52 protein-coding genes, 1 tRNA gene and 3 pseudogenes are annotated in these 55758 nt (G+C 68.8%); 29 read left to right on the forward strand and 27 right to left on the reverse strand.

Annotated elements, in window-relative coordinates; all coding sequences use genetic code 11:
* Positions 1–26: 26 nt before the first annotated feature.
* From BLT27_RS20585 to BLT27_RS11710, 3 genes and pseudogenes are all read right to left on the reverse strand, one after another.
* Positions 27–275: pseudogene (locus tag BLT27_RS20585) on the reverse strand (biotin/lipoyl-containing protein); the annotation flags it as partial.
* A 50-nt stretch (positions 276–325) separates the two neighbouring features.
* Positions 326–1871 (reverse strand): annotated as a pseudogene (locus BLT27_RS11705) (acetyl-CoA carboxylase biotin carboxylase subunit); the annotation flags it as partial.
* A gap of 80 nt (positions 1872–1951) precedes the next feature.
* Positions 1952–2626, reverse strand: coding sequence for a helix-turn-helix domain-containing protein (locus BLT27_RS11710; protein ID WP_089734190.1), 675 nt, complete (start codon positions 2624–2626; stop codon positions 1952–1954).
* Between the two features lie 142 nt (positions 2627–2768).
* Between BLT27_RS11710 and BLT27_RS11715 the strand changes: the two genes are divergently transcribed.
* The 3 genes from BLT27_RS11715 (at position 2769) to BLT27_RS11725 (ending at position 5451) form a co-directional block, all read left to right on the forward strand.
* Complete coding sequence (locus BLT27_RS11715; protein ID WP_089734087.1) at positions 2769–3437, forward strand: hypothetical protein; 669 nt, start codon at positions 2769–2771, stop codon at positions 3435–3437.
* A gap of 73 nt (positions 3438–3510) precedes the next feature.
* Positions 3511–3981: a hypothetical protein gene (locus BLT27_RS11720; protein ID WP_089734090.1), complete on the forward strand. Its 471-nt coding sequence runs from the start codon at positions 3511–3513 to the stop codon at positions 3979–3981.
* An 84-nt stretch (positions 3982–4065) separates the two neighbouring features.
* Positions 4066–5451, forward strand: a complete 1386-nt coding sequence (locus BLT27_RS11725) for a cytochrome P450 (protein ID WP_089734092.1) — start codon at positions 4066–4068, stop codon at positions 5449–5451.
* Between the two features lie 96 nt (positions 5452–5547).
* Here BLT27_RS11725 and BLT27_RS11730 read toward each other — a convergent pair whose 3' ends face one another.
* Positions 5548–6204, reverse strand: coding sequence for a helix-turn-helix domain-containing protein (locus tag BLT27_RS11730; protein ID WP_089734094.1), 657 nt, complete (start codon positions 6202–6204; stop codon positions 5548–5550).
* 82 nt (positions 6205–6286) lie between these two features.
* Here BLT27_RS11730 and BLT27_RS11735 point away from each other — a divergent pair, with 82 nt between their 5' ends.
* Positions 6287–7687 carry a cytochrome P450 gene (locus BLT27_RS11735; RefSeq protein ID WP_089734096.1) on the forward strand — a complete coding sequence of 467 codons (1401 nt, stop codon included), beginning with the start codon at positions 6287–6289 and terminating at the stop codon, positions 7685–7687.
* A gap of 17 nt (positions 7688–7704) precedes the next feature.
* On the opposite strand, the gene BLT27_RS11740 is transcribed toward BLT27_RS11735, so the two are convergent.
* From BLT27_RS11740 to BLT27_RS11750, 3 genes are all read right to left on the reverse strand, one after another.
* Positions 7705–7965, reverse strand: coding sequence for a DUF8022 family protein (locus tag BLT27_RS11740; RefSeq protein ID WP_089734098.1), 261 nt, complete (start codon positions 7963–7965; stop codon positions 7705–7707).
* 2 nt (positions 7966–7967) lie between these two features.
* Positions 7968–9512: an acyl-CoA carboxylase subunit beta gene (locus BLT27_RS11745; RefSeq protein ID WP_089734192.1), complete on the reverse strand. Its 1545-nt coding sequence runs from the start codon at positions 9510–9512 to the stop codon at positions 7968–7970.
* 131 nt (positions 9513–9643) lie between these two features.
* Complete coding sequence (locus BLT27_RS11750; protein WP_089734101.1) at positions 9644–11056, reverse strand: sodium-dependent transporter; 1413 nt, start codon at positions 11054–11056, stop codon at positions 9644–9646.
* A gap of 270 nt (positions 11057–11326) precedes the next feature.
* On the opposite strand from BLT27_RS11750, the gene BLT27_RS11755 reads away from it, so the two are divergent.
* The 4 genes from BLT27_RS11755 to BLT27_RS11765 all read left to right on the forward strand — a co-directional run bounded on the left by BLT27_RS11755 (position 11327) and on the right by BLT27_RS11765 (position 14514).
* Positions 11327–12112 carry an alpha/beta fold hydrolase gene (locus BLT27_RS11755; protein WP_089734194.1) on the forward strand — a complete coding sequence of 262 codons (786 nt, stop codon included), beginning with the start codon at positions 11327–11329 and terminating at the stop codon, positions 12110–12112.
* Positions 12113–12296: 184 nt separating this feature from the next.
* Positions 12297–12443 carry a hypothetical protein gene (locus BLT27_RS19775; RefSeq protein ID WP_175526440.1) on the forward strand — a complete coding sequence of 49 codons (147 nt, stop codon included), beginning with the start codon at positions 12297–12299 and terminating at the stop codon, positions 12441–12443.
* A 61-nt stretch (positions 12444–12504) separates the two neighbouring features.
* Entirely contained in the window at positions 12505–14220 is a 1716-nt protein-coding gene (locus BLT27_RS11760) for a YcaO-like family protein (protein WP_089734103.1), read from the forward strand.
* A 78-nt stretch (positions 14221–14298) separates the two neighbouring features.
* Positions 14299–14514: a hypothetical protein gene (locus BLT27_RS11765; RefSeq protein WP_089734105.1), complete on the forward strand. Its 216-nt coding sequence runs from the start codon at positions 14299–14301 to the stop codon at positions 14512–14514.
* Here the strand turns inward: BLT27_RS11765 and BLT27_RS11770 are convergent.
* Together BLT27_RS11770 and BLT27_RS11775 are read right to left on the reverse strand one after the other, a co-directional pair.
* On the reverse strand, positions 14511–15635 hold the full coding sequence (locus BLT27_RS11770) for a DUF63 family protein (protein WP_089734108.1): 1125 nt from the start codon (positions 15633–15635) through the stop codon (positions 14511–14513). The two genes, BLT27_RS11765 and BLT27_RS11770, sit on opposite strands and share 4 nt — an antisense overlap.
* A 75-nt stretch (positions 15636–15710) precedes the next feature.
* Positions 15711–16169: an Lrp/AsnC family transcriptional regulator gene (locus tag BLT27_RS11775; RefSeq protein WP_089734110.1), complete on the reverse strand. Its 459-nt coding sequence runs from the start codon at positions 16167–16169 to the stop codon at positions 15711–15713.
* An 86-nt stretch (positions 16170–16255) separates the two neighbouring features.
* On the opposite strand from BLT27_RS11775, the gene BLT27_RS19780 reads away from it, so the two are divergent.
* Positions 16256–16423: an FmdB family zinc ribbon protein gene (locus BLT27_RS19780; RefSeq protein WP_175526441.1), complete on the forward strand. Its 168-nt coding sequence runs from the start codon at positions 16256–16258 to the stop codon at positions 16421–16423.
* 54 nt (positions 16424–16477) lie between these two features.
* On the opposite strand, the gene BLT27_RS11780 is transcribed toward BLT27_RS19780, so the two are convergent.
* Positions 16478–17284 (reverse strand): inositol monophosphatase family protein, encoded by an 807-nt coding sequence (locus BLT27_RS11780; RefSeq protein WP_089734112.1) that lies wholly within the window; start codon positions 17282–17284, stop codon positions 16478–16480.
* A gap of 110 nt (positions 17285–17394) precedes the next feature.
* On the opposite strand from BLT27_RS11780, the gene BLT27_RS11785 reads away from it, so the two are divergent.
* Positions 17395–17652 (forward strand): DUF8072 family protein, encoded by a 258-nt coding sequence (locus BLT27_RS11785; protein WP_089734114.1) that lies wholly within the window; start codon positions 17395–17397, stop codon positions 17650–17652.
* 213 nt (positions 17653–17865) lie between these two features.
* Here the strand turns inward: BLT27_RS11785 and BLT27_RS11790 are convergent.
* Positions 17866–17949: transfer RNA gene (locus tag BLT27_RS11790), tRNA-Leu, on the reverse strand.
* A gap of 52 nt (positions 17950–18001) precedes the next feature.
* Complete coding sequence (locus tag BLT27_RS11795) at positions 18002–18595, reverse strand: hypothetical protein (RefSeq protein ID WP_089734116.1); 594 nt, start codon at positions 18593–18595, stop codon at positions 18002–18004.
* 89 nt (positions 18596–18684) lie between these two features.
* Between BLT27_RS11795 and BLT27_RS11800 the strand changes: the two genes are divergently transcribed.
* Positions 18685–19179 (forward strand): DUF309 domain-containing protein, encoded by a 495-nt coding sequence (locus BLT27_RS11800; protein WP_089734118.1) that lies wholly within the window; start codon positions 18685–18687, stop codon positions 19177–19179.
* A gap of 610 nt (positions 19180–19789) precedes the next feature.
* On the opposite strand, the gene BLT27_RS11805 is transcribed toward BLT27_RS11800, so the two are convergent.
* From BLT27_RS11805 to BLT27_RS11830, 6 genes are read right to left on the reverse strand one after another with little or no spacing between them, the layout of a single operon-like run.
* On the reverse strand, positions 19790–20710 hold the full coding sequence (locus BLT27_RS11805; protein ID WP_390255089.1) for a DMT family transporter: 921 nt from the start codon (positions 20708–20710) through the stop codon (positions 19790–19792).
* 47 nt (positions 20711–20757) lie between these two features.
* Entirely contained in the window at positions 20758–21471 is a 714-nt protein-coding gene (locus tag BLT27_RS11810) for an ABC transporter ATP-binding protein (protein WP_089734123.1), read from the reverse strand.
* Positions 21468–22289, reverse strand: a complete 822-nt coding sequence (locus BLT27_RS11815; protein WP_175526442.1) for an ABC transporter ATP-binding protein — start codon at positions 22287–22289, stop codon at positions 21468–21470. Before BLT27_RS11815 ends, BLT27_RS11810 begins: the two co-directional genes overlap by 4 nt.
* Positions 22282–23577, reverse strand: a complete 1296-nt coding sequence (locus BLT27_RS11820) for a branched-chain amino acid ABC transporter permease (protein ID WP_089734127.1) — start codon at positions 23575–23577, stop codon at positions 22282–22284. Before BLT27_RS11820 ends, BLT27_RS11815 begins: the two co-directional genes overlap by 8 nt.
* A 1-nt stretch (position 23578) precedes the next feature.
* Positions 23579–24490 (reverse strand): branched-chain amino acid ABC transporter permease, encoded by a 912-nt coding sequence (locus BLT27_RS11825; RefSeq protein ID WP_089734129.1) that lies wholly within the window; start codon positions 24488–24490, stop codon positions 23579–23581.
* Positions 24491–24497: 7 nt separating this feature from the next.
* Positions 24498–25811, reverse strand: a complete 1314-nt coding sequence (locus BLT27_RS11830) for an ABC transporter substrate-binding protein (protein WP_089734132.1) — start codon at positions 25809–25811, stop codon at positions 24498–24500.
* 198 nt (positions 25812–26009) lie between these two features.
* On the opposite strand from BLT27_RS11830, the gene BLT27_RS11835 reads away from it, so the two are divergent.
* Entirely contained in the window at positions 26010–26849 is an 840-nt protein-coding gene (locus tag BLT27_RS11835) for a proline dehydrogenase family protein (protein ID WP_089734133.1), read from the forward strand.
* Between the two features lie 31 nt (positions 26850–26880).
* On the opposite strand, the gene BLT27_RS11840 is transcribed toward BLT27_RS11835, so the two are convergent.
* Both BLT27_RS11840 and BLT27_RS11845 read right to left on the reverse strand, forming a co-directional pair.
* A complete protein-coding gene (locus tag BLT27_RS11840; protein ID WP_089734135.1) occupies positions 26881–27453 on the reverse strand; it encodes a hypothetical protein in 573 nt (190 codons plus the stop codon).
* 118 nt (positions 27454–27571) lie between these two features.
* Entirely contained in the window at positions 27572–28294 is a 723-nt protein-coding gene (locus tag BLT27_RS11845; RefSeq protein ID WP_089734137.1) for a helix-turn-helix domain-containing protein, read from the reverse strand.
* A gap of 143 nt (positions 28295–28437) precedes the next feature.
* On the opposite strand from BLT27_RS11845, the gene BLT27_RS11850 reads away from it, so the two are divergent.
* Complete coding sequence (locus BLT27_RS11850; RefSeq protein ID WP_089734139.1) at positions 28438–29220, forward strand: M14 family metallopeptidase; 783 nt, start codon at positions 28438–28440, stop codon at positions 29218–29220.
* Between the two features lie 80 nt (positions 29221–29300).
* On the opposite strand, the gene BLT27_RS11855 is transcribed toward BLT27_RS11850, so the two are convergent.
* Genes BLT27_RS11855 through BLT27_RS11865 form a run of 3 tightly spaced genes read right to left on the reverse strand, consistent with a single transcriptional unit; the run spans position 29301 to position 31034 of the window.
* On the reverse strand, positions 29301–30161 hold the full coding sequence (locus tag BLT27_RS11855) for a hypothetical protein (RefSeq protein WP_089734142.1): 861 nt from the start codon (positions 30159–30161) through the stop codon (positions 29301–29303).
* A complete protein-coding gene (locus BLT27_RS11860) occupies positions 30158–30610 on the reverse strand; it encodes a UPF0179 family protein (RefSeq protein ID WP_089734144.1) in 453 nt (150 codons plus the stop codon). The genes BLT27_RS11855 and BLT27_RS11860 overlap by 4 nt, the downstream gene beginning before the upstream one ends.
* A 25-nt stretch (positions 30611–30635) precedes the next feature.
* Positions 30636–31034 (reverse strand): DUF5820 family protein, encoded by a 399-nt coding sequence (locus tag BLT27_RS11865; RefSeq protein ID WP_089734145.1) that lies wholly within the window; start codon positions 31032–31034, stop codon positions 30636–30638.
* Between the two features lie 327 nt (positions 31035–31361).
* On the opposite strand from BLT27_RS11865, the gene BLT27_RS19785 reads away from it, so the two are divergent.
* From BLT27_RS19785 to BLT27_RS11885, 6 genes are all read left to right on the forward strand, one after another.
* Positions 31362–31511, forward strand: coding sequence for a hypothetical protein (locus tag BLT27_RS19785; RefSeq protein WP_175526443.1), 150 nt, complete (start codon positions 31362–31364; stop codon positions 31509–31511).
* Between the two features lie 301 nt (positions 31512–31812).
* Positions 31813–32001, forward strand: coding sequence for a hypothetical protein (locus BLT27_RS19195; protein WP_139172326.1), 189 nt, complete (start codon positions 31813–31815; stop codon positions 31999–32001).
* The gene (locus tag BLT27_RS11870; protein WP_089734147.1) at positions 31998–34070 is read left to right on the forward strand and encodes a PrkA family serine protein kinase; all 2073 of its coding nucleotides are present in this window, start codon (positions 31998–32000) and stop codon (positions 34068–34070) included. The genes BLT27_RS19195 and BLT27_RS11870 overlap by 4 nt, the downstream gene beginning before the upstream one ends.
* Positions 34070–36358 (forward strand): PrkA family serine protein kinase, encoded by a 2289-nt coding sequence (locus BLT27_RS11875; RefSeq protein WP_089734149.1) that lies wholly within the window; start codon positions 34070–34072, stop codon positions 36356–36358. The genes BLT27_RS11870 and BLT27_RS11875 overlap by 1 nt, the downstream gene beginning before the upstream one ends.
* Positions 36349–37659, forward strand: coding sequence for a YeaH/YhbH family protein (locus BLT27_RS11880; protein WP_089734151.1), 1311 nt, complete (start codon positions 36349–36351; stop codon positions 37657–37659). Before BLT27_RS11875 ends, BLT27_RS11880 begins: the two co-directional genes overlap by 10 nt.
* Complete coding sequence (locus BLT27_RS11885; protein ID WP_089734153.1) at positions 37652–39655, forward strand: SpoVR family protein; 2004 nt, start codon at positions 37652–37654, stop codon at positions 39653–39655. The genes BLT27_RS11880 and BLT27_RS11885 overlap by 8 nt, the downstream gene beginning before the upstream one ends.
* Before the next feature lie 13 nt (positions 39656–39668).
* Here BLT27_RS11885 and BLT27_RS11890 read toward each other — a convergent pair whose 3' ends face one another.
* Complete coding sequence (locus tag BLT27_RS11890) at positions 39669–41084, reverse strand: DUF7827 domain-containing protein (protein ID WP_089734156.1); 1416 nt, start codon at positions 41082–41084, stop codon at positions 39669–39671.
* Positions 41085–41156: 72 nt separating this feature from the next.
* On the opposite strand from BLT27_RS11890, the gene BLT27_RS11895 reads away from it, so the two are divergent.
* Together BLT27_RS11895 and BLT27_RS11900 are read left to right on the forward strand one after the other, a co-directional pair.
* Positions 41157–41552, forward strand: a complete 396-nt coding sequence (locus BLT27_RS11895) for a secondary thiamine-phosphate synthase enzyme YjbQ (protein ID WP_089734158.1) — start codon at positions 41157–41159, stop codon at positions 41550–41552.
* 45 nt (positions 41553–41597) lie between these two features.
* Positions 41598–43055, forward strand: coding sequence for a DASH family cryptochrome (locus BLT27_RS11900; protein ID WP_089734160.1), 1458 nt, complete (start codon positions 41598–41600; stop codon positions 43053–43055).
* Here the strand turns inward: BLT27_RS11900 and BLT27_RS11905 are convergent.
* Positions 43052–43714: a glycerophosphodiester phosphodiesterase gene (locus BLT27_RS11905; RefSeq protein WP_089734162.1), complete on the reverse strand. Its 663-nt coding sequence runs from the start codon at positions 43712–43714 to the stop codon at positions 43052–43054. The genes BLT27_RS11900 and BLT27_RS11905 overlap by 4 nt on opposite strands.
* Positions 43715–43918: 204 nt before the next feature.
* On the opposite strand from BLT27_RS11905, the gene BLT27_RS11910 reads away from it, so the two are divergent.
* The 5 genes from BLT27_RS11910 (at position 43919) to BLT27_RS11930 (ending at position 48995) form a co-directional block, all read left to right on the forward strand.
* Positions 43919–45013 carry a mandelate racemase/muconate lactonizing enzyme family protein gene (locus BLT27_RS11910; protein WP_089734165.1) on the forward strand — a complete coding sequence of 365 codons (1095 nt, stop codon included), beginning with the start codon at positions 43919–43921 and terminating at the stop codon, positions 45011–45013.
* Positions 45010–46527, forward strand: coding sequence for an aldehyde dehydrogenase family protein (locus BLT27_RS11915; protein WP_089734167.1), 1518 nt, complete (start codon positions 45010–45012; stop codon positions 46525–46527). The genes BLT27_RS11910 and BLT27_RS11915 overlap by 4 nt, the downstream gene beginning before the upstream one ends.
* A 124-nt stretch (positions 46528–46651) precedes the next feature.
* Positions 46652–47719 (forward strand): zinc-dependent alcohol dehydrogenase family protein, encoded by a 1068-nt coding sequence (locus BLT27_RS11920; protein ID WP_089734169.1) that lies wholly within the window; start codon positions 46652–46654, stop codon positions 47717–47719.
* A gap of 45 nt (positions 47720–47764) precedes the next feature.
* Entirely contained in the window at positions 47765–48472 is a 708-nt protein-coding gene (locus BLT27_RS11925) for a DUF2270 domain-containing protein (protein WP_089734171.1), read from the forward strand.
* 91 nt (positions 48473–48563) lie between these two features.
* On the forward strand, positions 48564–48995 hold the full coding sequence (locus BLT27_RS11930) for an SCP2 sterol-binding domain-containing protein (protein ID WP_089734172.1): 432 nt from the start codon (positions 48564–48566) through the stop codon (positions 48993–48995).
* A gap of 39 nt (positions 48996–49034) precedes the next feature.
* On the opposite strand, the gene BLT27_RS11935 is transcribed toward BLT27_RS11930, so the two are convergent.
* A complete protein-coding gene (locus BLT27_RS11935) occupies positions 49035–51509 on the reverse strand; it encodes a DUF5059 domain-containing protein (RefSeq protein ID WP_089734175.1) in 2475 nt (824 codons plus the stop codon).
* A gap of 347 nt (positions 51510–51856) precedes the next feature.
* Between BLT27_RS11935 and BLT27_RS11940 the strand changes: the two genes are divergently transcribed.
* On the forward strand, positions 51857–52561 hold the full coding sequence (locus BLT27_RS11940; protein ID WP_089734177.1) for an SDR family oxidoreductase: 705 nt from the start codon (positions 51857–51859) through the stop codon (positions 52559–52561).
* A 12-nt stretch (positions 52562–52573) separates the two neighbouring features.
* Here BLT27_RS11940 and BLT27_RS11945 read toward each other — a convergent pair whose 3' ends face one another.
* Positions 52574–54277, reverse strand: coding sequence for a histidine kinase N-terminal 7TM domain-containing protein (locus BLT27_RS11945; protein ID WP_089734179.1), 1704 nt, complete (start codon positions 54275–54277; stop codon positions 52574–52576).
* Between the two features lie 116 nt (positions 54278–54393).
* Between BLT27_RS11945 and BLT27_RS11950 the strand changes: the two genes are divergently transcribed.
* Positions 54394–55593, forward strand: a complete 1200-nt coding sequence (locus tag BLT27_RS11950; protein ID WP_089734182.1) for a M48 family metallopeptidase — start codon at positions 54394–54396, stop codon at positions 55591–55593.
* A pseudogene (locus tag BLT27_RS11955) lies at positions 55496–55758 on the forward strand (IS5/IS1182 family transposase); the annotation flags it as partial. The gene BLT27_RS11950 and the pseudogene BLT27_RS11955, both read left to right, overlap by 98 nt.

The raw sequence follows: 55758 nt of genomic DNA on the forward strand, positions 1-55758 counted from the left end.
GTCCGCGAGGAACAGCTATCGTCGGACTACTCCATCACGACCAGTACGTCGCCCATGTCGACGCTCTGGCCCTCCTCGACGGCGATCTGCGTGACGGTGCCGCCGCGGGAGGCGACCACGTCGTTCTCCATCTTCATCGCCTCGAGCACGACGAGCACGTCGCCCGCCGCGACCTCGTCGCCCTCGTCGATGTCGACGGAGAGGATGGTACCCTGCATCTCGGCGTTGACGGTCTCGCCGTCGCCCTCGACCTCGACGCCGCCGCTGGAGCCGCCCGAGCCGCCCGAGCCACCGTCTCCGCCGCCGCTGCCACCGCCGCGCGGGCCGCTCGTGCCGCCGACGGGCATCGCACCGCGCTCCTCCAGGTTGACGTCGAAGCGCTTGCCGTTGACCTCGACGGTGAACTCGCGCTCGACGACGTCCTCGTCGTCGCTCGCACCGCTGCCCCCCGAGCCCCACTGCTCCTGGGCCTCGGCGATGCGGTCGTGGTCGAGGTGCTCGTCCAGGTACTTCGTCGTGTGGGTGCCCTGGACGAACGCCTCGTCGGTGAGCATCAGCCGGTGGAACGGGATGATGGTCGTGACGCCCTCGATGTCGTACTCGCGGAGCGCGCGCAGCGAGCGCTCGATGCACTCGTCGCGGTCGCTGCCGTGGACGACGAGCTTGGCGATCATCGAGTCGTAGTCGGTGACGATCTGGTCGCCCTGCCGGAGCGCGTCGTCCATCCGGACGCCGATGCCGCCCGGCGGGTCGTACGTCGCGAGCTTGCCGCCCGGCGCGGGCGCGAACTCGTCGGCGGCGTTCTCGGCGTTGATGCGGAACTCCATCGCGTGGCCCGAGAGGTCGACGTCGTCCTGCGAGAAGTCGAGCTCCTCGTCGGCGGCGACCTTCAGCTGCCACTTCACGATGTCGATGCCGGTGAGCTCCTCCGTGACGGTGTGCTCGACCTGGATGCGGGTGTTCACCTCGAGGAAGTAGAAGTTCGCGTCCGGCCCCAGCATCTCGCCGGCCGCCGCGTCGCGCTCTTCCTCCTCGACGAGGAACTCGAAGGTGCCGGCGTTGTAGTAGCCGGCCTCGTCGGCACCGCGACGGGCGGACGCGCCGATCTTCTCGCGGAGTTCGTCCGAGAGCGCGGGGCTCGGGCCCTCCTCGATGACCTTCTGGTGGCGGCGCTGGAGCGAGCAGTCGCGCTCGCCGAGGTGGCGGACGTTGCCGTGGTGGTCCGCGAGGATCTGCACCTCGATGTGGCGCGGGTTCTCGAGGTAGCGCTCGAGGTAGACGTTGTCGTTGTCGAAGTACGCCTCGCCCTCTCGCCTGGCGCTCTCGAGCTGGTCGGCGGCCTCGTCGGGGCTCTCGACGATCTTCATGCCGCGGCCGCCACCGCCGCCCTCCGCCTTGATGGCGATGGGGTAGCCGTGCTCCTCGCCGAACTCGGTGACCTCCGCGGGGTCCTCGACGGGGTCGGTCGTCCCCGGGACGATGGGCACGTCGGCCTCGCGCATCGTCTTCCGGGCCTTGGTCTTCTCGCCGAGCTGCTCCATCGAGTCGGCCGACGGGCCAACCCAGGTGATGCCGTCCTCGGCCTCGACCTTGCTCGCGAACTCCGCGTTCTCCGCGAGGAAGCCGTAGCCGGGATGGATGGCGTCGGCGTCGGCCTTCTTCGCGGCCTCGATGACGGCCTCGTGGTCGAGGTAGGAGTCCGCCGCGCGGGCGGGCCCGACGTTGTACGCCTCGTCGGCGTAGCGGACGTGGCCAGAGTTCTTGTCGGCCTCGCTGTAGACGGCGACGGTCGACACGTTCAGCTCCTCGCAGGCGCGCATGACGCGCACCGCAATCTCCCCTCGGTTCGCGACGAGAACCTTCCTGAACATTCTTGCCGAAAGCGTCTCGGACGACGCACGTTATTGTATCGGTTCTTGCCACTCGGGTAAACTGACCGTCCGAGCCCGGTTCACGGCCGGGCGCTGCGCCGGTCGACGAGTCGCCCGAACACGGCCGACTCGGCCTTCCGAAGCAGGTTCGACGCCGTCGACGGCGCGCAGCCGAGCGTCGCGGCGACGGCTTCGAGGTCGCCCTCGCGGGGGACCGCGTAGTAGCCGACCTCGACGGCGGTCCCGACGGCCTCCCGCTGGCGCTCGGTCAGTGCGCCGACGAGCGACGGCCGACGTGTGTCGTACTCGCCGATGCCGCGCACGTCGACCTCGAAGCTCTCCGGCAGCCCGTCGAGCATCGCCTGCAGGTCGTCGCCGTCGCCGATGACGGTCATGCCCATCGCGGCCTCGCGGTCGTAGGTGATGGGTGGGACGACGACGAGGTTGAGTGCGGCGAAGGCGGCGCGCCAGTCCCGGTCGTCCTCGCGGGTCCCCTGGCAGACGTAGACGTAGAACGACTCGTCGTCGACGGCGGTGATGTCGTACCAGCGGATCGAGTCGACGCCGTCGATGACGGGCTCGTACCGCTCGCGGTCTGCGACGACGTAGAACAGCTCGTACTCCACGTCCTGTTCGTGGACGACGTGCCAGGTCTGGAGCTCCTCGTACTCGACCACGTCCTCGTGGCGGATGAACGCCTGCATCGGGTGGAGCCACTCGTCGGGCTGTCTGATGCGCACGTCGAGGTACTTCACCGTCTCCAACCTCCCTCTGCGACGACCCCTCGTTTCATCGGTATCTTCGTGGTTCGCGGTCGGCCCCCTTCGTCGTTACTGCTGTCCGAGGCTCTCGGCCGGGGAAGCCGGTTTGTCTGCTCGTGCGCATTGTTCGCACACGATGCCCTCCCGACGGTCCCTGCTCGCTGCAGTCGGTAGTACGGTCGCCGTCTCTCTGACCGGCTGTCAGATGCTCTCTGGAAACGGCGACGGGACTGCGACGAAACGCCAGACGACTGGCCGGGCGACGGCGACAACGCGCCAGACGACCCGCCGCCGAACGGACACATCGACACCAACCGAGACGGATAGGGAGGCGGCGGAGAGCCCAGGAAGACCGAGCGACCGCGACCTGGTCCCGTATCCGATAATCGGTTATCAGGGGAGTCCGCTGGTCGGAGACGAGCGCTCGAACGCTGTCGCGGTCGTCGCCAGCCAGTCCGACTGGGATGGCCTCTCGCTCCGGGACGACGAGAACTGGGTCTGGCGCGGCGAGCACCTGCGGTCGACGGACATCGAGGAGTTCATTGAGTCGACGGATTTTGACCGTGAATACGTCCTCGTGGCACAACGAAGGGCCCCTGGCTCGACCGCTGAACTGCTCGTCACCGACATCGACAGGGTGACCGACAGCCACGTTCGCGCCGACATCACCGTCACCGACTCGACGCTGACGGATATCCCACTGATGGTGGTCCTCGTCCGAGTCCCCATCGGCTCCGCTCCCGCCCCAGACTCGGCGACGGTGTACTTCTCGACACCAGACGGTGACGACGTGGTCGAGTCCTGAATGACCATCTCACCAAGTTCAGTGGGAGAACTCGTCTCCAAGATTTATCCGAGATTGTGACAAATACTCACGTATGTCCTCCCGACGGTCCCTGCTCGCTGCAGTCGGTGGCACGGTCGCTGCTTCGCTCTCCGGTTGTCAGGCGAGGTCCGGAAACGACACGGCGACCGGTACCCCGCCTCCTGCCGGCGCACCGGCCCCCTGGGTGACACCGTCGAGCGAGGCGGACGTCGTCGTCGAGAACGCGACCGACAGGGAACTCGCCGTCTCGGTTGGTGCCGGTCGTGTGCTCAAAGAGGGGTCTCTGGAGTTCAGGGCGCACTGGGTTCTGGAGAACGTCATCGAGGAGGAGGCCACACCGACCGTGACGGTCACCACCGAGGTCGGGGCGACGGGGTCGGTCGCGTGGCCCGAGGGAACGGGCGAGGGTCGGGTGGCCATCTTCACCATACGGCCGGAGCGGATCGAGGCGGATATCGAACTGCAGGACGAACCAGTGCCCGAGTACGCCTCGCTTGACCCGTCCCCCGAGGTGAACCGGTAGCGGGTCCGGGGACCGTCGAACCTACTTAAACGAACTAGGCACGACGACGGAACCGCCATTCGCCGTCGCCGGCAAACTCCAGCTATGAGTGGTCAGTCGACCCACCACGAGCCCCGCCCGGCCGAGACCGCCGACACCGACGACGGCGGCTTCCCGCCCGGCCCCGACGGCCTCCCCGTCCTCGGGAACACCCTCCAGTTCACGAGCGACCCGGCCGCGTTCTACGACGAACTCGCCAGCTACGGCGACGTGGTGGGCTACAGCGTCGCCCGCCAGCGCATGACCACCGTCCTCCACCCCGACCTCGTCGAGCAGGTGCTCGTGACCGAGTCGGACAGCTTCGGCAAGTGGGACCTCTCCGACTTCGGCAACCAGTTCGCACCCGAGGGCCTGCTGTTGACCGAAGGCGAGCAGTGGCGCGAGCAGCGCACCCAGGCCCAGCCGGCGTTCCAGCTCGACCGCATCCGGAGCTACGGCGACGCCATGGCGGGCTACGCCCGCGACATGGTCGAGGAGTTCGACGACGGCGAGACCGTCGCCGCGAACGAGCGGTTCTCCGAACTCACGCTGCGCATCCTCGCCGACTCGCTGCTCGACCTCGACGTCGACGGGAGCGAGGCCGGCGCGGCCATCACCCGCGCCGCGCGGGCGCTGAACGAGCGTGCCGACCCCGACGGCCTCTCGACGTTCGTGCCGACGTGGGTCCCGACGCCGTCGAACCGGCGCTACAAACGGGCAATGGGGGAGTTCGAGGCGACGGTGGACCGGCTCATCGCCGAGCGCCGCGACGCCGACGCCGACGAGCACGACGACCTGCTCGCGATGCTCATGCAGGCCGGCGACGGCGGCGACGGCATGTCCGACACGGAGCTGCGCGACACGATGCTCACGTTCCTGTTCGCCGGGCACGAGACCACCTCGCTCGCGCTCACCTACACGACCTACCTGCTCGCCGAGCACCCCGACGTGGCCGACCGGCTCCGCGCGGAGGTCGACGAGGCCGTCGACGGGGACCGACCCGATACCTTCGACGTGTTCGGGCTCGAACTCCTCGACCGCGTCTGCAGCGAGTCGATGCGGCTCTACCCGCCCGCCTACGTCATCTTCCGCGAGGCCCGCGAGGACGTCGAGCTCGGCGGCTACGAGATACCGGCGGACACCAAGCTGACGCTGCCGCAGTTCCGCATCCACCGCGACGGGCGCTGGTACGACGCGCCCGACGAGTTCCGGCCCGAACGCTGGACCGACCGGTTCGAGGAGTCACTGCCGGAGTACGCCTACTTCCCGTTCGGCGGCGGCCCGCGGCACTGCATCGGGATGCGATTCGCGATGCTCGAACTCAAGCTCGTGCTCGCGACGCTCGTCCGGCACTGCCGGTTCGAGTACGTCGCCGACGAGCCGCCACAGCCGCGGTTCGCCGCGAGCTACCAGCCCGAAGACGACGTTCGGCTGCGCGTGACGAAGCGGTAGGGTCGGAACTCGCGGTTCGACGAACTCGTCTCGAGGTTCACAGGTTTTGTAAACTTTTTGCGGGCGTCGTCGAAGAATCTGGTCGAGAGGTAGTACTCACCCAAGCGTCGCGTCCACGAGCCCCCGTTCGGCCTTCCTGAGCAACGTCGAGGCGGCGCTCTCGGAACACCCGAGCGACGCAGCAACCTCCGAAAGCGACCCTTCTCGCGGCACCTCGTAGTAGCCAAGCTCCCACGCCGCCGAGAGCGCCTCGAACTGGCGGGCCGTCAACCGGCCGGCGAGTGACCCCCCGATACCGCGCGGCTCGCCGACGCGTTCGATGTCTACGCGGACGAAATCGGGGAACCCGTCGACGACGTTCCGAAGCGCGTCGGGGTCGCCGAGGACCGTCAGCTGCACGGAGCCGTGGGGCCCGAAGACGACCGGCGGGACGAGCACGATGTCCTGGTCGTCGAAGGCGGCGCGCCAGGCCATCGTCTCGGAGCCGATGGCCATCTCGGCGTAGGCGTAGAACGTGTCGTCGTCGACGGGGACGAGCTCGTGGTCGTAGACGGCGTCGAGCTCGGCGAGCGCGTCGCTGGTGGCGTCGATATCACCGACGACGAGCGCGAGGAAGAAGTCGACGCCGCGGTCCTCATCGGTGTGCCAGGCGAGCAGTTCCTCGCGGACGAAGTCCTCGCCGAGGTCGAACCACTCCGGCGCGGGCAGACGGGCCTCGTCGGGCAGCCGGAGCGTCACGTCGAGCGACTGCATGGCTGTACGCCGAACGTGAGTATTTAAAAAGGTTCAGAGCTTCGGCCGAACGGCTACGGCACGCGAGGGTCGAGGTTCGAGTATGAGCCAGTCGACACAGCGACGGTCGGAGACGGCCGATTCTGCGGCGTCGAACGACGGTGACACCCGGGAGCACCCGGCCGGCGAGCAGCTTCCCGGCCCGGACGGCCTCCCGGTCCTCGGGGAGACGCTGTCGTTCCTCAGCGCCGACATCGAGTACGGGACCGAGCTACAGTCCTACGGCGACGTGGTCGGGTTCGAGGCGCTGGGCCGGCAGTTCGTTGCGGTCTACGACCCAGAAGTAGTCCAGGAGATACTGGTCGAGCGCGACGACGAGTTCTGCAAGGGCGAGTTCGAACGCCAGCTCGGCGACCTTCTCGCTCCGGACGGACTGGTGTTCACCGAGGGCGAACAGTGGGCACGCGACCGCAGGCTCCTCCAGCCGGCGTTCACACCGGGGCGAATCAGGTCGTTCGGAGACACGATGGTCGCGCGGGCGGCGGCGACGGTCGACGGTTGGGACGACGGCGCGGTCGTGGACCTCCGAAGCGAGTGCTCGCGGCTCACGCTCGACATCCTCACCCGGACCCTGCTCGACCTCGAACTCGACGGTGAACGCGGGCGTGTCGTCCGCGAGGTCGTAGATGCCATCGGCGACCGGACGAGCGGGTTCGCGTCCGTGCTGCCGGACTGGCTACCGACGCCGACGAACCGGCGGTTCGAGCGCCGGATGAACGCCATGGACGACCTGCTCGAAACGCTCGTCGCGGCCCGAAGAACCGCCAACGGTGACGGCCACGACGACCTGCTCTCGACGATGCTCGACGCCGAGTACCCCGACGGTTCGACCATGTCGGCGGAGACGGTCCGCGACCAGCTGTTCACGTTCCTCTTCGCCGGCCACGAGACGACAGCGCTCGGGCTGACCTACGCGCTGTGGCTGGTGGCCGGTGACGAGACGGTCCGGGCGGACCTCGACGCCGAACTCGATTCGGTCTGTGGCGCTTCCGACCCCGGTTTCGGCGACATCCCGGCGCTCGAACTGACCGGCGCGGTCGTCGACGAGGCGCTGCGGCTCTACCCGCCCGCGTACGCCATCTACCGCGAACCGGTCGGGGAGACGACGCTCGGCGGCTACACGGTTCCCGACGACTCGACGGTCATGCTCGCGGCGTACCAGATCCACCGCGACGAACGGTGGTGGGACGCGCCCGCCGAGTTCCGGCCCCGTCGCTGGCTCGCAGGCGACGACGACCGACCCGAGTACGCGTACTTCCCGTTCGGCGGCGGCCCGCGCCACTGCATCGGGATGCGCTTCGCCCGGATGGAGCTCCAGCTCGCGCTGGCAACGGTTCTCCAGCGGGTCCGGTTCGAGCGCGTCACGGAGACGCTGACGCCGGACGCGAAGACGACGCTCGACTCCGGTCCCGTCGAGATGCGCGTCGAGCGGCGAGACCGCTGAGACCGTCGTCGCCCGGCTCAGAACCGGTCCGCGCGGCCGGACGCCGCCCAGGCGTCCGTCGGCGCGCCGTCGGGCACCCGTGCGGCGTGCCCACGGGTGCTCCGGAGCCGCCCGGCGAACGACCATTTCCTGTCCGTCCAGGTCTCCTCGTCGCCCTCCTCGGCGGCCTCCGCTTCGAGGTCGCGGAGGTGTGCGCCGACGACGGCAGCGATGGCGGCGGCCTCGTCGTCGGTCGCGTCGTCGGGCACGTCCAGCGCCGCGAGCAGGTCCTGGCTCATGGCTACAGCGGGATGTTGCCGTGTTTCTTGTCGGGCTGGTCCTCGCGCTTCGAGAGCAGCATGTCGAGGTCGTCGACGAGGCGCGAGCGCGTCTCCGTGGGCTCGATGACGTCGTCGAGGAAACCCTGGTCCGTGGCGGTGTACGGGTTCGCGAACTCCTCCCGGTACTCCTCGATGAGCTCGTCGCGCAGCTCGTCGGGGTTCTCGGCCTCCGCGAGCTCCTCGCGGTAGAGGATGTTGACCGCGCCTTGCGGGCCCATGACGGCGATCTCCGCCGTCGGCCAGGCGTAGTTCACGTCCGCGCCGAGGTTCTTCGACGCCATGACGCAGTACGCGCCGCCGTAGGCCTTCCGGGTGATGACCGTGAGCAGCGGGACGGTTGCCTCGGAGTACGCGTAGAGCAGCTTCGCGCCGTGGCGGATGATGCCCCGGTGCTCCTGCTCGGTGCCGGGCATGTAGCCGGGCACGTCGACGAGGGTGACGATGGGGATGTTGAACGAGTCACAGAAGCGGACGAACCGCGAGCCCTTCATCGAGGCGTCGACCGTGAGCGTGCCGGCGTTGACGCGGGGCTGGTTGGCGACGACGCCGACGCTGTGGCCGTCGAGTCGACCGAAGCCGACGACGATGTTCTTCGCGAAGTTCTCGGCGACCTCGAAGAACGAGCCCTCGTCGACGATGGAGCCGATGACGTCGACCATGTCGTAGGGCTTCTGCGGGCTGTCGGGGACGATGTCGAGCAGCTGCTCGTCCTCTCGGTCGGGGTCGTCCCACGGCTCGACGCGTGGCGGGTCCTCGACGTTGTTCGAGGGCAGATAGGAGAGCAGGTCGCGGATGCGGTCGAGGGCGGCCTCGTCGGACTCGCAGGCGAACTGTGCGACGCCGGTCTTCGCGGTGTGCGTCTTGGCTCCGCCGAGCTCCTCCTGGGTCACCTCCTCGCCGGTGACCGTCTTGATGACGCCCGGGCCGGTGATGTACATGTGTGCGCTGTCCTCGACCATGAAGATGAAGTCCGTGATGGAGGGTGAGTACACCGCGCCGCCCGCACACGGCCCCATGATGCAGGAGATCTGCGGGACGACCCCCGAGGCCATCTGGTTCCGGTGGAAGATGTTGGTAAAGCCCGCGAGCGAGTTCACGCCCTCCTGGATGCGTGCGCCGGCGGAGTCGTTCAGCCCGACGATGGGGGCCCCGACCTCCATCGCCATGTCCATCACCTTCGTGATCTTCTCGGCGAACACCTCGCCGAGTGACCCACCGAAGACGGTGAAGTCGTGGGCGAACACGAACACCTTCCGGCCGTCGACGTCGCCGTAGCCGGTGACGACGCCGTCGCCCAGTATCTTGCGCTCCTCCATCCCGAAGTTGTGGGAGTCGTGGGTGCGGAGCTGGTCGAACTCGTGGAAGGTGCCGTCGTCGAGGAAGTACTCGATGCGCTCGCGAGCGGTCATCTTGCCCTTCTCGTGCTGTGACTCGATGCGGTCCTCGCCGCCGCCCAGCAGGGCCTCCTCGCGCAGTTCCTCGAGTTCCTCGATGCGGTCCTCCATCGTCACGGTGACCACCCAGCAGTCATTGGTCCAATCGTCTCTCACCTCGCCCAAAAGGTTTCCGTACTCCGCAACGTTGATCGTCGAAATTCCGCGGCAGTATTTGGGACGGTCGGCGGCGAGCCGTCGTCTCAGGCGGCCGCCCCGTAGGCGTCGCGGGTCCAGCGGACGAGGGCGACCACGGTGCCGGCGACCGCGATCCCCGCGAGCCCGAGCTGCCACGATGGGAGCGTGACGCCCAGCAGCTCGAACACGCCCACGAGCAGCGTGAAGGCGAGGAACGGCGGGATGATGACCCCGACGAGGAGCCGCCAGGCGTCGGCGAGCCCCGACGAGAACTGCGTTCCGCGGCCGAACTCGTCGACGGCGGCGTCGCCGAGCACCCACGCCGCGAAGACGACGAAGGCGAACAGCCCGGCCGTGAGCACGAAGTCGACGACGGGACCGGCGAGCGCCTCGAACAGCTGGGGGGTGAACGCGCTGGCGGTCCCGGTGACGAGGACGATACCGCCGACCCCGAGGACCGCCTCCTGCCGGCTGCGGTCGCGCTCGTCGACGAGGTACGCGACGACGATTTCGAGCATGCTGATGGACGACGAGAGCGCGGCGAGCGCGACGACCGCGAAGAAGCCGGCGGCGGCGAGCCGACCGGCGGGGAGTTCGGAGAACGCGGTGGCGACACCGACGAACAGCGCGCCCGGGCCGCTGGTCTCGACGTCCGCGCCGGGGGTCGAGAACAGGAGCGGGAAGACGACGAGGCCGGCGAGCACGCCGACGGTGGTGTTGAGCACGGCGACGAGCGTCGCGTCCGCCGGGAGCGAGCGGTCCTCGCCGACGTAGCTCGCGTAGGTTATCATGGTGCCCGCCCCGACCGAGAGCGTGAACAGGGCCTGTCCGGCCGCCGCGAGCACGATGTCGAGGAAGCTGGCCTGTATTGCGCCGACGTCGAACGAGAGGTAGAACTCGTAGGCCGCAGACGCGCCGGAGAGCCCGCTGACCCACACCGAGAGCCCGATGAGCGCGAGGAAGACGATGGGCATCATCACCGTCGTCGCGCGCTCGATGCCGTCACGCACGCCGCCGTAGACGACGCCCGCGGTGAGCAGGAGGAAGAGGACGTGGAACGCGGCCGCTTCCGGGCCGAACGAGATGCTGCCGAAGTACGCGCCGGGGTTTTCGAAGTACGCACCCGTCGGCGAGGCGAGGAAGTAGCGCAGTATCCAGCCGCCGACGACGCTGTAGAACGAGAGCAGCACGAGGCCGGCGAGGACGCTCAGGAGCCCGACGCGGCCCCAGTTGCGCGACCCGGAGAGGTCCCGCAGCGCGCCGACGGGGCTCTTCTGCGAGCGACGCCCGATGACGAACTCCGCGAGCAGCCCCGGAACACCCACCGCCAGAACGATGCCCAGGTAGACGAGCAGGAACGCGCTCCCGCCGTTCTCGGCGGTCATCCACGGGAACCGCCAGAGGTTCCCCAGTCCGACTGCGCTGCCAGCGGCGGCGAGGACGAAGCCGATCCGCCCCGTCCACGATTCACGTGCCATTGATAGCCACGGGTCCGCGCCCCCTCAAGAGCGTTACGAATCTCGAACCATCAATCCCCAAATATCACGTTATTCAGAGGCTCTGTCGGACGTTTGTACAACTCGGAGAGGGTGCGAATCGAACCCGCTGCGGTCGCCACGCGCTGGCAGCAGGCGCTGGGGGCCGTCTGACTCTCGGGGCACCGGTGGCCGCGACGTAGCTATTTGTGCCTCCTCGCAGAACTGCGGCGTGTGACAACACTCCCCAACGACCTCGGTCCAGCCACCGAGATGTACCGCCACCGGACGGACACGCTCGTCGACGACCGCGGCGACGGTCCCCCGCTCGTGCTCAGCCACGGGACGCTGATGGACCGGGCGATGTTCCGGCCCCAGCAGGACGCGCTCGCCGACGACTACCGGGTCGTCACCTACGACAGCCGCGCCCGCACCGACAACTGGCAGGGCCCCTACGACCTCGACGACCTGACCGACGACTGTCGCACCCTCGTCGACGAGCTCGGCATCGACTCCTGTGTCCTCGGCGGGATGTCGATGGGCGGGTTCATGGCGCTCCGGTTCGCGCTGCGCTACCCCGACGTGCTCGACGGACTCGTCCTGATTGACAGCATGGCTCAGCCCCACCCCGAGGAGGACCGCGAGCGCTACGGCGGGATGGTCGACCGCGCGAAGGCCGCCGCGGAGATGCCGGCGGACCTCGCCGAGGTGGTCTCGCACATCCTGTTCGGGCCGACGACGAACGAGGCGGACCCCGAACTCGTCGAGTCCTGGCGGAACCGCTGGCTCACCTACCCCGGCGAGGCCGTCCACGACGAGGTGCACTCGTGGCTGAACCGCCCGGGCGTCGCCGACCGCCTCGACGAGATAGACGTGCCGACGCTCGTCGTCCACGGGGCGGAGGACCGCTCCATCGACCCCGAGTACGGCGAGTCCATGGCCGAGGCGATTCCGGACGCCAGGTTCGTCGAGGTCCCCGAGGCCGGTCACTCCTCGAACGTGGAGAACCCCGCGGTGGTGAACGACGCCCTCCGGGAGTTCCTGGCGGAGGTGTACTGACCAGCGGTTTCGAAGGCCGAACTCGACCACCGGCGCGTGCTGGCGAGACCGAAGCTCTCGCGAGACCGAGCGCGTCGGGGTCGACGGAGTGCTCACGGAACAGGCGGAACCGCCCGCGGACCGAACACGCGTCGCCGACCCACTCGAAGAAAGACACTTCCGAACAGCACCCACAGACGAGAGTATGCGAAGTGAAGAGGAGATCCGCGAGCAGTACGAGTTCCTGATGGAGGAGCTGGACGACGAGGACATGAAACACGAGGGCGTCAAGCAGATGTTCACGTACTACAAGCGAGCGCTCGGCTGGGTGCTCGAAGAGGAGCACATCTGAGAGCGGGGAACCGACACCGGAGAGCGTCGGACTTTTCTCGTCGCCACCCGACGACGGCGACATGGACGTACGAATCGCGGGTGACGGACCGGCCGCCGAGGCGGTCGCAGCCGCGCTGGCGGACACCGAGGTCGAGCCGACACGGGTCGACCCCGACGGTATCGCGGGTGCCGACCTCGCCGTGGTCGTGGCGGCGACGGGCGACGACGCCCTCGGAACCGCGAACGGGGCCGCCGACGGGCCGTGGCTGGCGGTCGAACTGGGCGGCATCGGCGGCTACCCCGTCGCCGGCGTCGACGCCGCAGTGTCCGGGCTCGCGCCGGGCCGGGGCTGTTTCGACTGCCTGCGGGCCAGGGTCGGCTCGAACGCGAGCGAGACCGACGACGGGGGCGTCGACCGGCCGACGGCGCGACTGGCGGGGGCGGTGGCGGGGCGCGAGGCCGTCGCGGCCGTCGATGCCGACGATGGAACGTCGCCCGCCGACCTGGTCGGGGCCATCCACGAGCTGCCCCACGAGGACCGCCGGTTCCTGCCGGTGCCAGGGTGCTGTGGGACCACGGACGACGAGCTCCGACGCGGCGACGCCGAGGTGAGCCTCGACGAGGCGGTCGAATGCGCCGAGCGCACGCTCGACGGGCGGATCGGGCTGGTCAGCGACATCGGCGAGCTGGAGTCGTTCCCCGCGCCGTACTACCTCGCGACGACCGCCGAAACGTCGGTCTACTCCGACGCGAGCGCACCGGGGCAGGCGGCGGGCGTCGCCGACGACTGGAACGCGGCGTTCATGAAGGCCGTGGGGGAGGCGCTGGAGCGCTACAGCGCGGCCATCTACCGGAACGGGGAGTTCGAGCAGGCCCCGCCGGGGATGGTCGACAACGGCGTCTCGCCCGACGCGGCGGTCCGGGGCGACGACGCCCCGCCGGTCGACCCGGAGCAACCGGTTCCGTGGACGACGGCGACGAACCTCGCCACCGACGAGCAGGTGCCCATCCCGGCCGAACTCGTCCACTTCCCGCCGCCGGAGGAACGGTACACGACGGCCATCACGACCGGGTTGGGCCTCGGCACGTCAGGAGCCGACGCGCTCGTCGCCGGACTGACCGAGGTTGTCGAGCGCGACGCGACGATGCTCGCCTGGTACTCGACGTTCGAGCCGCTCGAACTGCGGGTCGACGACGCGGACTACGAGCGGCTGGCCCGGCGTGCTCGCGCGGAGGACCTGGAGACGACGGCGCTGCTCGTCACGCAGGACGTGGACGTGCCGGTGGTCGCCGTGGCGGTCCACCGCGAGGGCGGCGACTGGCCCCGTTTCGCGGTCGGCTCGGACGCCGCGCTCGACCCCGACGCTGCGGCGCGGTCGGCGCTCGCTGAGGCGCTCCAGAACTGGATGGAGCTGCGGTCGATGGGTCGCGCCGACGCCAGCGAGGAGTCAGGCGCCATCGGCCGGTTCGCCGACTTCCCGTCGGCGGCGGCTGACTTCCTGGACTCGGGCGGGCCGATTCCGGCGAGCAGCGTCGGCCCGGACGACGTGCCGTCGGGGAGCGCCGCGGTGGACGCGCTGGTCGAGCGGGTGGCCGACGCCGGACTGACGCCGTACGCGAGCCGGCTCACGCCCGCCGACGTCGAGACGGCCGGCTTCGAGGCGGTCCGGGTCGTGGTCCCGGGCGCACAGCCGCTGTTCACGGACATCCCGGCGTTCGGCACGCGGGCCGAGACGGTGCCCGAGTCGCTCGGGTTCGAGACGCGGCTGAACCGCCAGCACCACCCGTATCCCTGACCCGGCGACGCCCGGGAACTGCCGTGTTCGGCGGTCTGTGCGGAGGTTTAACTCATCCTCCGTGGTAGTCCGATCCAGGTGTCGAACTCTCACATGGACGAGCGCTCGACGGCCGGGGGAGAACCAGTATCGGAGTTCGAACTGGCCTGTGCCGCCTGCGGGGGCCAGCTGTCGCGGACGACCGTCTCGGGGGTGTCACTCGGCGTGGGCGTCGAGCGCGAGCTGGTGCTCGCGGAGTGTGCGGACTGCGGAGAACGCTACTTCCCGCGAGAGACGTTGGAGGAGCTGGCCTAGACGTACAGCGTGGCGCGGACCATGTCACGGGTTCCGGGGCCGAGGCCGACGGCGACGATGGCGACGAGCAGCATCACGGTGAAACGCGGGCTGTCGTCGAACACCGTCTCGTCGAACACCCAGAGCACGAACGTCGCCGCGACCATCTTCACGACCAGGAACGGGAAGGCGTCGAGGTAGGCGGGCAGGTACTGGCCGGCCACGTCGACGATGAACCGGTTGACCGGGTGCTTGCCCTGGAGGTTCGAGAGCCCGGTGAGCGTCGGCATCAGGTTCAGGCCGACGAAGTTGGCGACGCCGTCGACGGCGTGGGCCCAGAGCACGACCGCGCCCATGAAGCCGGTGCCGGCGTTGATGCTCGGCCGCAGCGTCTCGATGCCGTACCAGACCCCGCCCGCGACGACCGTCGCCCCGACGAGCACCACGGCGGCGACCTGCGGGTGGAACGAGACGTACGGCTGGGCCGCCGCCGCCCAGACGAAGTACAGCAGGTTGGCAGCGAGGAGGGTCGCCCCGATGGCGAACAGCGGGTACTCGAACTCCCTGTCGACGACGTTCTCGGCGAGATAGACGGCGACGACGACGGCCGCGAGCGCGACGAAGAAGACGGTGAAGTAGATGACCGGGCTGATGAAGAGGGTGTTCAGCGGGTACTCGAAGACGGGTGCCTGCCCGGCGGTGTCCCGGGCGGCGTCGTTCACGTCCTCGATGACCCGGAGGGTACCCCCGAAGAACATGAACGGGAACAGCCCGTAGAACAGCGCCCGGTAGCGCTGGATGCGGAGGCGCTTGACCAGCAGGCCGACGCCGACGAGCATCAGCAGCAGGATGAGGGCGTAGCCGATCTCGCTCACGACGGTGTAGCCCGGTTCGGCGACCGGTCCGAGGCTCGCGGGGACCGAGCCGCAGCTCTGGGGCTGGACCTGTGCGCCGTCGGCCCAGGCCACGCAGTTCCAGTTGTGGGCGTCGGCGTAGACGGGCCCCCAGAAGTACTGCCAGACGAAGTTCGCGTACACCGCACGCGGGAACAGCACCGACCCGAGGCCGAACACGGCCGTCAGCAGGCCGACCGCGCCGACCCACGCCCGTTCGATGCCGATGCGGTCGATGAAGTCGCTCATACACCGACGGGTGGCCGGATGGGCCATTACCCTTCTGGTCTCCCCTCGCGCGGTCACCCGCGAGTCCCCGGCCGACTACTCCTCGGCGATGGGCAGCTCCTCGGACTCGTGTGGGGTCCCGAGGATGACCATGGTCTGGGAGCGCGCGAAGCCGTCCATCTGGGCGATGCGGTCGAACATCAGCTCCCGCAGCGCGTCGGCGTCCCCGGCGTACACGCGGGCCATCACGTCCCACTCGCCGGTCGTCAGGTGGACCTCCTGGACGCCCGCGATGTCCTGCAATCGCTCCAGCGTGTCCTGCTCGCGGCCCTGCTCAACCCTGAGCCCGATGATGGCCGAGATGCCGAGGTCGATGGCCTTCGGGTCCACCTTCGCGTGGTAGCCCTCGATGACGCCGGCGTCCTCCAGCCGGCCGACGCGGTCGTGGACCGTCGCGCTCGACATGTCGATGCGACGGGCGACCTCGCTGAACGTCGTCCGCGCGTTCTCCTGGAGGATACGGAGGATCTGCCGGTCGGTCTCGTCGAGTTCCATACCCCGTGGTACCATCCCGAGGGGAAAAAACGCCCCCCTCCCGCCCCGAGTTTTATCACCGACCGTGCTGTACGTTCACGTTGGTCATGGGTCTGTTACACTCGGTCAGAGGGCTGTTCAGTAACGACGAACAAACGTTCGAGTACGTCTGTGACCGATGCGAGACGGAGTTCGAGTCGACGAAGTCGGATATGTCGGCGGTCGCGTGTCCCGAGTGTCGGTCGACGAAGATCAGGGCGCTATCCACGGCGTGAGCCGTCGCCGAACGGCTCACGTCCCGTCGCTCCAAGACGGTCGGGTCCGCGACGCTACCCCAGCCGCACGTCCTCGACGGCCTGCGCCGCGGCCAGCGCCTCGTCGTGAACGGCGCCGTTCGACGCCACGAGCCCGCGGCTGTCGTGTCGCCAGCGCTCGCCGTCGATGTCGGTCACCGTCCCGCCGGCCTGCCGGACCATGTGGACGCCGGCGACGGTGTCCCAGGGGTTCGTCTCGACGTTCGTGACTGTCGCCTCCAGCCCGCCCGAGGCGACCATCCCGAGGGCGGCCTGTGCGCAGCCGACGCGGCGCATGTCGCCGAAGCGCTGCACCAGTTCTCTGCAGGCCGCCGCGTACTCGTCGCGCCGCCCCCGGGGCCACCAGATGGTCGGGCAGCCGACCGCCCGCTCGGGGTCGGAGACGTCGCTGACCGCCAGTTCGTCACCGTTCAGTGCCACGTGCCCACTGTCGGCGACGTACGAGTCGCCCAGCGCCGGCAGGATGTTGGCGGCCGCGACCGGCTCCCCGTCGACGACCGCCGCGACGCTCGTCGCCCACACGGAGAAGCCGCGGACGTAGTTGTTCGTCCCGTCGATGGGGTCGATGATCCACGCCGGGCCGTCGTCCGGCACCGCCTTCAGCTCGTCGTCCTCCTCTCCCACGATGGCGTCCTCGGGGAACTCGTCGCGGATGGTCGCAACCACCTCGCGCTGGGCGTCCCGGTCCGCCTGGGTCACCACGTCGGTCTTCCCGTCCTTCTCCTCGACGGCGATGTCGGTCCGGAAGCCCGCCTCGGCGACGGCCGCCCCGGAGCGTGCGGCGCGCTCGACCAGTCGAGCACGTGCTGCGTCGTCGGTCATGCACTCACTCGGGAGAGCCGCGCAAAAAGGCCCCCGGTTCGTCGACTGCGCGCCGCCGCCGACCGCGCCGGACCGACGCCGATTTGCCGACCGACGCACACGAGTCGGGTATGAACCGACTCGCGAAGCGACTGTACAACATCGCACCGGAGCCCGTGCGCCTCACCTTCGCCGACGGCTCGACGGTCGAGCTCTCGATGCGCAGCGCCGAGTTCTTCCAGGACGACCTGGAGGCCGAGGGCGAGACCGACGACGGCACCGCCTACCGCATCGTGAACGGCGACGACGAGGAGACGCTGCTCGTCGCGCGCGAAGGCGACGACGGCTGGACCGTCGTGGGCGACGCGACCGGCGTCGAGGCGGTGTGAGTTCGCGCTACTGGAGCGGATTCGGACCTGTCGCTCTCGAACGTGTTTTCGAAAGTGTTTGCGAGGGCAAGACGCTCCGTCTTGCCGCATTCAGGCGCGTGGTTTCGCGCCCTCATGCGAGGGAGGGGATTTGAACCACGGTCGCAGCGAGCTGCTCCCTGGCCCAAATCCCTCCCTCGTGCATTCTGGCACTCGTGTTCACTCGTGCCAGCATGCGAGGGAAGGGATTTGAACCCTCGGACCTCTACAGGAGCGGATCTTGAGTCCGCCGCCGTTTCCAGGCTTGGCTACCCTCGCACATGCTCCACCTCGTCGCGGTGACCGGTAAAACGTTGCGAACCGGCACGACCTACAGGGCGTCGACGACGACGCGGACACCCCGACCGAGCGCGTGGAGGACGACGCTCCCGACCATCGTCCCGCCGGCACCGAGGACGACGAGCCCGGGCGTCCGGCCGATGTCGTCCGTGATGACGCCTGCCGTGGCGAGCACGTAGCCCGCGACGACTGTGGCGGTGAACACCAGCGCGCCGGCGGTCTGGAGGGTCCTGATTCCGCCGTAAGCGAGGTCGGCCGGGTCGCCCAGGTCGAGGTCGCGGCCCGACTCCGCGGCGACGAGCAACTCGGCGACTGCGTGGCCGACGAGTAGGACGCCGAGCCCGACGGTGACGAGGAGACCGCCGTTGAACAGGACGGTCCCGAGGTCGCCGAGTGCGGTCCCCTGGCTACTCCCCGCCGCGCCGTTCTCGGGCGGCGGTCCCGTCGGGAGCGAGAGGAGCGCGGCGAAGAACAGCACCACCAGCGAGACGACCGCGAGGACGACGAAGACGGCGACGAGCGCGGTTTCGACGTACAGTCCGTAGGCGACAAGCCACTCGCGCGGTGACTCGCGGAGCGACCCGACGTCCGGGCCGCTGGACTCGGAGCGTCGAGCGTCTCCCATGGTCGAACGACCGACAGGTCGGATAAAATGTCTTGTCATTTCGGCGGGAGTCCGAAGGAGTATGCCGGGGGAGACCGTACGTGGAACCGATGGACGAACACACGCTGGACACCGGGGTCGCACCGCCCGCGAGGGGCGACCCGGCGGGCTGGCGTGCGGACCGGCCGGAGTCCAACGGCTGGGAGCACGGGACGCTCCGCCGCGCGGTCATCCACGGGGTCCGGCTGTACAACAGCGGCGAGTTCCACGAGAGCCACGACTGCTTCGAGGACGAGTGGTACAACTACGGCCGTGGCTCGACGGAGTCGAAGTTCCTCCACGGGATGGTGCAGGTGGCCGCCGGCGCGTACAAGCACTTCGACTTCGAGGACGACGGCGGCATGCGCAGCCTGTTCGGGACGGCGCTCCAGTACTTCCAGGGCGTCCCACCCGACTACTACGGCGTCGACGTGCTCGACGTGCGGACGACGCTCACGAACGCGCTCGATGACCCCCAGGTGCTCCACGGCTGGCAGATCGAACTCGACGGCGACGTCCCGACCGCACGCGAGCTCGACTTCGAGTACGCCGAGCGGCTGGAGTGAGCTAGAGCAGTGAGTGTTGGGGCGGTGCCTGATTAGAGAAAGGGAATCAGTGAGCGGAATCTCGAAAAGAGGCTGGAGTCACTCGCGGTATCGTCCGACGCTTTGGAATCACCGCGGGCGATACTGCCATCGAGATTCACGTCCGGCGAACTGTCTCCTCCTTCCATACTCGATACGGTGCGTGCCGAGTCATCGGGATCGATTGGCTCCGGTGACTCGACACCTGTCGACTCACTGGCTATCTCTTCCGCGGTCATCGGCCGGAAGTTGCTGTTAGAACAATTCCTACACTCGACCGGGTTTTGGGTGTGTATCGTTCCGCAGCGTTTACATTTCCAGTTCATCGTTCGTCAATCCAGTCCAATCGGTAGAACGGCCCCGTACGTCCCTACTGAAGGTTCGATATACGTAATCCAGCTCACCTTTCTGGACCTTCATCTCCAGGTAGAACACGAGGTTCGAATGTGATAATCCCGATGGCTCCGGGGTTCAGGTGACACCTCATTTCTCGAGTGACAGAACTGGCACTCCCTACTTTCGGATAGGTATCGGATTTCGCAAAACGGGGTGGTAATTGAAGGGTACGAGAGGACTGGACTGACCCGCGTACTCAGGCAGTCGCCGACTCCTCCTCGCTCTCCTCGGCCCGCTCCCGGCTCACGACCCAGATGCCGAGCGCCATCAGCGCGCCGCCGATGGCGAAGCCCGGGCCGAGCGTCTCGCCGAGCAGCGCCGCGCCGAGGGCCGCGCCGACGACCGGCTGGGCGAAGAAGAACACCGAGATGGTCCCGGCGGGCACGTACTCGAGCCCCTTGTACCAGAGGTACCAGGCGGTCGCAGTCGCGCCAACGCCGAGGTAGAGCACGGCGAGGACGGACGTGGTGTCCGTCGGGAGCGACGCCAGCCCACCGGGCGTACCGGCGAGTTCGACGGCCGACAGCGCGCCGAGCATCGGAACCGAGGCGACGGTCGCGTACGTCGCGGCGGTCAGCGCGGAGTACCGACGGACGACGCGGACGCCCTGGACCGTGTAGGCCGCCCAGGTGACACTCGCCGCGAGCAGGAGCACGACGCCGAGCAGGCTCCCGGCACCGACCGCGGCGAGGTCGTACTGCCCGGCGACGATGGCGACGGTGCCGGCGAGGGCGGTGGCGATGCCGGCGGTCTTCGCCGGGGTCACCCGCTCGCCGAGCGCGACGGCCCCGAGGAAGACGGTCGCGACCGGGGTCAGAACGGTCAGCAGCGACGCCTCGCTCGCGGTGGTCAGCTCCGTGCCGACGAACTGCGTCGCGTTCGTGAGTGTGACCCACACGCCGAGCGCGACGAACGTCGGCCAGTCGGCGCGGTCGACCGTCGACCGGCCGTCCCCCAGACCGAGCACGCCGAGGAGGACCGCGCTCCCGACGACCACCCGCAGGAAACCGAGCGTCAGCGGCGGAATGGCCCCGAAGCTCCACTTGCTGACGACGTACATCCCGCCCCACAGCGCCGCGGCTGCGAGCGGGGCGAGCGCGAAGACGTAGCGTCGGATGTCGGTCACTGGTGCGGAAACGGGTGCTGAGCGTGGCGGGCTGGGGGCTACGCGCCGAGGTACAGCTTCGAGACCTCCTCGTTGTCGAGCAGGCCGTCGGCGGCGTCCTCGAAGCGGACGGTGCCCTGGTCGAGCACGTAGCCACGGTCGGAGATTCCCAGTCCCTTCTTCGCGTTCTGTTCGACCATGAGGATGGCCGTATCGAGGTCGTTCACGGCCTGGACGTGCTCGAACACCTCGTCGGCGGTGTTCGGGGCGAGGCCGGCCGACGGCTCGTCGATGAGGAGCACGTCCGGCTCCATCACGAGCGCCCGGGCGAACGCGAGCACCTGGCGCTGGCCGCCGGAGAGCGTGCGTGCCTTCGACTTCCGGCGCTCGTCCAGCAGCGCGAACTGGTCGTACAGGTCCCCGATGACCCGGTCGAGGCCGCTCTCGCGGGCGACGCCGCCCATGCGGAGGTTCTCGTCGATGGTCAGCGAGCCGAACACGTTGTCGGTCTGTGGGACGTAGCCGATGCCCTCGCGGACGATGTCCTCGGGGGCCATCCCGCCGATCTGGTCGCCGTGGTAGGTCACCGACCCGGTCCACGGCGACAGCAGCCCGAAGGCGGTCTTCAGCACGGTCGACTTGCCGGCCCCGTTCGGGCCGATGAGGCAGACGATCTCGTTCTCGTTCACGTGCAGCGAGAGGTCGGTGAGCACCTGGACGTCCCCGTACCCGCTGTCCACGTCGGCCAGTTCGAGGACTCTGTTCTCGCTCATGCGTCACCCCCGAGGTAGGCGTCGATGACGCGTTCGTCGGTCTGGACCGCGTCGGGCGGTCCCTCCATCAACACGTTCCCCTGGTTCAGCACCACGACCGGGTCGGCGAGTTTCATGACGAACTCCATGTCGTGCTCGATGATACAGAACGTGGTTCCCTGCTCGTTGAGCCGGCGGATCTGCTCGGCGAGGTCGTTGCGCAGCGTCGGGTTGACGCCGGCGACCGGCTCGTCGAGCAGCAGTATCTCGGGGTCCGCCAGCATCGCTCTGGCGAGCTCGACCAGCTTCATCTGCCCGCCCGAGATGTCGGTCGCGGGCTGGGTCGCGAGGTGGTCGATCTCGAACTCCTCCAGGATGCGCTGGGCCTCAGCCAGGTTGGCCGACTCGGCCGCGGCGACGCCCTCGGGGTCGGTGAACAGCTTCACGAACGACTCGCCGGGCTGTTTCCGCGGGCCGACGAGCATCGCCTCCCGGACGGTCATCCCCTCCAGCTTGCGCGGGGTCTGGAACGTCCGGATGAGGCCGGCGTCGGCGATCTCGTAGGGCTCCCGACCGGTGACGTCGATGCCGTTGACCTCGACGCGACCGCCGTCGGGCTCGTAGAAGCCCGAGATGAGGTTGAAGATGGTCGACTTCCCGGCACCGTTCGGCCCGATGAGGCCGGTGATGGTGCCGCGTTCGACCGCGAAGCTCGCGTGGTCGGTCGCGACGAGGCCGCCGAAGCGCTTCTGGAGGTCGTCGACGCGGAGGACCACGTCCTCCTTCTCCATGTCGGCGCCCTCGTGGCGCTCGCGCATGGAGGTTGCACCCTCACTCATCGGTCCCACCCCGTGCATCGCGGACACCGACGTCTGGCCCCTCCGGTACCTCGTCGACGGTCCCCGGCCAGATGAGCTCCCGCTGGGGCGGCAGCAGGCCCTCCGGGCGGAAGCGCATCAGGACCACGATAATGACTCCGATGAGCAGCAGCCGCATCGGCCCGCCCTCGATGCCCAGCGAGATGACGACCTCGGTCGAGCCGACGTCGAAGATGATGCTTCCGAGGTCGCTGAAGAAGCGGGTCCCCTCGCGGATGGCGACGACGACGAAGCCGCCGAACAGCGCGCCGCGGTTCGAGCCGCTCCCGCCGAGGATGACCGCGACCCAGACGTAGAACGTCGTGATTGGGTCCAGATCTCCGGGGCTGACGTAGAGGTTCAGGTGGGCGTAGAACACGCCGGCCAGCGCCATCACGAGGCTGCCCAGCACGAACGACTGCATCTTGAACGAGTACGTGTCCTTGCCGAGCGCACGGGCGAGGTCCTCGTCTGCCCGGATGGTCCGGAGCACGCGACCCCACGGCGAGCGATGGACCCGCCGGAGCACGCCGTAGCTGGCCCCGAGGAACACGAGCACGAGCGAGACGTTCAACAGGGCGCGCCAGAACGGCGTCCCGAGCACGATGTCCTGCCCGAACGTGAGACCCCAGTCGATCAGGGGCGGTGAGAGCGTGACCGAGCCACCCGGAACCAGGTCGACGACGACCTCGGGCATCGCCGACGGGAAGTCCGAGAGCACCGGCCAGCCCACGAAGAAGCTCGGGATACCGCGGACGCCCGCGCTGCCGTTCGTCCAGTCCTGCTGGTTCAGCACGATGAGGCGGATGACCTCGGCCAGGCCCAGCGAGGCGATGGCGAGGTAGTCCGCACGCAGCCGCAGCGTCGGAATCCCGATGGCGACCGCGATGAGCCCCGCCACCACGATGGCGACGACGAGGCCGACGACGGGGTTGAGAAGCACCCCGGGGACGCCCGCGTCGAGCAGGGCCTCGCGGACCGGAGAGGAGCTCGCACTCAACAGCACGGTGCCGTACGCACCGATACCGAAGAACGCGGCGACGCTGAAGTTGATGAGGCCGGTGAACCCCCACTGGGAGTTCAGCCCCAGCGACAGCAGCGCGTACATGCTCGCGAGCCCGACCAGGAACAGGAAGTAGGACGGACCGAGCCCACCGGACAGCAGTCCGATGAACAGGAACGCGGCGAAGGCGACGACGAACAGCGTGACGCCCTGCTCCGCACGGGTCAGGTCGGTGAACTCGCCGACCGGGTCGGTGAGCCAGCTCATCTCAGGTCGCCTCCCCCATGATGCCGTTCGGTCTGACGAGCAGGACGGCGACCATGATGACGAACGCGACCGCGTTCGCGTACTCGATGCCGATGGGGATGCCGTAGTCAGTCAGGATGGGCATCAGCTGGTTTATCATCCCGATGAGGAACCCGCCGAGCATCGCGCCGTACACCGAGCCGATGCCGCCGAGGATGACGGCCGCGAAGATGAGCAACAGCAGCGAGAAGCCCATCCGCGGGGAGAGCTGGTTGTAGAGGCCCAGGAACACGCCGCCGGCCCCGGCCAGCCCGGCCCCGATGACCCACGTCCAGAGCTTCACCCGGTCGGTCCGGATGCCGCTGACGCGGGCGAGCTCGGGGTTGTCGGCCATCGCGCGCATCTTCCGGCCGAGGTCGGTGTACTGCAGCAGCAGGTGCAGCCCGGTAACGAGGATGGCCGCCGAGAGGACGATGGCGACGTCGTGCTCGGTGATGCGGATGCCGTACGGGATGAGCCACTCGATGGGCCGGAGCGTCTGCACGTCGTAGCGGGTGAAGTCCGCCCCGAAGCGCAACTGGAGTATCGCCCGGTAGATGAACGCGATACCGATCGACGTGATGAGCATCCCGATGGAGCCGACGTCCATCGGCTTGTAGACGACCCGCTCGGTGACGACGGCGACGAGCGCCGCGACGGCGATGCCGGCCAGCAGCGCCACGAAGAAGCCGAACGGAAGACCCAGCACCGCGCCACCGAGGCTGCCGATGGCACCGAAGGTCAGCAGTGCCGTGTAGGCCCCGATGGTCATCGTGTCGCCGTGGGCGAAGTTCGCGAAGTCGGCGATGCTGTACACGAGCGAGAGCCCGATGCTCCCGAGCACGATGATACTGCTGAATATCAGCCCGTTCGCGAGATATTCCAGAAGGGGCATCGGTGGCTTAGCCTTCGATGAAGCCGATGCCGACGTAGTCGTGGCCCTGGACCTCGAGGATCTGCAGGAACCCCTTCGGGTCGCCGTTCTCGTCGAAGTCGATGGGGCCACTGACGCCCTGGTAGTCGACGTCGCTCGGGCCGCCACCGTCGGCGAGGATCTGCTGTGCGTCCTCGTAGGAGGTCACCTGCTCGCCCTCGGGCCGCGTGACCTCGCGGACGGTCTCCTGGAGCGCCGCGCCGGTGAACTCGTCCGCGGCCTGTACCGCCAGCGCCGCGTTGATGACGCAGTCGTAGGCGTAGGCGGACCAGACGGTCGGCTGCTCGTCGTACTCGGCCTCGAACTCGGAGACGAACTGCTGGTAGTTCTCCTCCTCGACCGGCGCGGACGGGACGACGATCTTCATGCCGTCCATGCTGCCCTCCGGGGTGTTCTCGAGCACGTCCGTCCCGGAGACGGAGTCAGCGCCGTACAGCGGCGCGTCGTACCCGCTGGAGTACATCTCGTTGACCATCGTCGCGAACTCCGGCTGGTACGTGATGAAGAGCCAGGCGTCCGCGCCCGAACTGTTCATCTGGGAGACGACGCTGGAGTAGGACTGCTGCTCCTGGTCGTGGGAGTTGTTGTACGCGATCTCACCGTCCCAGTTCTCGACGAATGCGTCGGCGAGGCTCTGGCCGTAGTCGTTGTTGACGTACGTGACCGCAACGCTGTCGTGGCCGTCCTCAGCGATGATGTTCGCGAGCGCGCGGGACTGCGTGCTGCCCGTCGGCGACATCCGGAGCAGCCCCGGGAAGTTGCTCAGGCTCAGACCGGTCGAGTTCTGACTGAGCTGGACCACGTCGGTGCCCTGGACGACGCTCTCGTAGATAGCCAGCGATACCCCCGAGCCCACCGCGCCGATGAGGAACGGGACGCCGTCCTGATTCACGAGCTTCTGTGCGGCCGAGACACCGCCCTGTGGTTCGGAGGCGGAGTCCTCGACGACGATTCCGAGTTCGCCGTCCTTGACGCCGACGTCGTTGACTGCCGCGAGCGCGAGGTCCTTCCCGCGCTGGTTGCGCTGGCCGAACGCCGAGAGCGAGCCGGTGGTCGCGTCGACCATCCCGATCTCGTACCTGTTCGTCCCACCCCCACCACCGCCGTCGGTCGTCTGCGTGTTGTCGCCACCGCCGCCACCACCACCATCGGTCGGCGTGTCGGTGTCCCCGCCGTCGTCGCTGTTCGTGCTGATACAACCGGCCAGTGCGGCGACGCCCGCGCCACTACCGACCTTGAGTACGGTTCTCCTGTCCATCGCTCCCTTGCTGTCTGATGTCATGGTCTGTGGTGAATAATTATACGTGTAGAGTTAACCCCTGACCTACCATGGTCGGGCACTCTACGACACGTTGGGGAGTGGTAACGATAACCTCTCCGCATGTGTGTCGTTCTCTCTCAAGAAATATATTCATTTCCCACCGGCCAGCAGTAAATGGTCGGGTGCCGGTATAGGGGGGACGAGCGCCGACGTAGAGGCATGATACCACCCATCGCGAACAACTTCGTCGCGGGCGAGTCGCCGGCGGCGGCGGTCCAGCACGCCCGCGAGCTGAACCGCCGCGACGTCGCCGTCATCCTGAATCTCCTCGGGGAGCACTACGACGACCGCGCCGACGCGGACGCGGACGCCGACGCGTACATCGACCTCGCCGAGACCATCGCCCGGGACGACCTCGACGCCTGCATCTCGGTCAAACCCAGCCAGATCGGGCTCTCGCTCTCGGACGACGCGTTCCGCGAGAACCTCGCTCGCATCGTCGCGGTCGCCGACGACCACGGGGTGTTCGTCTGGGTCGACATGGAGGACCACCCGACGACCGACGTGACCCTCGACGCGTTCGAGCGCCACGCCCGCGAAACCGACGGGAACGTCGGCGTCTGCGTGCAGGCGAACCTCAGACGGACTAGGGACGACCTCGCGCGGCTCGCCGAGCTGCCCGGGAAGGTCCGCCTCGTCAAGGGTGCCTACGACGAGCCCGGCGACATCGCGTACCGGCAGAAGGCGAAGGTCGACGAGGTGTACCGCGACCTCCTCGCGTTCATGTTCGAGGCGTTCGACGACGGCGTCGCGGTCGGCAGCCACGACCCCGCGATGGTCGACTACGCGGCAGAGCTGCACGCCGAACACGGCACGCCCTACGAGGTCCAGATGCTCATGGGCGTGCGCGAGGAGGCCCAGTTCGACCTCGCCGCGGAGGGCGTCGATGTCTGGCAGTACGTCCCCTACGGCGGCAAGTGGTTCTCGTACTTCTACCGGCGGGTCCGCGAGCGCAAGTCGAACGCGCTGTTCGCGCTGCGTGCCGTGGTCGGGCGGTGAGGCGGGTCGCCACGGAGAGATTTTCTCGGGGTCAGGGGTCGCCCTCCTCGATGAGATCGGAGATAATCTCGTTCACGTCCACCCCGAATCCGAGGAAGTTCGGGTTCAGGGTGAGATATCTGTCCAACCACGCCCAGTGCTCCTCTATCGGTCCGTCGTGACCCATCTGTAGTGCCTCGATGGACTCCGGGTTCTGTAGCGTTTGGGCGAGCGTTTCGAGAAAGTCCCCGAGTCTCGCTGCGGATTGGTCGTACTCCGACAGCGGCAAGAACAGTACTTTCGGAATTGGCGTCGCTAGTCCACTGGCTTTGGTCCAGTCCACCTCGTTCGGCGGCCTGTTCGTGATGAGGAAGGCGGGAAGGGGCGGTCTTGCTGACGGACTGTCCGTTTCAACCACGTTCCTGTCGAATCCCCTCGGATAGAACGTCTCCCAGTCGAGCCCCTTGACTACCAGGGCATCCGAACCAACTCTCTCTGCGAGGTTCTCGAAGTTATCGCTCAGCGTGTCTCTGAGGTCGTCGTTCCAGCCATCTTCGAGAAGCATAATATACCAGTCGTAGCCTTCCGTTGGCACGTTTGCGATGTCAGTGGCGACGAAACCCATACCCCAACATGAATTCGAAACAGTATATCAGTTATTGTGAACTGTCGAACGTACCAGCGCCTCCATCGAGAGTCCACCCAGCAAAACGTTGGTACTGACAGACGAACCAACCGCTCCGCTACGGGTCCAGCAGCTTCGCTTCGGCCTTGCGCAGGTGTTCGAGCAGCGTCGTCTTCGAGATGTCCATGTCGTCGGCGAGCTCGCGGGTCGAGGTGCCCCGTGGCCACTCGAAGTAGCCGGCCTCGCGGGCGTGCTCGAACACGTCGCGCTGTGCGGCGGTGAGGGTGTCGAGACGCTGTTCGCGCGGCGACCTGGTCCCCGACTCCGACGAGGTGATCGCGGAGACCGTCACCTCAGCCTCGGCCTCCTCGCGGACGCAGTCGAGCTGCGTCTGTATCTCGTTCCGCTCGCCTGCGAATCCCACCTGCCACTCCTCGCGACCGTCCTCGATGCGCACTGGTGCGCTGTGGACGAAGCCGTGCTGGAGCAGGGTCGGGCAGACCATGTCGTTCGGGTTGTACTCGAGGAAGAACTCGCGGACCACGTTGCCCGGCGCGTTCCGCGCCCGGCCGAACCGCTGCTGGAGCTCCTGGACCTCCCCTGCGTGCTCGGTCTCCCGGATGGCGTCGAGCAGCTGCTCGACCTCGCGTTCGGTCGCACCGTAGGCGGTGAACAGTCCGTTGACCGAGTTCGTCGGTAGCGCGTCGGCTCGGGGCGAGTCGTAGATGGCGTGGGCGAGAACGCCGCCGTTACGTCGTTCTGTCGCCTCGATCGCCCAGCAGTTCGGATGCCACAGCTCCAGCGTCAGTCTCGTGCCCGGTGTCTGGTCGGCCAACGCCATAGATTGAACAGTTCGTCCAGACGTTAGTGTGTGTCGACCAAACATACCCTGGCCGACCATGGTCGGGAGCGGGTCGACTCCTCCCGACTGGGCCGGCCTCGGTTCGAACGGTTTTACTCCCCACGACCCATGGGACGTGACGAATGCAGGTCACGAAGCTGGGGGAGGGTCGCGCCGAGGTCGCCGTCGTCGGCGGCATCCACGGCGACGAGCCCTGTGGTATCCGTGCCATCGAGCGACTGCTCCGCGATGCGCCCGAGGTGCGCCGACCGGTCAAGCTGGTCGTCGCGAACGAGGCGGCCGCCGAGCGGGGGGTCCGCTACGTCGAGGAGGACCTGAACCGTGCGTTCCCGGGCTATCCGGACAGCGAGACACACGAGAAACGGCTCGCGTACGAGCTGGCCCACGAGCTGGAGGGCTGCCGGACGCTCGCGCTGCACTCCACGCAGTCCCACGCCGAACCGTTCGCCGTGGTCGACGGCGTCGACGACCTCGCCCGGACGGTCTGTCCGCGGCTGCCGGTCGCGTCGGTGGTCGAGACCGGCCGGTTCGTCGAGGGTCGTATCTTCAAGGCGGTCCCCGACACCATCGAGGTGGAGTGCGGGCTCCAGGGTACCGAGGACGCCGCCGCGAACGGCTATCTGCTCGTGCTCTCGTTCCTGACCGCGACCGGGGTCCTCCCGGGGGTCGCGCCCGCCAGGGACACGCCCGTGTTCCGGCTCGTCCGGCGCATCCCGAAGGGGCCCGCGAGCGAGTACGAGGTGTTCGTGGAGAACTTCGAGCGCGTCGACGAGGGGACGACGTACGCGGCCGTCGACGGCGAGTCCGTCGTCGCCGAGGAGCAGTTCTACCCGGTGTTGATGTCCTCCTCCGGCTACGAGGACGTGTTCGGCTACGCCGCCGACAGGGTCGGCTACGTCGGCTGACGACTACGGTCGTTCTCGCCTCGCGTCGACCAGCGTAGCTGACCCACCCGGCCGCCGGCCGTCGCGGTCCAGTCGTGCCCTCAGGCACTGCTGGCCGCGGTGTCGCGGCGGCCGATGGCCGCGAGGAGCGCCTCCGGGCCGACGCCGGTGAGCGCTGCGACCTCGTCGGCCGGCCGGTCGAACGTATCGAACGCGAGCAGCGCCCCCTGGAGGCGGACGATGCGGCGACACTCGGCGTCGGTCCGTGCGGACGGGTCGAACCCTGGTTCGCCGCCCGTCGCGACCTCGACGTGGTAGCTCGCCAGCACCGCGTCGCGGTACGTGTCGTCGTCGACGGACGTGTCGGTCTCGACGAGGGAGACGAGCCGGGCGAGGACGGCCAGGCTCGTCGAGAGCAGGTGCTCGGTGTCCGCGTCGGTCTCGTGGGCCTCCGTCGCTCCGACGGCGGCACGCTCCAGCCGCTCCAGCAGCACCGCGAGCGCGAGGTACGGGTCGGGGTCGTCGGGCTCGTACACGAGCTGGGCGAGCAGCTGCCCCTGCCAGCGGCCCGCGTTCCTGACGACCGTCTCCGCCGCGGTCCCGAGGGGGTCCTCGACGGGCAGGTCCGTGCCCGCGTCCGACAGCCCCTCGGGGGCGAGCAGTGGCACGTCGAACCGGTCGGCGTACCGACGCGCCGACGACCGGAACCGCTCCTCGGCCGGGTGGCTCAGGACGTCGGTGGCGAGGACGGTCGGCTCCGGCAGCCCGAGCGCACCCGTCGCCTGCGAGCCGAGCGAGAGCAGCGGCGAGAGGCCGGCCGCGAGCACCGCCTCGGCGGGCGTTGGGTCCTCCGTGTCGAGCTGTGCGGCGACGGTGTTCTCGACGAGGTCCTCGTCGGCGGGCTCCCCGTCGTCGGTTGGTTCCCCGTCGTCTGCGGGCTCCTCCGGTGGGTCCTCGCTCATGCGTCCTCTTTCGGTGCGAACTCGACCGTCGTCAGCTCGCGGTCGAGGTGGCAGTACTCGTGGGGCGGGTCGCCGACGACCTCGGCGATGCGGTGCTCCTCGTCGAGTTCGGCACCGTCGGGCTCGCAGAGCTCGTGACTCGGGCAGTCCGTGTGGGGGCACGGACCGGCGAGGTCGACCTTGCTCCCGGCGTAGGCCTGTCGCGAGGGGACGTTCGCCCGCACGCCGACGGCCTCGACCTCGACGGCGCGGACGCCCTCGTCGTGGACGGCACAGTCGAGCGTCTGTGCGTTCTGGCGCACGTCCGTCACCTGGTACTTGACGCCGTCGGTGAGGTTGAGACACTGACTGCGGTAGGGACAGCCCTCGCAGGCGCTCGCCTCGCCCTCGTAGACGAACTGGGCCCCGGGGTCGGCGAGCCGTGCCCCGATGAGCGTGACCTTCGACATGCCGTGTCGTACGCGAGGCGTCCGGTTAAGACTGTCCCGTCAGCGCGTGCAGCTTCGCGATGTACTCCTCGCGCGGAACCTGGTACACGTCGTCCGGGTCGATCTCGCCGTCGGCGAACCGCTGCGCGAGTTCGACGGTGCCCGCGACGCCCGCCTCGCGGCTCTCGAACCGGTTGGTCTCCTGCAGCTGGACGTCCGGTTCGAGGTAGAGGGTGACGTACCAGTCGCCGGAGACGGCGTCCTCGCGGGAGACGCCGGGGCGGCGGTGGTTGCGCCGGCCGCGTGTGAGGTACAGCGTCGGCAGACACGGCGCGGGGAACTCGGCCGAGTCGAACACGTCGGGGCGGTAGGCGAGGACACAGCGGCCGTCGGGCTCCTCGTTCCAGACGACCCACCCGTCGGGCAGGTCCGCGAAGTCGCTCATGGGCGACGGTTGGGTCGGGGCCGGTTAATGACTCCCGGTCTCGTCGGGCGAGTGGACACGGCGGGAACCGGACGACGCGTGCCGGGTGTCCGGTGGGTCGGGGAAGCACCGACAGCCGCCCGTACTTAAACCCGGGTTCCAGCGGTGCCGACGCGACCCTCCGACGGTCGCTGGCTGCCTTCGTCGAACCGATTCGTTTAAACCTCAGTTGTAGTTTCGGTTCATATCTCTTGGGGTCAACCTTATGCCGCGGAGGCGACTACGTGGTCTGCACACGCCGATGACACCGGCACCGGGGCGACCGTGTCGAGGCGTGAGGAGACACCGATGAGCGACAGCCAGACCACCGACCGGACGACAGCCGAACAGGACGAGGAATCGACCGACGACCCCGACCGACTCGAGGTCTTCGACACCGTGCTGGCGGTGGTAGAGTTGACGGTGCGGATTGTCAGCCTCGTGCTGTTGCTGCCCTGAGAGGGGCGAGGTCGCCCGTCGGCGGGCGGGCGAACAGCCGTCGAGGCACCGAGCACTTATAAAGAACCGCTGTAGCGCCGACGAACGGCCGGCAGGAGGAGCGGTTCTGGCGGAACAGAACCGATTCCTTTAAACTGAGTTTTGGTCAAGGTAAATATTTGTTGGGGTCAAACTTATGCGCGTTCGCTTCTGAACTAGAGATACCACTCGGTATCCCCCGCACTGCCGGCCGTGGTGGTCCCTTCGGTCTCGAACACCGTCGAGTGGCCGTCACACGCCCGGTATTGTCACGAGCTCACACATGCCACGAAACACGGTCCGATGGATGGAGCGCGGCCGGGGCGGGCGCGCCGACGACGTAACGCGACCTGACGGGCCGTTCGTGGCGGGGACGACCGAGCAAGCGCTGGACCGGCGGCGACCCGAGAGCGCGTTCGGCCGCCCGGCGCGCGAGTCACCCGGTCCCGACGAGACACCCATGATAGCATGACCGACACCAGAGAATCACTGGCGGAACTGAGCACCGACTACAAGGAGTCGATACCGGCGGACCTGCGCGAGACCAAGTCCTTCGAGTGGTACCTCGACGAGGTGTACGAGTCCCCGCTCGTCTCCCGGAACGCGCACCAGCGCGTCGCCGACATGTTCGACTTCTACGGCACCGAGTACGACGAGCGCGAGGGCATCGTCAAGTACCAGCTCGCCACGGAGGACCCCCTCAACGACGGGGAGAACACGTTCTACGGGAACGTCATCCACCAGTCCATCCACGAGTTCGTCAACAAGGTGAAATCCGGGGCCCGCGGACTGGGGCCGGAGCGCCGTATCAAGCTGCTGCTCGGCCCGGTCGGGTCCGGGAAGTCCCACTTCGACCGCATGGTCCGGCAGTACTTCGAGGACTACACCCTTCGCGACGACGGTCGGATGTACACGTTCCGGTGGACCAACCTCTGTGACGTCATCCGCGACCAGGACCCCGCCGACGACGTTGTCCGGTCGCCGATGAACCAGGACCCGCTCGTGCTCCTCCCGAAGAAACAGCGCCAGGCCGTCCTCGACGACATCAACGAGGTACACGACGCGCCGTACACCATCCGGAACGAGCAGAGCCTCGACCCCGAGTCGGAGTTCTACATGGACCGCCTGCTCGAGGAGTACGACGACGACCTCGAGACGGTCCTCGGGAACCACATCGAGGTCATCCGGCTCACCGCCGACGAGAACAAGCGCCAGTGCCTGGAGACGTTCGAGCCGAAGGACAAGAAGAACCAGGACGAGACCGAGCTCACCGGCGACGTCAACTACTCGAAGATCGCCATCTACGGCGAGTCCGACCCGCGCTCGTTCGACTACTCTGGGGCGTTCTGCAACGCCAACCGCGGCATCTTCTCCGGCGAGGAGCTGCTGAAGCTCCAGCGCGAGTTCCTCTACGACTTCCTGCACGCCACCCAGGAGATGACCATCAAGCCGAAGAACAACCCGAGAATCGACATCGACCAGGTCATCGTCGGGCGGACGAACATGCCGGAGTACAAGGACAAGAAGGGCGACGAGAAGATGGAGGCGTTCAACGACCGCACGAAGCGCATCGACTTCCCCTACGTCCTGGGCTACGAGGAGGAGGCCGACATCTACCGGAAGATGCTGAACAACGCCGACGTGCCCGACATCAACGTCGAGCCCCACACGCTGGAGATGGCGGGGCTGTTCGCGGTGCTGACCCGCATCGAGGAGCCCGACACCGGCACCGTCGAGATGATACAGAAGGCCAAGGCCTACAACGGCGAGATCGACGACGGCGACGACATCGACGTCAAGAAGCTCCGCGACGAGGCCGAGGCCAAGGCCGAGATCGGCGAGGGTATGGAGGGCGTCTCGCCGCGGTTCATCGGCGACGAGATAGCCGAGGCCATCATGGACTCGAAGCACCGCACGCGCGGGTTCCTCTCGCCGCTGACGGTGTTCAACTTCTTCGAGGACAACCTCGAGCACCACGGCTCCATCCCCGAGGAGAACTTCGAGACGTACTACCGCTACCTCGAACTCGTCCGCGAGGAGTACAAGGCGCGCGCCATCGAGGACGTCCGCCACGCGCTCGCGTACGACGTCGACGAGATACAGCGGCAGGGCGAGAAGTACATGGACCACGTCATGGCCTACATCGACGACGACACCATCGAGGACGCCATCACCGGCCGCGACCAGGACCCCGACGAGAAGTTCATGCGCTCCATCGAGGAGAACCTCGACATCCCCGAGGACCGCAAGGAGGACTTCCGCCAGGAGGTCTCGAACTGGGTGTCCCGGCGTGCCCGCGAGGGTGACACGTTCAACCCGCAGGACAACGAGCGCCTGCGCCGCGCCCTCGAACGCAAGCTCTGGGAGGACAAGAAACACAACATCAACTTCAGCGCCCTCGTCAGCGCCAACGAGACCGACGACGACGAGCGCAACGCCTGGGTCGACGCGCTCATCGAACAGGGCTACTCGCGCGACGGCGCGACGGAAGTGCTCGAGTTCGCCGGCGCCGAGGTCGCCAAGGCAGAGATGGAAGACTGATGAGCACCGGAGACGACTACGTCACGGCGAGTGACCGCGCGCTGGAGGACACGTACGAGCCCCCGATGAGCATCGCGGAGTACATCGACCGCGCGTTCGAGCAGCCCTCCATCGCGGCCCACGCCTCCAAGTACCTGCTGCAGGCCATCGAGGCGGCCGGGACCCGGACGGTCGTCGAGGAGGGAGAGGAGAAGGAGCGCTACCGCTTCTTCGACGACCCGTACAACGACGGCGAGCACGCGGTGCTCGGCAACACGGACGTGCTCAACTCGTTCGTCGACGACCTGCGCTCCATCGCGGCGGGGCGTGGCAAGCACGAGAAGATACTCTGGTTCGACGGCCCGACGGCCACGGGCAAGTCCGAGCTGAAGCGCTGTCTCGTCAACGGACTGCGCGAGTACTCGAAGACGGAGGCGGGCAGGCGCTACACCGTCGAGTGGAACGTCGCGGCCGCCGAGGGCAGCAGTCGCGGCCTGAGCTACGGCGACGACCTCGGCGGCGAGGACGAGACCGACTGGTACGAGTCGCCCGTGCAGGTGCACCCGCTGTCGGTCCTCCCCGAATCCGTCCGGGCGGACCTGCTCGCGGAGATGAACGACGGTGTCGACTCCGACGTCCCCGTCCGCGTCGAGGAGCGACTCGACCCCTTCAGCCGCGAGGCGTACGACTACCTGGAGGAGCGCTACCGTCGCGAGGGTCGGGACGACCTCTTCTCGGCCATCGCCGACAGCCGGCACCTCCGTGTGAAGAACTACGTCGTCGACGTTGGCCAGGGCATCGGGGTGCTCCACAGCGAGGACGACGGCTCGCCGAAGGAGCGCCTCGTCGGCTCGTGGATGCACGGGATGCTCCAGAAGCTGGACTCCCGCGGCCGGAAGAACCCGCAGGCGTTCTCCTACGACGGCGTGCTCTCGCAGGGCAACGGCCTGCTCACCATCGTCGAGGACGCCGCCCAGCACGCCGACCTGCTCCAGAAACTGCTGAACGTGCCCGACGAGGGCACCGTCAAGCTCGACAAGGGCATCGGGATGGACGTCGACACGCAGCTGGTCATCATCTCGAACCCCGACCTGGAGGCGACGCTGAACCAGCACGCCGACCGGCAGGGGATGGACCCGCTGAAGGCGCTGAAGCGGCGGCTCGACAAGCACGAGTTCACCTACCTGACGAACCTCTCGCTGGAGACCGAGCTCATACGGCGGGAGCTGACCGGCGAGACGGCCGTCTGGACCGCCGAGTCCTACGACGAGCTCGCCGACCAGATCCGCCAGCCGGTGACGGTGTCGGTCAAGCGCGCGTCCGACCGGCTCACCGACCGGGAGTTCGCCCCGCACGCCATCGAGGCGGCGGCGCTGTACAGCGTCGTCACCCGGCTCGACGACGAGGACCTGCCGACGGGGCTCGACCTCGTCGACAAGGCCGTCCTCTTCGACCGGGGCTACCTCCAGGAGGGCGACACCCGGCGCGACGCCGAGGAGTTCGAGTTCGCGACCGACCCGAAAGACGGCACCCACGGCATCCCCGTGACGTACACCCGAGACGTGCTCGCGGACCTGCTCCACGAGGACACCGACCGGCACCACGCCGACCTGCCCGTCGAGGACGTCCTCATGCCGCGTGACGTGCTGAACGCGATGGTGGAGAACCTGGTGAGCGCGCCGGTGTTCTCGACCGGCGAGCGCACCGAGTTCGAGTCCCGCGTCGCCCAGGTGAAGAACCACGTGTTCGACGCCCAAGAGCAGGACGTCGTCGACGCGATGCTCCACGACAGCACCGTCGACGAAGCGACGGTCGCGGAGTACGTCGAGCACGTGTACGCCTGGGAGACCGACGAGTCCATCGTCAACGACCGCGGCGAGCGCGAGGAGCCGGACCCGCTGAAGATGAAGGTGTTCGAGGTCGAGCACCTCGGTCGCTTCGACGAGACCGAGTACGAGGGCGACGAGCCCAGCGACGCCGTGGCCGACTTCCGCCGGGAGAAGATCATCACGGCGCTGAACCGCCACGCCTGGGAGCACCGCGACGAGGACTTCGCCATCGAGGACGTCGACCTGGCCGCCATCCCGGTCGTCCAGGCGGTGCTGGAGTCGAACGACTGGGACGATGTCCGACGCACTTACGAGGACCTCGAGCCGAGCCAGTGGGACGACCCGCCGAGTGGCACCGAGACCGCCGACCTCAAGGAAAAGACCGTCGACGCGATGGTCGACCTGCAGGGCTACTCCGAGGCGTCGGCCGAACTGACCAGCAGACACGTCATGGGACAGGTGGCATACAGATGGGACTGAAAGAGGACCTCGACCGGTTCAGGGAGGTCGGCGAACAGCGCCGCGAGGACCTGAAGGAGTTCATCCAGTACGGCGAACTCGGCCGCAGCGGCGCGGACGAGGTGAAGATCCCGATCAAGATCGTCGACCTGCCGAGCTTCGAGTACGACCAGCGCGACCAGGGTGGCGTCGGCCAGGGCGACGCGGACGTGGGCGACCCCGTCGGCCAGCCCCAGCCACAGCCGGGCGAGGGCGACGAGGGCGACCCCGGCGAGGAGGGCGGCGAGCACGAGTACTACGAGATGGACCCCGAGGAGTTCGCCGAGGAGCTCGACGAGGAGCTCGGGCTCGACCTCGAACCGAAGGGCAAGCGCGTCGTCGAGGAGAAGGAGGGACCCTTCACCGACATCACCCGGAGCGGCCCGGACTCGACGCTCGACTTCGAGCGGATGTTCAAGGAGGGGCTCAAGCGCAAGCTCTCGATGGACTTCGACGAGGAGTTCCTGCGGGAAGTGCTGAAGATCGACGGCTGGGGGCCGCGCAAGGCGTTCGAGTGGGCACGCGGCGAGAACCTGCCCGTCTCGATGGCGTGGCTGGACGACGCCTACGAGGAGATACCGCGCGACGAGCGCACGAAGTGGGAGTCCTTCGAGACGGTCGAGGAGAACGTCGAGCGCGAGACGGTCACCGAGAAGATACGGCGCGAGGGCATCAAGCACGTGCCGTTCCGCCGCGAGGACGAGCGCTACCGCCACCCCGAGATCATCGAGGAGAAGGAGAAGAACGTCGTCGTCGTCAACATCCGCGACGTGAGCGGCTCGATGCGGGAGAAGAAGCGCGAGCTGGTCGAGCGCACCTTCACGCCGCTCGACTGGTACCTCACCGGGAAGTACGACAACGCGGTGTTCGTCTACATCGCCCACGACGCCGACGCGTGGGAGGTCGAGCGCGAGGAGTTCTTCGGCATCCGCTCCGGTGGCGGGACGAAGATATCCAGCGCGTACGAACTCGCCGCGGAGCTGCTGGAGTCGTACCCGTTCAGCGAGTGGAACCGGTACGTGTTCGCGGCCGGCGACTCGGAGAACTCCAGCAACGACACCGAGGAGCGGGTCATCCCGATGATGGAGCAGATTCCGGCGAACCTCCACGCCTACGTGGAGACCCAGCCCACCGGCACCGCCATCAACGCGACCCACGCCGAGGAGGTCGAGTCCCACTTCGGCGACAGCGACGACGTGGCCGTCGCGTACGTCACCGGCCCCGAGGACGTCACCGACGCCATCTACACCATCCTCTCCACGGAGGGGGATTCAGATGAGTAATCCAGACCGCATCGAGAAACAGCGCATCGCCGAGGACCTGCAGGAGCACGTCGACGAGGCCCGCAACCTCGCCGAGAAGTTCGGGCTCTCGCCGTACGAGGTGAACTACTGGGTCGTCGACTACGACGAGATGAACGAGCTCATCGCCTACGGCGGCTTCCAGCACCGCTACCCGCACTGGCGCTGGGGGATGCAGTACGACCGCCAGCAGAAGCAGGGCCAGTACGGCGGCGGGAAGGCCTTCGAGATAGTCAACAACGACGACCCGGCCCACGCGTTCCTGCAGGAGTCGAACACGCTGGCCGACCAGAAGGCCGTCATCACGCACGTCGAGGCCCACTCCGACTTCTTCGCGAACAACGACTGGTTCCAGCTGTTCGCCGAGGGCACCCCGAACGCGGCGGCGATGCTCGAACGACACGCCCGGGGCATCTCGGAGTACATGCAGGACCCCGACATCGAGCGCGCCGCGGTCGAGAAGTGGGTCGACAACGTGCTGACGCTGGAGGACAACATCGACCAGCACCGACCGTACCAGGCCGTCAGCTCCGTCGTGGACGACCCCGAGGAGCTGGACCCGGAGGACCTCGCCGACCGACTCGGCGACCTCGAGCTCTCCGAGGAGGTCCGCGAGGAGGTGTTCGACGAGGAGTGGCTCGACGAACTGGAGAGCGACGAGCCGTCGGCGACGTTCCCCGACGAGCCACAGAAGGACGTCATCGCGTTCCTGCGCACCCACGGCAAGCAGTACGACGGCGAGGCGGAGAAGGCGGTCGAGATGGAGCCGTGGCAGCGGGACGTGCTCGACATGATGCGGGAGGAGGCGTACTACTTCGCTCCGCAGAAGATGACGAAGATCATGAACGAGGGGTGGGCCAGCCTGTGGGAGTCCCGGATGATGACCGACGAGGGGTTCGCCGGCGACGACGAGTTCCTCAACTACGCCGACCACATGTCGGCGGTGCTCGGCTCGCCCGGGTTCAACCCGTACAGCCTCGGCATGGAGCTCTGGCAGTACGTCGAGAACACGGCGAACCGCCGCGAGGTGCTCGACAAGCTGCTCCGCGTGACGGGCATCACGTGGCGGAACCTCAAGGACAGCGTCGACTTCGCCGAGGTCCGTGACCTGCTCCGACCGCCGCCGGCGCTCGACAGCATCGACGCGGGCTCGCTCGAGGCGCTCGCCGAACTGCCCGACGAGTACCTCGACCGCGAGGCGCTCGACCGGGCACTCGGCGGCGAGGTCGACGTCGAGACGTACCCGTGGAAGGTTCTCTCCTACGAGGGGATGTGCCGGCGACACTACTCGCTGGTCCGGCGGCCCCACCGCGGCTTCATCGGACGGGTGAGCCAGTCCGAACTGGAGCGCATCGGGCGCTACCTGTTCGACGACCAGGTGTACGACACCGTCGCGGAGGCCGTCGCCGACGTGGACTACGCCGCCGGCTGGGACCGGATGCGGGAGGTCAGACGGAGCCACAACGACGTGACGTTCGTCGACGAGTTCCTCAGCCAGGAGTTCATCGACGAGAACGAGTACTTCACCTACGAGTACTCGCAGGCGACCGGGCAGTACCGCGTCGCCAGTCAGGACGCCGCCGACGTGAAGAAGAAGCTGCTGTTGCAGTTCACGAACTTCGGCAAGCCGACCATCGCGGTGTACGACGGCAACTACAACAACCGCAACGAGCTGCTGCTCGGCCACGAGTACAACGGCGTCATGCTCGACGTGCGGCAGGCCAAGCAGACCCTCGAACGCGTGTTCGAGCTGTGGGGTCGCCCGGTGAACCTCCTGACCGTCGTCAAGGAGGTGTCGGACCACGACCGCGAGGTCGCTCGCCGGCGGAACCGCGAGCCGGAGCCCACCGAGCAGGGGCGGCTCATCCGCTACGACGGCGCGGAGTTTGAGGAGCAGGACGTGCCGTGGGAGGAGGTCGAGCATCTCGCGGCCGACGACGTGGACTACGACACGAAGCCCGAGGACTGGCTCGCCTGAGCCGGTCCGGTTGCTATTCTCCCCGCAGGGCGAGCACGCGTCCGCCGATACCGACACCGAGACCGACGAGCGCCGCGAGCGCGCCGAATCCGGGCTGTCCGCCGTCGCTCGTCCGTCGCGGCCCGGGCACCAGCGTCGGGTCCTCGTTGCGCGTCTCGTTCGTCAGTCGCACTTCCAGCTCGCCAGCGACGGTTCGTGCGCCGTCCGCGATGCCGACCGACCATTCGGTCGTCCCCTCGGTGAGCGGGCTGGTGTCGAACGCCACTTCGACGGTGCGCTCGGAGCGCGGGCCGACGGTCACCTCGCGGGTGACGTTCGTGTCCTCCATGGCGACGACGACGGCCGCGGTCCCCTCGCGCTCGCCGCTGTTGACGACGCTCACCGCGAAGGTGGCGTCGCGCCCCTCGATGACGGTCTCGGGTGCCTGCACGTCGACCACCTCGAGGACGGGTCGGTCGGGCTGGGCACCGCCCGGAAGCACCCGGAACGCCGTCGAGGAGGTGACGTCGCCGCCGCCGGCGTAGGGGTTCGACCGGTTCACGGCGAACCGGGCGACGTAGTCGGTGTCGGCGTCGAACACCGTCGCGTTCGGCGGGATGCCGACGACGAACTCGTCGTACTGGGGGAAGTGGAGGAACGTGGCGGACGAGAGGTCGACCGCGGTGCCGTCGCTGCCGCGGGTGATGCGGAAGCTGACGCCGTCGGTGCCGTTGCCGGTCAGGTCCTCGACGCCGTCCACGTAGCCGTGGATGCTCTGGCGCTGGACGAGGACGAACAGCCACTCGTCCTGCTCGACGGTGCCGCTGATGCCCGAGCGCTCGAACGCCGCCGACGCGTCGGCCAGGGGCGGCCCCTCCAGGACCGTGATGGCTGACCGACGGAGCGGGTCGGACGCGAGGGTGACGACGTCCGCGGCGACCACGCGCTCGTCCTGGCGCACCGAGACGGCGTACTCGCCCTCGCCGAGGCGTGCGTCGCGTTGCGGTGTCGTCCGCCGCGCGTCGAGCAGCCGGTCGGGCTGGTCGACCGCGACGGTGCGGTTCGCCACCGCGTCGGCCCCGACGAAGCCGGCGTGGTAGGTGTTCCAGCGGAGGACGACGACCCCGTCTCGGTTCTCGTCTGCCACCCGGACGACGAGCCGGTAGTCCAGGCTCTCGTTCTCGACGACGACCGTCGCCGTGGTCTCGTTGCCCGTCAGGCCGACCGGAATCCGGACCACGTCACCGGGCTGTTCCTCCGTTCCGTTCGGCAGGGACCAGCCCGCCTGTCCCGGGACCCGCCCCCGGTCCTGGGGGATGTGCCACTCGCTGTCCGCCGCTGTCTCGACCGTCCCACCGTCGGCTCCCACCGTCGTGCCTGCGACGCCCGCCGTCGCCACCACCGCGACCGCGAGCAGGCAGACGCAGGCCAGTGTGCCCCACCGTGCCATCTGTCGTGCTACCACTCACCTCATCCTACCCGGTCAAGAAGGTTCTCGTTGTCGGCTCCCGAAGGGTGCGCCATGCACCGCGCGCAGTTCACGGTCGCGACCGAGGAGCGCCTGACCACCGTCGACGTGACCGAGCGCGTCCACGCCGCGGTCCCCGACGACGCGACGGGGCTCTGCACGGTCGCGACCGGCCACACCACGGCGGGTATCGTCGTCCAGGAGGGCGAGTCACGGCTCCGCGAGGACATCGAGACGTTCCTGGCAGACCTGGTCCCGGACGACGGCTGGCGGCACGACGAGATCGACGACAACGCCGATTCGCACCTCAGGGCCACCGTCGCGGGGCGCGATATCTCCACCCCGGTCGTGGATGGCGAGCTCGAACTCGGCTCCTGGGGCTCGGTGCTGTTCGTGGAGTGCGACGGCCCGCGGCGACGGACGGTCACGGTCTGCGTGCTCGAGGGGTAACCAGTCGCGCCACCCGTTCAAGGGCGTCCGGCACCCAGTCGAGCCGTGACCAGCACCGCCATCGTCCGGTTCCGCCGGGACCTGCGGCTCCACGACAACCCGACGCTCGTCGCCGCGAGCGAGGCAGACCGGCTGCTCCCGGTGTACGTCGTCGACCCGCGTCGCGTCGGCGAGCGGGAGTACGGCGGCCCCGACTCGTTCCGGTACCAGCGGACAGGTGGGCATCGCGCGCGGTTCCTGCGAGAGAGCCTGTCCGACCTCCGCGAGCGACTGCGCGAGCACGGGAGCGACCTGCTCGTCCGCCGCGGGCGGCCCGCGGACGTGCTGCCCGAACTCGCCGCCGCCGTCGACGCCGACGTGCTCCACGAACAGGCCCTGCCGACCACGGAGGAGCGGGAGACGGGCGCGGCCGTCGGGGACGCGCTCGCTGCCCGCGGTATCGCTCGACGCACCCACTGGACGCACACGCTCCACCATCCCGACGACCTGCCGGTGCATCCGACGGTCGTCGACGACACGTTCACGCCGTTCCGCGAGCGGGTCGAGGCCGAGTGCACGGTTCGGGACCCCGTCGCCGTGCCCGACCTGCCGTCACTCCCCGTCGGGACGCCCGCGGCCGGGGAGCTGCCCGACCCGCTCGGGAGCGTCCCGGCGGAACCGCCCGACGAGCGGGCGGGCCTCCCGTTCAGAGGCGGTGAGACACGCGCCCTGGACCGTGTCGAGGAGTACGTCTGGGCCGGCGACCACCTGCGCGAGTACAGGGAGACCAGGAACGGACTCGTCGGCGCGGACTACTCCGCGAAGTTCTCGCCGTGGCTCGCCGCCGGCTGTCTCTCGCCCCGGTACGTCGCGAGCGAGGTCGCCCGCTACGAGGCCGAGCGCGTCGCCAACGACTCGACGTACTGGCTCCTGTTCGAGCTGCGCTGGCGGGACTTCTTCCAGTTCCAGTTCCTGAAGCACGGGGGCCAGCAGTTCCGCCGGGAGGGTATCCGCAGCCGGACGGACATCGACTGGCGCTGGGACGAGACCGCGTTCCGGCGGTGGGCCGACGGCGAGACGGGCGTCCCGTTCGTCGACGCGGCGATGCGGGAGCTGGCGGCGACCGGCTACACGTCGAACCGGGCGCGGCAGAACGCCGCGTCGCTGCTGGCGAACGACCTGCGGCTGGACTGGCGGCGCGGCGCCGCCCACTTCGAGCGGCTGCTGGTGGACTACGACCCGGCGTCGAACTACGGCAACTGGGCGTACATCGCCGGCGTGGGGAACGACTCGCGGGACCGGGCGTTCGACGTGCTCTCGCAGGGGGAGCGGTACGACACCGATTCGGCGTTCGTCGCACGCTGGTGTCCCGAACTGGCGCCCCTCGCGGCCGTCGACCCGGCCTTCGCACGCGAGCCGTGGGCCGCGCCGCGCGACGTGCGGGTCGAGGCGGGTGTCGAACTCGGCCTGGACTACCCGCGACCGATGCCGGGGCTCGGCGACCGGTACGACGGCATCCCCTAGAGCACGTCGCTGCGGTCGCTGACGATGCCGTCGACGCCACGGAGCCCGAGCAGGCGGACGATGGACGGCGACCGGACCGTCCAGACGTTCACCTCGATGCCGGCGTCGTGGGCGCGGGGGACGAGCTTCGAGAGCAGCGGCAGGAAGTAGTGCGGGTGGACGTAGTCGCAGTCGAACTCGACCGCCGTCGAAACCGGTCGGTTCCGCAGGCTGTCGGTGAGGAAGGCCGTCGGCACCGACGGCGCGGCGTCGCCTGCCTCGGCGAGGGCGTCACGGTCGAACGACGAGAGCATCGCGTCGCCGTCGTGGCCCGCCAGCAGTTCGGCGGCCTCGGCGGCGACGCCGACCTCCTTGCACTCGACGTTGAGCGCGAGGGAGTCGGGCACCGATTCGAGGACCGCCGCGAGCGTCGGGACGCCCTCGCCGGAGCCGAGCACGTCGAGTCCGGCGAGCTCCGCCCGGGTGAGGTCGGCGACGCGGCCCGACCCGTCGGTGACGCGGTCGACCGTCTCGTCGTGGTGGACGACGACCTCGCCGCTGGCACACCGTCGCACGTCGAGTTCCATCACGTCGGCCCCGCTGCTGGCGGCGTGTTCGAGCGCGGCCAGCGTGTTCTCGGGGGCCTCGTCGGCGAACCCCCGGTGGGCGATGAGTCGCACACGCGCAGTGTCGCTCCGCGTCGATTTACGCGTTTCGTCCCCGGGTTACTCACACGGACGGGGACGGCCGAACTGCTGTCCGGCCGGCGAACGCCTCCACGAACGTGACAGCGGTCTCGGACCACCGCGGGGTGTCGGCGGTACTTGAATCCCCCGACCAGTCCGTCTGAAGGTTGAGGGTGCTGGCGTGTGACAGGCTGACGTATGCAGATAACCGGCGTCACCCAGCACCACCTCAGCCACCAGCTCGACGGCCACTTCGAGCCGACGTGGATACCGGGCTACCCGCAGTCCAGCCACGAGGTGGAACTGTTCGAGGTCGAGACCGACGGGGGAATCACCGGGCGCTGTGCCAGCCCGAGCTTCGCGGGCGGGCTCACCTACGAGGGGCCGCTGTCGCTGTTCCTGACCGGCGAGGACCCACACGACGTGGACGCCATCCGACGGAAGCTCGAGAGCGTCGACCTCATCGGTCCCCGGCCGTGGCATATCGAACTCGCGCTGTGGGACATCATCGGCAAGGACGCCGGGAAACCGGTGTACGAGCTCCTCGGGGGGAGCGACGACCCGATTCCGTGCTACGCGAGCACCGGCGAGGTGCAGGACGTCGACGAGCGCATCGAGTACGTCCAGGAGCGCGTCGACGAGGGGTTCCAGGCGGTCAAGCTCCGGGTCGCCGAGAAGGCAGACGTCGAGGTCGTCCGCGCGGTCCGCGAGTCGTTCCCCGACCTGCCGCTGATGGTCGACGCGAACAAGGGCTGGGCGGTCCGCGTGATGGCGAAGGAGGAGCGGTGGCGCTACAAGGACGCGCTCGACGTCGCCCGCGAACTGGAAGCCATCGGCGGCATCGAGTGGTTCGAGGAGCCGCTCCCGCGACACGACTACGAGGGCTACGCCCGGTTGCGGGACGCCACGGACGTGCCCATCGCCGGCGGGGAGTTCAACGACCGTCCGGGCGAGCTGTACCGGTTCCTCGAACACGACGCGCTGGACGTGCTCCAGCCCGACGCCGCGCTCGCGACGGGCATCCGTGCGGGCGTGAGCGTCGCCGAAGCGGCCGACGAGCGGGGCGTCGCGTTCGTCCCGCACACGTGGACCAACGGCATCGGTTTCGCGGCGAACCTGCACGTGATGGCCGCCGCGGGCTCGCCGTGGTGCGAGTTCCCCATCGAGCCGCCGTGGACGCCCGCGGTGCGCGACTTCCTGCTCTCCGAGACGTTCGACCACGACGACGGGTACATCACACCGCCGGATGGTCCGGGTCTCGGGGTCGAACTCGACGGAGGTGTCCTCGCATGAGCCTGCCCGAGGAGGTGCTGGCGAAGCACCGCTCGGTCGCCGACGACGTGGTCGGCGAGGAGGTCTACGGCCACCTCATCGGCGGCGAGTGGGTCGAGAGCGACGGCGGCGAGACGCGGACGACCCACGACTCGACGACGGGCGAGGCGCTGGCCGAGGTCCAGCAGGGCACCCGGAGCGACGTCGATCGCGCCGTCGCCGCCGCGCGGGAGGCCTTCGAGGGTCGGTGGGGCGAGAAGTCGCCCCAGCAGCGCGCCGACCTCCTCCACGAGATCGCCGACGTCGTCGAGGAGGAGAAGACGAGCATCGCCCGGCTGGACTCGCTCGAGGTGGGCAAGCCGAACAAGCACTCGCTGCTGGTGGACAACACCATCGTCGTCGACCAGCTCAGGCACTTCGCGAGCCTCGCACGGACCGCCGATTCGGGGCGCTGCCCGCCGGCCGGCGAGGACAAGCACATCTACACGCGCCGGGAGCCCTACGGGGTCGTCGGCTGCATCAGCGCGTGGAACTTCCCGGCGATGTTCGTCGCGTGGAAGCTCGGCCCCGCGCTGGCGGCCGGCAACAGCGTCGTCTACAAGCCGTCCTCGCGGGCGGCGCTCTCGACGCTCGAACTCGGCCGCATCTTCGACCGGGTGCTCCCCGACGGGACGGTCAACGTCGTCACGGGGGCGGGGGGCGTCGTCGGCGACGCGCTCACCGCTCACGAGGACGTGGCGAAGGTCAGCCTCACCGGCTCGACCGGTGCGGGACAGGCGGCGATGCGGAACGCCGCGAACCGCGTCGCGCCCGTCTCGCTCGAACTCGGTGGCAACAACCCGAACATCGTGTTCCCCGACGCGGACCTCGACGACGCCGTCGAGGGCGCGCTCGTCGCCATGCTGTTCAACCAGGGCCAGCAGTGCACGGCCGGCTCGCGACTGTTCGTCCACGAGGACGTGCGCGACGAGTTCTGCGAGAGACTGTACGCGCGACTCGACGAGCTGGAGGTCGGCGACCCGCTCTCGCCGTTGACCGACGTGGGCCCGCTCGTCGACCACGACCACGCGGACGAGGTCCGGGGCTACGTCGAGACCGCCAGACAGGAGGGTGCGTCGGTGCTGTACGAGGGCGAGATTCCGGACGAGCTGCGGGACGCGCCGTTCGTGCCGCCCACGCTGCTCGGCGACGTGGACGACGACGACACCGTCGCCGTCGAGGAGGTGTTCGGCCCCGTCGCCGCGCTGTTCGCCTTCGAGTCGCGGGCGGAGGTGCTGGCCCGCGCGAACGACACCGAGTTCGGCCTCGCGGCGGCGGTCTGGACGACCGACCTCGACCGCGCCCACGAGGTCGCGGCCGACCTCGAGGCGGGCACCGTGTGGGTGAACACCTACAACGACCTGTTCGAGCCCGCGCCCTACGGCGGCTACAAGCAGTCCGGGCTGGGCCGCGAGCTGGCGGCGGAGGCGCTCGACGACTACAGTCGGACGAAGTCGGTGAAGATGAACCACGGGGACGTGCCGAACCTGGGCTGAGGGGGAGCAGCCTCCCGGTTGCGACAGATTCGCTGCCTGCTCGACCGCCCGACAGCGACGCCGCTCCCCAAATTTTACATCAACATTCCTTACATTTAAGCCGGGCGACGCCGAACCCCGGCGTATGCGCGCAGTCGTATTCCAGGGCGCGGAGGAGCCGATGACAGTCGAGGACGTCGACCGGCCGGAGCCGGGCGACGACGACATCCTCGTCGAGACGGAGGCGTGTGGCATCTGCCGGTCGGACTGGCACGCCTGGCGCGGGGACTGGGAGTGGATCGGCGTGATGCCCCAGCCCGGCCTCGTGTTCGGCCACGAACCGGTCGGGCGGGTCGTCGAGGTCGGCGACAACGTCGACCGGTTCGCCGTCGGCGACCGCGTCACCAACCCGTTCAACCTCGGCTGCGGGAGCTGTCACCACTGCCGCGACGGCCGCGGGAACATCTGCGAGCGCTCCGTCCCGATGGGGTTCGTCCCGTTCCAGACCGGCGCGTTCGCGGAGTACTACTCCGTCCGGAACGCGGACTTCAACGCCGTCTCGCTGCCGGACGAGGTCGACCCGGTCGACGTGGCTGGCCTCGGCTGTCGGTTCGCGACGGCGTTCCACGGCCTCGCGCACCGCGTCGACGTGACGCCGGGCGACTGGGTCGCCGTCCACGGCTGCGGCGGCGTCGGCCTCTCCGCCGTCCACGTCGCCGACGCCCTCGGCGCGAACGTCATCGCGGTCGACCTCTCCGCCGAGAAGCTGGAGCGCGCGCGGGACCTCGGCGCGGACCGCACCGTCGAGGTGGGCGCGGTCGACGACGTGCCACAGGCCGTCAAGAAGTTCACCGAGAGCTCGCGCGGCGCGGACGTGGCGGTGGACGCGCTCGGAATCGCCGAGACCTGCCGGAACGCCATGGACTCGCTGGGCAAGGGCGGGCAGCACCTCCAGATCGGCATGACCACCAGCGAGGAGGGCGGCGAGGTGTCGCTCCCGGTGGACACGATGGTCACGGACGAACGGGAGTTCTACGGCACCTACGGCATCCCCCCGAACGAGTACGACGAGATATTCCGGATGATGGCGACCGGGAAGCTGGAACCCGGTCGCATCGTCAGCGAGACCGTCTCGCTCGAGGAGGTCCCCGGCGTCGTCGAGGGGCTGGGCGACTACGAGACGGTCGGTATCCCGGTCTGCGACGGGTTCTGAGCGGGGACCTGCGGCTACTTCGTCCCCCGGCACGAAGGCGGTGGTATGAGCGACGACTCGTCCGACTTCGACCCACAGTCCCGCAGCGAGCGCGAAGTTGCGGGTGAGGCGGCGACCGACCGGTCCGACTTCCTCTCCCTGATGGGCCACGCCTACCGCGGCGAGCTCGGCCGGATGACCGCCTGGCGAACGCGAATCGACCGGACGACCAACTGGGCCGTGGTCCTGACGGCGACGCTGCTCACGTGGGCGTTCTCGGGCGAGAACCGCCCGCACTACGTCCTCCTCGTGGGGATGGTGATGGTCACCGTCTTCCTCGGCATCGAGGCACGCCGGTACCGAACGTACGATATCTGGCGCTCACGGGTCCGGCTGCTGGAGGAGAACGTGTTCGCGAACGCGCTCGACCCCGACGGCGCCGAGCAGGCCAACTGGCGGGAGCTCCTGAGCGACGACTTCCGCGAGCCGACGGTCAAGACGCCGCGGACCGAGTCCGTCTCGCGGCGCCTCGGTCGCGTCTACCTCCCACTGCTGTCGGTGCTCGTGGGTGCCTGGCTCGTCCGGCTCACCGTCTTCTCGGGCACTCCCGGGAACGTCGTGTCGGGTGCTGCCATCGGGGGACTCCCGGGTCGCCTCGTCGTCGCCGCTGTCGCGGTCTTCTACGTCGGGCTCTGGGCGGTGTATGTCTGGCCCCGGCAGCGTCAGGCCAAGGGTGAGCTCCGCACGGCCGAGGAGACGGACGACTGGAAGTGACGGGCTCGACCGGGTGGGTGCACGGCCGTCGCTCGAACACACGACTCCGTCCGGGGGAAGGGGTAAGGCCGAGGCGGGAGAACCCGACAGCATGGCCATCGCACTACCCAGCGAGGCGGACGAGTGGATACAGGAGTGGCGCGACCAGCTGAACGACTCCGACCGGTACGGCGAGGTCGGCGAGGGCTGGGGCGTCGGCTTCGACGGCTCGTTCCTGTTCGTCATCCAGCCGGACGATACGTACGACGGGGACGCCATCCACCTCTACGTGGACCTGGTGGACGGCGAGTGCACCGCCGCACGCATGGTCGACGGCGAGGACGCCGTGGACTGGGGCTTCGCGTTCCGGGGCAGCTACACGAACTGGAAGCGGCTCATCCACGGCGAGGCCGACCCCATCGAGGGGATGATGAGCGGCGAGTTCGACCTCGACGGGGACATGCAGAAGGTGCTGCAGTACAGCAACGCCGCGGTCGTGATGACCGAGAACGCCGGCGCGGTCGACACCGAGTTCGAGTACTGAGCCGCACCGGACCGGCGGCTCGGCGGTTTCCTCCCCGCGTTACTCCACGACGACGGTCCCGACCATCCCGGCGGCCTCGTGCGGGATGCAGACGTAGGCGTGCTCGCCGGTGGTCTCGAACGTGCGGACGTAGGACTGACCGGACTGGACGGCTCCCTGTCCGTGCTCCCAGCCCTCGCGGGCGGCCGACTCGCTCTCGAAGTCGCCGGAAGCCCAGTACGTCGCGCCGTCCGGCAGCTCGTCCTCGACGGCGGTGACGGAGTGGGCCTCGCCGCCGGCGTGGGTCCAGGCGACGGTGTCGCCCGCCGAGACTGTCAGCTCCGCAGGGTCGAACGCGACCGCGTTCATGTCGACGACGTGGTCGGCGTCCTCGGGAACGCCCTCGACGACGTTCGGGCCGCCCGAGAGCTCGGTCTCCGCCCCGCCGTCGGCGTCGGACGCACCGACGGGTGCGGCGTCGGGCGCGCCGGCGACCGCGAACTGTGCGCGGAGCGAGGCGTCGGCGAAGGCGCTCGCAGCAGCCGAGACGCCGCCGTCCTCGACGGCCGTCCCGAGGTCGCCGAGCGCCCCCTCGAAGCCCTCGTAGGCGTCGTGGTCGGCCTCCTCGAGCAGCTCGTGGACGCGTGCGCTCTCGAATCTGGCGAAGGCGTCCTCGACGATGCCGGCCGCTGCCGCGCTCTGCGACCCACCGGCGGACGAGACGACCGTGTAGATGGCCTCGACGGCGCGGTCGTTGAAGCTCCGGACGGCCTCGGTCGGGTCGCCGGAGCCGGCGGCCCCCCGGGCATCCGAGAGCGCGGTCTCGAAGGACTCGTAGAGCTCGTGGTCGGCGTGTTCGAGCGCCTCGTGGAAGCCGCCGGCACCGGCCTCGAAGTGACCGAAGGCGTCCTCCAACGCCGTGGCGGCGCGGTCGTTCGCACCGGCGATGGCGAGCGCTCGTGCGTCGAAGCCACGTGCGGCCATGTAGCCGCTCTCGACGGCGCTGACCTGGGCGGTCGAGCCCGCGGTCGTCTCGAAGGAGAGCAGCGCATCCATCGCGCCGCTGGCGTGGGTCTCGACGGCCCCGTCGTCGCCCGCCTCGAACGCGGTGATCAGCCCGTCCAGGTGCTCCTCCTCGAACGTGTGGTAGAGGTCTTCGCTGGTGTGTTCGAGGGTCTCGTGGAAGCCGGCCTCGTCGCGCTCGAACGTCTCGAACAGCCCGCTGGCGACCGCTGCCGCGGCGGCGGTCTCGCCGGAGTCGTAGCGCTCGACGGCGTCGGCGAGTCGGGCGCGGAAGTAGCCGGCCTCGAGCAGCGCCGGCTCGTCACCGGTGCCGAGCGTCTCGATACCGGTCAGGAGCGCGTCGTCGACGGTTTCGACGGCGGACTGGACGCCCTCGTCGTCGCCCTCGTCGATGGCCGTCGAGAGCGCGGCGAGTCCGTCCTCCTCGAACTGGTGGTAGGCGTCCTCGCTGGCCTCCTCGAGCGCCTCGTGTGCGCGAGCGCCCTCGAAGTGCGCGAAGACCGCCTCGACGGCAGCCCTCGCGGCGGCGGTCTGTCCGGCCTCGTACAGCCGGACGGCGTCGCGGACCCGGGCCCGGTAGACGGTGAGCGCGGCGGCGTGGGCGAACTCGGTCGACGGACCGCCAATCCGCGAGAGCGCAGCGGCGTCCCAGCCGAGCGCCTGGAAGACCGCGACGTGGCCGCTGCCGGCGACGGCTTCGGCGGGTGCGATGCGGTAGGAGCCGTCGATGGCGGCGGTCAGGACGGTCTCGGCGTCGGCGCGGACCGACGCGGCGTCCTCGCTTCTGGCGGACTCGACGACGGCGTCGACACCGCCCTCGAACCGGGCGTAGGCGTCCCCCTCGGCGGCCTCCAGCGCCCCGTGGACCGGCGCGTTCTCGAACCGGGCGAGGACGGCCTCGGCGACGGTCGCCGCACCCTCGAACGCGCCGGCGTCGGCCAGCATCGCGGCGTCGGCGACTCGTGCGCCGAGCGCCTGGAGGTCGAGCGCCTGTGCCGCGGTGTCACCGACACGCGTCCGCTGGGCGCTGTGGAGCTGGTCGCTCCCGATGGAGGCCTCCTCGCTCGCCCGGCCCACGTCGCCGACGTCGAGGCCGGCGGTCCGGAGCTCGCCGAGTGCGCTCTCGAACTCCTCGTAGGCGGTCTCGCTCGTCGATTCGAGCGCCTCGTGCGCGTTGTGCTCGCCGGAGGCCTCCTCGAAGCGCGCGAAGGTGGCCTGGGCGACGCCTGCACCTGCCTCCGGGCTCCCCGCGCGGCCGAGGGCGACCGCGTTCCAGAGCCGGGTCCGCATCGCGTTCCACTCGGCGGCGACGGCGACGTCGGTCGCGGCGAGGCCGCCGTCACCGCCGCTGGACTGCTCCGCCTCGTCCGTCCCATCGACCGGCTCGTCGGTGGGTGTCCCGGTCTCCTCGTCGGTCTCGTCCGAACCGAACATCCCCGCACAGCCCGCGAGCCCCAGGCTCGCGGCGACTGCACTGCTCCCCTTCAACCAGTCGCGTCGTGTCTGTCGCATATTTTTAGGCTGGCCTAAATATTCAAAGCGCTTTCGATTTCGGGCCGCCTAAAACTCCGCTCTTTCCCCTCGGTCCGTCGCTGGTTTGTAGCTGTCGATAGCTCGCTTCGGACCGACCCGAACCCGTTCGTGCCGACCGCGCGAACGACCGGCGCATGAGGTCCGTGGGGGTGCGACTCGAACCGGAGGACGGGCGTTTCCGGGGGTCGACACTGTGCTGGCGACGCTACCGGGCGTCCAGCGGGCCGAGGCGTGCGTCCCCGACGCGCTGCTCGAGGGCTGACGCGTCGGGCTCGGGACGGGGTGTCGACCGAGCTTCTTTGGCGTCCGCGCGCTTTCACCCACGTATGGCCGTCAGCTTCGACTTCTCGGACCGTGTCGCCATCGTGACCGGCGCGTCGGGCGCGCTGGGCAGTGCCGTCGTGGACGCGTTCCGCGACGCGGGCGCGACCGTCTGTGCCGTGGACGTGGTCGACCCGAGCGACGAGGACGCACAGCTCGACCCCGACGCGGGGACGACGTTCTACCAGGCCGACCTCACCGACGAGGCCGAGGTCGAGGACCTCGTCGCGCAGGTCGTCGCGGACCACGGCGGCATCGACCACCTCGCGAACATCGCCGGCACGTGGCGGGGTGGCGACCACCTCGAGGACACCGAGCTCTCGGAGTTCGACCTGCTGTGGAACGTGAACCTGAAGACGGCGTTCCTCGCGACGAAGCACGCCCTGCCGCACCTGCAGGAGTCGTCGGGCTCCATCGTCTCGGTGTCCGCGCGCTCCTCGCTGTCGGGCGGCGAGGGCGACGGCCCGTACCGCATCACGAAGGCGGGCATCCGGCTGCTCACGGAGACCGTCGCCGAGGAGAACCTCGGCACCGTGCGGGCGAACTGCGTGATGCCGTCGGTGCTCGACACGCCGATGAACCGCGAGATGATGACGCCGAGCGACGACTGGGTCGACCCCGCCGACGCGGCGCAGGTCATGCTGTTCCTCTGTTCGGAGGCGGCGTCGCCGACGAGCGGCGCGGCGGTGCCGGTGTACGGCGAGGCCTGAGCGGTCGGCGACTCACTTTTCGCCGTCGTCGTCCCCATCACCGTCGAGCACGCCGGGCAGCCGGACGCGTGCCGTGGTCCCGTCCTCGCCGGTCTCGAACGACAGCTCCCCGCCCAGCGCGTCGACGCTCCAGGTGACGAGCCAGAGGCCGAGCCCGCTCCCGTGGTCGAGTGCGGACTCCTCCTCGCGGTGGAGCGCCTCGAGCTCGTGGTCGGGGATGCCGGGGCCGTCGTCGCTGACCGTGAAGACGGCGTCGCGGCCCCGGTCGGACTCGCTCTCCGCGAGTGCGACGGCGACGGACGGCTCCCCGGTGCCGTGTTCGAGCGCGTTCTCGAGGAGGTTCGAGAGCACGGTCCGGAGCAGCACCGGGTCCGTCTCCAGCCGGAGGTCGTCGGGGACGGCGAGCGCGACATCGGCAGCGTCGGCGGAGGCCAGCACCTCGTCGAGGAGCTCGCGGACGGCGACGGGTTCGACGCGCACGTCGCGTTCCATCGTGCGCTCGATGTCGCGGGCCTTCTCGCCGAGGGCGAGCAGGCTGGCGGTCTCGTCGGCGGCGGTCCCGAGCATCCTCTCCAGCTCCGGGTCGTCGGTCCGGGACCGGACCTCGTCGAGGTAGCCCTGGACGACGGTCAGGTCGTTCCGGAGGTTGTGCCGGAGGACGCGGTTGAGCACCGCGAGGCGCTGCTTGCGGGCGAGCTCGTCGGTCACGTCCTGGAGCACGACCGTGTAGCCGAGGGTCGTGTCACCGGGGCCGGTCAGGGGCGTGACGACGACGGTGAACGTGAGTCGCTCGCCGTCGGCGTACGTGCTCACGCGGCGTTCGCCGGTCCGTTCGGTGGTGGCGTCGACGGCGAGGTAGTCGTCGAGCGGATCGGTGAGCGCGGCCCGCTTGTCCGCCCCGAGCAGTGACTCGGCAGCCGGGTTGAGCGTGACGATGCGGTTCGTCTCGTCGACGACGAGGACCGGGCTGCCGAGGTCGTCGATGGCCGCGCGTTCGCCCGTCCGTCGCGTCGCCGGGTTGAGCGCGAACATCTCGCTCCGGAACAGCGCGTAGGCGTCCAGCGCGACGTGGGGGATGAACGCGACGGCGACGAAGTTGAGCTCGGGATACGGGCCGAGTTCGAGCAGCCAGAGCCCGACGGCGACCAGCGGCGGGAGCGGCGTGAGCGCGATGGCGATGGCCTGGGTCCGGTAGAGCGGGCCGTAGCTGAGCACGGTGTCGATGAGGAGGAAGATGGAGACTGTCAGCACCGCCGCGAGCAGCACGAACTGGAGGTAGACGGGAAGGCCGACGGCGTAGTCGGCCGCGGCGACGCCCTCGGTCGGGACGACGGTGAACGAGCGCCAGGCGAGCTGGTGGAGCGGGTTCGTGACGACGACCGCGCTGAAGGCGACGGCGTCGACGACCAGCAGCGCGAACCACGGCCGGCGGAGGGCGTGTCCGCGGCCGGTGTACTCGAAGGCGAAGGCGACGTAGCCCACGACGACGACGGCCGCGCCGACCCAGAACAGCGACTCCAGCACCTCGCGGGTGACCTGGTCGAAGACCAGCATGGCGACGGCCTGCGAGCAGCAGACCAGCACCTGGCCCGCGATGACGACCAGGAACGACCGCCCGCCGGGCTTGTCCGCGAACCGCAGGACGTAGCCGAAGAAGACGAGGTTCACCACGCCCGCCAGCAGGGCGAGGAGGGCGGGCCAGGCGAACTGACTCATTACCTGCGGCTACCGATTGCAACCACTTGCGGGTTCCGGCCCCCTGTCGGCGGGAGCGACGGCGCCCGCCGCGCCGACCGCCAGCGTTTTCGACGGGACGCACCTACCGGACATCCATGCTTGCGTACCACGCTCTGTTCGTCGTCCTCGTCGTCGGGACGGAGCTGTTCTTCGCCGGGCTCTCTATCGTCAACGTCCGGTACGGCGCACGGACCGCCCGCGCCCGGTCTGACTGGATGCGCGAGACGCTCGGCGTCGAGGACGTCGAATCGGTGCTCGACTACCAGCGTGCCCGCGTCGGGCTCTCGTTGCTGGAGACGGCGACGACGCTCGGGTTCCTGTTGCTCGCGCTGTACTCCGGCGTCGTGACCGACGTGGTCGTCGCCCTGACGGAGACGGGGCTGTCGCCGCTGCTCCAGGGCATCGCCTTCGTCGTGCTGGCGCTGCTCGCGACGCGGGTCCTGGGTGCCCCGTTCGACCTGTACAGCACGTTCGTCGTCGAGGAGGCCTTCGATTTCAACAACCAGTCGCCCGCACTCTGGGTGCGGGACTACCTGCTCGGCACGGTCCTGAGCCTCGTGATCGTCGGCGGGCTCGCCGCCGCCGTGCTCTGGTTCGTCGAGAACGTCCAGTACTGGCCCGTCGCGGGCTGGGCGCTCGTCGTCGGCTTCTCCGTCGCGATGCTGGTGCTCAAGCCGCGGGTCATCGACCCGTTGTTCAACGAGTTCACCCCCGTGGAGGAGAGCGACCTCCGGGACGCCGTGGACGAGGTGTTCGAGCGCGCCGGCTTCCGCTGCGAGCAGGTGTACGAGATGGACGCCAGCAAGCGCTCGGGCCACTCGAACGCCTACTTCGTCGGCTTCGGGCGCACCAAGCGCGTCGTGCTCTACGACACGCTCGTCGAGTCGATGGAGAACGACGAGATACAGGCCGTCCTCGCCCACGAACTGGCCCACTGGAAGCGAAAGCACATCCCGAAGTTCATCGCGCTCGCGGCGGTGCAGTTCGCCGTCGTCTTCGCCGCACTGGGTTACCTCGCGGGCCAGCCCTGGGTGTTCGACCTGTTCGGCTTCCCCGCGGAGGCGACCTACGCCGGGCTGTTCGTCGCCGTCCTGCTCGTGGGCCCCGTCCTGCAGCTGACCGCCCCGCTCCAGAACTACCTCTCGCTGGAGCGTGTCATAGAAAGCCTCCCAAGGGAGGCCGCAGGGTTTGGAAACTGTGTCCAGCAGTACCAACGCCCTGCAAGACGTAGCTTCGGTAGACGACTTCTTGAATGCGGCGGCTACCGAGACAGTACCGTTGTTCGAGTATCTTGAGTTCGATTTTCTGCTGGAGTACGACGTGTTCGCCCCCGCTTGCCGGGGGCGAACACGAGTTCACGAGCCAGCAGACCTCTTTCGTGGCTTCCTCCACTGCTACTACGAGGATGTCTACGGCACGCGTCCGGTTACACGAGAACTTCAGAACGGCCTTGTCTGGTA

The sequence above is a fragment of the Haloarchaeobius iranensis genome, assembly GCF_900103505.1.
Classification (GTDB): domain Archaea; phylum Halobacteriota; class Halobacteria; order Halobacteriales; family Natrialbaceae; genus Haloarchaeobius; species Haloarchaeobius iranensis.

Bases quoted from the DNA above. Each gene is read 5' to 3' on its own strand.
- BLT27_RS11715 (WP_089734087.1), top strand. From the start codon at position 2,769: ATGCCCTCCCGACGGTCCCTGCTCGCTGCAGTCGGTAGTACGGTCGCC.
- BLT27_RS11720 (WP_089734090.1), top strand. From the start codon at position 3,511: ATGTCCTCCCGACGGTCCCTGCTCGCTGCAGTCGGTGGCACGGTCGCT.
- BLT27_RS11725 (WP_089734092.1), top strand. From the start codon at position 4,066: ATGAGTGGTCAGTCGACCCACCACGAGCCCCGCCCGGCCGAGACCGCC.
- BLT27_RS11730 (WP_089734094.1), bottom strand. From the start codon at position 6,204: ATGCAGTCGCTCGACGTGACGCTCCGGCTGCCCGACGAGGCCCGTCTG.
- BLT27_RS11735 (WP_089734096.1), top strand. From the start codon at position 6,287: ATGAGCCAGTCGACACAGCGACGGTCGGAGACGGCCGATTCTGCGGCG.
- BLT27_RS11740 (WP_089734098.1), bottom strand. From the start codon at position 7,965: ATGAGCCAGGACCTGCTCGCGGCGCTGGACGTGCCCGACGACGCGACC.
- BLT27_RS11745 (WP_089734192.1), bottom strand. From the start codon at position 9,512: ATGGAGGACCGCATCGAGGAACTCGAGGAACTGCGCGAGGAGGCCCTG.
- BLT27_RS11750 (WP_089734101.1), bottom strand. From the start codon at position 11,056: ATGGCACGTGAATCGTGGACGGGGCGGATCGGCTTCGTCCTCGCCGCC.
- BLT27_RS11755 (WP_089734194.1), top strand. From the start codon at position 11,327: ATGTACCGCCACCGGACGGACACGCTCGTCGACGACCGCGGCGACGGT.
- BLT27_RS19775 (WP_175526440.1), top strand. From the start codon at position 12,297: ATGCGAAGTGAAGAGGAGATCCGCGAGCAGTACGAGTTCCTGATGGAG.
- BLT27_RS11760 (WP_089734103.1), top strand. From the start codon at position 12,505: ATGGACGTACGAATCGCGGGTGACGGACCGGCCGCCGAGGCGGTCGCA.
- BLT27_RS11770 (WP_089734108.1), bottom strand. From the start codon at position 15,635: ATGAGCGACTTCATCGACCGCATCGGCATCGAACGGGCGTGGGTCGGC.
- BLT27_RS11775 (WP_089734110.1), bottom strand. From the start codon at position 16,169: ATGGAACTCGACGAGACCGACCGGCAGATCCTCCGTATCCTCCAGGAG.
- BLT27_RS19780 (WP_175526441.1), top strand. From the start codon at position 16,256: ATGGGTCTGTTACACTCGGTCAGAGGGCTGTTCAGTAACGACGAACAA.
- BLT27_RS11780 (WP_089734112.1), bottom strand. From the start codon at position 17,284: ATGACCGACGACGCAGCACGTGCTCGACTGGTCGAGCGCGCCGCACGC.
- BLT27_RS11785 (WP_089734114.1), top strand. From the start codon at position 17,395: ATGAACCGACTCGCGAAGCGACTGTACAACATCGCACCGGAGCCCGTG.
- BLT27_RS11795 (WP_089734116.1), bottom strand. From the start codon at position 18,595: ATGGGAGACGCTCGACGCTCCGAGTCCAGCGGCCCGGACGTCGGGTCG.
- BLT27_RS11800 (WP_089734118.1), top strand. From the start codon at position 18,685: ATGGACGAACACACGCTGGACACCGGGGTCGCACCGCCCGCGAGGGGC.
- BLT27_RS11810 (WP_089734123.1), bottom strand. From the start codon at position 21,471: ATGAGCGAGAACAGAGTCCTCGAACTGGCCGACGTGGACAGCGGGTAC.
- BLT27_RS11815 (WP_175526442.1), bottom strand. From the start codon at position 22,289: ATGAGTGAGGGTGCAACCTCCATGCGCGAGCGCCACGAGGGCGCCGAC.
- BLT27_RS11820 (WP_089734127.1), bottom strand. From the start codon at position 23,577: ATGAGCTGGCTCACCGACCCGGTCGGCGAGTTCACCGACCTGACCCGT.
- BLT27_RS11825 (WP_089734129.1), bottom strand. From the start codon at position 24,490: ATGCCCCTTCTGGAATATCTCGCGAACGGGCTGATATTCAGCAGTATC.
- BLT27_RS11830 (WP_089734132.1), bottom strand. From the start codon at position 25,811: ATGACATCAGACAGCAAGGGAGCGATGGACAGGAGAACCGTACTCAAG.
- BLT27_RS11835 (WP_089734133.1), top strand. From the start codon at position 26,010: ATGATACCACCCATCGCGAACAACTTCGTCGCGGGCGAGTCGCCGGCG.
- BLT27_RS11840 (WP_089734135.1), bottom strand. From the start codon at position 27,453: ATGGGTTTCGTCGCCACTGACATCGCAAACGTGCCAACGGAAGGCTAC.
- BLT27_RS11845 (WP_089734137.1), bottom strand. From the start codon at position 28,294: ATGGCGTTGGCCGACCAGACACCGGGCACGAGACTGACGCTGGAGCTG.
- BLT27_RS11850 (WP_089734139.1), top strand. From the start codon at position 28,438: ATGCAGGTCACGAAGCTGGGGGAGGGTCGCGCCGAGGTCGCCGTCGTC.
- BLT27_RS11855 (WP_089734142.1), bottom strand. From the start codon at position 30,161: ATGAGCGAGGACCCACCGGAGGAGCCCGCAGACGACGGGGAACCAACC.
- BLT27_RS11860 (WP_089734144.1), bottom strand. From the start codon at position 30,610: ATGTCGAAGGTCACGCTCATCGGGGCACGGCTCGCCGACCCCGGGGCC.
- BLT27_RS11865 (WP_089734145.1), bottom strand. From the start codon at position 31,034: ATGAGCGACTTCGCGGACCTGCCCGACGGGTGGGTCGTCTGGAACGAG.
- BLT27_RS19785 (WP_175526443.1), top strand. From the start codon at position 31,362: ATGAGCGACAGCCAGACCACCGACCGGACGACAGCCGAACAGGACGAG.
- BLT27_RS19195 (WP_139172326.1), top strand. From the start codon at position 31,813: ATGCCACGAAACACGGTCCGATGGATGGAGCGCGGCCGGGGCGGGCGC.
- BLT27_RS11870 (WP_089734147.1), top strand. From the start codon at position 31,998: ATGACCGACACCAGAGAATCACTGGCGGAACTGAGCACCGACTACAAG.
- BLT27_RS11875 (WP_089734149.1), top strand. From the start codon at position 34,070: ATGAGCACCGGAGACGACTACGTCACGGCGAGTGACCGCGCGCTGGAG.
- BLT27_RS11880 (WP_089734151.1), top strand. From the start codon at position 36,349: ATGGGACTGAAAGAGGACCTCGACCGGTTCAGGGAGGTCGGCGAACAG.
- BLT27_RS11885 (WP_089734153.1), top strand. From the start codon at position 37,652: ATGAGTAATCCAGACCGCATCGAGAAACAGCGCATCGCCGAGGACCTG.
- BLT27_RS11890 (WP_089734156.1), bottom strand. From the start codon at position 41,084: ATGGCACGGTGGGGCACACTGGCCTGCGTCTGCCTGCTCGCGGTCGCG.
- BLT27_RS11895 (WP_089734158.1), top strand. From the start codon at position 41,157: ATGCACCGCGCGCAGTTCACGGTCGCGACCGAGGAGCGCCTGACCACC.
- BLT27_RS11910 (WP_089734165.1), top strand. From the start codon at position 43,919: ATGCAGATAACCGGCGTCACCCAGCACCACCTCAGCCACCAGCTCGAC.
- BLT27_RS11915 (WP_089734167.1), top strand. From the start codon at position 45,010: ATGAGCCTGCCCGAGGAGGTGCTGGCGAAGCACCGCTCGGTCGCCGAC.
- BLT27_RS11920 (WP_089734169.1), top strand. From the start codon at position 46,652: ATGCGCGCAGTCGTATTCCAGGGCGCGGAGGAGCCGATGACAGTCGAG.
- BLT27_RS11925 (WP_089734171.1), top strand. From the start codon at position 47,765: ATGAGCGACGACTCGTCCGACTTCGACCCACAGTCCCGCAGCGAGCGC.
- BLT27_RS11930 (WP_089734172.1), top strand. From the start codon at position 48,564: ATGGCCATCGCACTACCCAGCGAGGCGGACGAGTGGATACAGGAGTGG.
- BLT27_RS11935 (WP_089734175.1), bottom strand. From the start codon at position 51,509: ATGCGACAGACACGACGCGACTGGTTGAAGGGGAGCAGTGCAGTCGCC.
- BLT27_RS11940 (WP_089734177.1), top strand. From the start codon at position 51,857: ATGGCCGTCAGCTTCGACTTCTCGGACCGTGTCGCCATCGTGACCGGC.
- BLT27_RS11945 (WP_089734179.1), bottom strand. From the start codon at position 54,277: ATGAGTCAGTTCGCCTGGCCCGCCCTCCTCGCCCTGCTGGCGGGCGTG.
- BLT27_RS11950 (WP_089734182.1), top strand. From the start codon at position 54,394: ATGCTTGCGTACCACGCTCTGTTCGTCGTCCTCGTCGTCGGGACGGAG.